This is a genomic window from Mucilaginibacter sp. P19, assembly GCF_050632265.1.
In the GTDB taxonomy this organism is placed as follows: domain Bacteria; phylum Bacteroidota; class Bacteroidia; order Sphingobacteriales; family Sphingobacteriaceae; genus Mucilaginibacter; species Mucilaginibacter gossypii.
In genome coordinates, this window is sequence record NZ_CP192586.1 from 4786474 (window position 1) to 4844144 (window position 57671).

Sequence of the window (57671 nt, forward strand, 5' to 3'; positions counted from 1 at the left end):
TAGAAGGTAAAATACTCACTTTCTACGGAACAGTTCCCCTTGCAGCAGACGGGCCGGAATCTCACTATGAGCGGTTATAATATTATGGTACAGACCAGTGGAAGCACAACTGATATCCATCCGGATCAAGCAGATAAATGGCTTTCCAGCCATAACCTGTAATTTGAGGTTGTTTAAGGTGCATGCCCTTACTTAATAAATAGCTATATAGCATATCAATATCCGGGTGACCGAAATAAAGTGAGGTATCAGTATGCGCTGCTGTGCGTTGCTCATCGGGTTCGGCAGGGCGGTTGGGCTTTTCGTACGCGGTGTTGAGCATTAGTTCTATACCATTAAGTTTCAATAAAACCCAATCAACATCATCTCCTTCGCCAGATGCCTGCACTATTTCAAAACCCAGCACATCGCGGTAAAATCCTAAGGCCACGGGCATATCAAAAACCTGAAGCAAGGGGGCTATGCCCTGTATTTGTTTTGTGGTAGTGCTATCGCTCATAATCTCCTTCTAATAATTCTAATAAAAAAGATTTACAGCTATTACTTTCCGAGTTGAAGCCATATATCATAATAAGATAAATGAATACCAACATACCAAATGGAGTTATTGATAAGGGATCAAACCTATCAGACATTGAAGAATGTATCCAACCGCCAAAACCCGCGACCATTAAAAAAGCAGCCATTCCAATGATAATATATTCTATTTCCTGGTGCATAGCCATGGTTATATAAAGACAACTTCCCGTTTCCGCAAACTCCACGCGCCCCTTTATAAAAGGTATAAACGAATTCCTACCAACAACTACGGGTTCAATTTTAAACTCACTAATATTTACATACCCTTTAAAAGGAGTGGGATACCTGTTGGTTAATTGTTCAAAGAAACTTCCTGTGAAAGCAGGGCTTACTTGTTCTGTCAATCTTAATCTTACCTCTTCGGGGTTGAGCGGACTTATAATGGAAAATTTTTCATATGGCCACCAATTCATAACTAATAGATAGTTACATTAAAAGTACCAATACTGTTCATCAAAACCTATCTAAATAATAGATACCCCTGCGCGAAAACGAACAATAAATGTATTATAACGATGCACATTACTGGATTGAAAACAAATGTAATTAATTGACTAACAATACTATAAATACATGGCACTTAATTTGAGTTCTTAATAAAGATTACTGTATATATCATGAGACACGGCAAGCAACTGGAAAGGCGTACTTTCAACCAGGACCGTTTTGAAATACTTATTAAGCGGCAAAAAAACGGTACAGCCACCTTTAACGAGCTCACCGAATTGGATGAGATCGTAAACCGTGACCCTGAGATCCGTGAAATTGTTTTGGAGGAAATGCAGGACGCCGATACTCCAAAGCTTCCGGACGATAATCAAATTCAAATGGTTGAAAAACCGGTCAGGAAAAGTTTCATCGAAAAGATAAAAGCTTTCATTGATCGCTTGTTCGCAGTTCAAAGCGATGATCTTAATCCGGCCATTGCTGCATAAGTAATGTAAACCTGCAAACAATTTTTAATTGGCACGCCATTCAAAACAAAACGGAACAATCTTTATAGATATGTTTGCAACACTGTTATAAAGCAAACTGTTTATGAAAATATTTCAGCAAATCCTTCAGCTTAGGGAGCGCAAAAGAGGTTTTCATCTCATCACGGCCGAAGTAATTAATGCCCTACCTCAAATACACGAGTTAAAAACCGGTATTTGCCAGGTATTTATCCAACATACTTCGGCATCATTAACCATTAATGAAAATGCCGACCCAACCGTAAGGCAGGATTTTGAAATGTATTTCAGTAAAACCGTACCCGAAAACGACCCGGATTATTTACACGATGATGAAGGTCCTGATGATATGCCTGCCCACCTGAAAGCTGCGATGCTGGGCAGTTCAGTAACTATTCCTATCCGCAATGGAAGACTGGCTTTAGGAATGTGGCAGGGAATTTATTTGTGCGAGCATCGTAACCACGGCGGCAACCGCATGCTGGTAATATCGGCATGGGGCGAATAAATAATGAATAAGTGTTAATTATTATTGTAAAAAGCACAATTAATTTACACATTTGATTAACAATTGTAAATTAATGCTTTTTTAACGGGTGTAACACAGCAAATTTGCAAGCTTATATCGAATGTTATTCTATATTTGTTTTTACCATAAAATTATTACTGTTTATAAATGCTCAAGTACTCCAAGCAAACAAGGTTATTATTAGCTGTTGATTGTATCATTTTTGGCTTTGATGGCGAAGTTTTAAAGATCCTACTGATAAAAAGAGGCTTTCAACCCGAAAAGGGAAACTGGAGCCTGATGGGTGGCTTTGTTCAGCCAGATGAAAGTCTTGATCAAAGTGCCAACCGCATTTTAAAGCAATTAACCGGCTTGGAGGGCGTGTACCTTGAACAATTATATACTTTTGGGCAACCCCAGCGCGACCCTATTGAGCGTACAGTATCTGTAGCATACTTTGCACTGGTTGATATCCATAAATATGAAGCCCAGATCAGTGATGATTACCATGCCGAGTGGTTTCAGCTTAAACGTGCCCCTAAATTGATATTTGACCAACAGGAAATGGTTGAGCAGGCCCGCAAACGCATCCGCTACAAAGCAGCTATGCACCCTATCCTGTTTGAGCTTTTGCCCACTAAGTTTACCATCCCGCAATTGCAAACTCTTTACGAAAGCGTGTTTAATACCACTATTGATAAACGCAATTTCAGTAAAAGGGTGCTGGCAACCGGTTTACTCATTAAACTGGCCGATAAGGATAAAGCAGGCTCAAAACGCGGTGCTTATTATTACCAGTTAAACATGCAAAACTATTATGCCAAGTTTCAGGCATTTATGAACTTTATTCCTAATCCCGATTCGCTATAACAGTTCTTTGAATCATTTTTTATTTGAGCCATTATCCGGTATTACCTGCAGAAGGTTTAATATTTTTGAATAACAGTAAAACTAACTGTACCTGAGCCTTTTTTATTTAACATTCTTCAACCATACAGCTTTTTATCCGTATAATAGCTTTAGGCTATATCATGAACCGTTAGCCCGTTTTGCAAATATTAATTAATGAAAAAAAACGTAAGCCTTTTAGTATTACTGTTGCTTGCTGTATCTGAATGTTTCGGCCAATTCAGGGAGGTTAATAAACTAAAAAAAGACTTGCCCTTAACTCATGATAGCATACAGTATGTAAATACGCTTAACAGGCTGGGGATGCTTATGTATGAGCAAAATATCGACAGTGCTTTCAATTATGCTAAAAAGGCCAGAACTATAGCTGAGCGGCTTGGCTATAAGGCCGGAAAGGCCGATGCACTAAATGTTATAGGCATTGTTTATGATCTTAAAGGAAATCTGCAGCTTTCACTACGCTATTATAACGAGGCTTATAACCTGTACAAAGAATTAAATGATACCTCAAACGTTGTACAGGGGTTAATGAATATTGGCCTTGTGTTTAACGAGAACAAGGAAGATAAAAAAGCGATAAACTTTTTAAGCGGGCATTAAACATTGGTAAAACCCTGCAGCGCGACTCTATCGTGGCGTTGGTGCTGTGCAATTACCTCCTCTTATACCCCGGGCAAATCCCCAAAGATTCGGTTGAAATCTACCTTGATAAAGCACGCGAAATTGGCACAAGGTATAAAGATAAACGTATGCTCGTTGAAGCAGACCAGGTACAGGGATTGCTATACCTTCAAAGCAATAACCGTGAACAAGGTGTGGCGGTTTTACAAAAAGCAGTAGATAATGGTTTAGCCATGGAGCTTTATTACCTGAGCCTTGATATAGTCATGAACCTTGGCGATTTGTACCTCGAAAATAATGTTCCCCAAGCTATTGATTACTACAAACAGGGACTTTCTATTGCCGAAAAAAGCGGCTATCACTATTATGAAAAAATCTTCGGGAAAAAATTATATGATATTTATATTGCTCAAAATAATCTGCCCGAAGTACAGCGCTACAGTTCAAAATTGCTGAAACTATATGACGACGAGGAGAAGTACACTAATACAACAGGCTTTGATTATATTGATTATGCCCTGAAAGACCAGGAACTGGAAGCTATAACCATCCGGAGCCAAAACAGGCAGGTGCTTGCGATTGTACTTGGTGTTTTATTTGTGATAACCGCCATTACCGTAATATTTACTTACCGCCTTTACAACCTGAAGAAAAAGCATGGCCAAACATTGGAAGAGCTTAATCACACCGTACAGCTACGAAACGAAAAACTGCAAATAGATCATGAATTCAACAACCGGCTGGTATCTATTCTTGCGCATGATTTCAGGCAGCCAATAGGCGCACTCAAAACACTGGCAACAGTACTTAAAGACGCCGATACTTTTACACGGGAAGAATTGATGGAATTGGTAGATACCATGGAGCATTCTTCAAATATTTCGCTGGAGATTTTTGAAAACATATTGCAATGGATCAAACAGCAATTGTCGGGCTTTAATTACAAAGCTGTTCCACTGCCTTTAAAGGACCTGATAGATGAGGCAATACAACCATTTTATTTAATGGGTAAAGACCGCGGGCTTAGGTTCGTAATCAAAGTGGATCCGGCCATTGTTATTCACGCCGACAAAGAGTTGGTACAGTTTATCCACCGCAATTTTATACATAACGCCATTAAGTTTTCGCCAGATAATTCAACCATTACTATAGGTGCATCAAGCGATAACAACGATGTAACTGTTTGTGTACAGGACGAGGGAAAAGGTATTTCGCCCGATAAGCTGAAGTTGCTCTTTAATTTTAAAGCCAACATGCAGTACAGTAACGAAAAGGAAAAAGGCGCGGGCGTAGCGCTCATGATCTGTAAAGATTTTACCGAAAAAATGAATGGCCGGATCTGGGTTGAAAACAACAAGGAAAAAGGGGCTATTTTCTGCTACTCATTGCCCAATATCCATTAACCTCTTCATTGTAATTTTTAAATTACCTGTTGAAAAACAATATTTTAAGTTCGTAAATTTCAGTTCAAATACAGTTTGCTATACCCTGTTATTAAACCTATAATTTATGAAAACTTATTTATTACTGTTTGCAGCGCTACTGCTTTCTGCATATTCCTTTGCCCAGCAAATACCTGCCCGCTGGGACGAGCTTGTTGCCTCAGATTTTCCTGCTGCGCTCGCAAAATCGTCGAAAACTTGTATCCTGCCCATTGGGATCCTGGAAAAACACGGCCCCCATTCCCCTTTGGGAACCGACCTGATCCACGTACGTGAGTGGGCTGCCCATGCTGTTAAGTCGGAATATGCTGTTGTATTTCCCGATTATTTTTATGGACAGATCAATGAGGCCCGCCATCAGCCCGGAACATTTGCCCTGCCAAGCAAAGTGATCTGGGATTTACTGGAAGCTACCTGTGATGAAATTGCGCGAAACGGGTTTGATAAAATAGTAATACTGAACGGCCATGGCGGCAATCCCGAGTTTATCCAGTTCTTTATGCAATCTCTGCTCAACAAACGTCACAGCTATGCAGTATATTTTTATAACCCGCATGGTGCAGATAAGGAATACACAGATCAATACCGCAAAATGCATAAATCAGCTATTGAAGGTGATCAGATGCCGGCGAAAGTGAAACCGCGTCGATGCTTTACTATCGCCCAGATCTGATGAAGATGGACAGGGCGGCATCACAATCGGGCGATAATCAGCACCGTTTAAACCTGGCTAATATTTATACACCTATATGGTGGTATGCCGCTTACCCTAACCACTATGCCGGTGAAGGTGCTAAAGCTACACCCGAATTTGGCAAATTTATAGCAGAGCATGAAATAGCCAGCTTTGTACAAGCGCTCAAAGCAATTAAGGCCGATACCAGTACCATCAAATTGCAAAATGAGTTTTTTGATAAGGTAGATGCGTTGAATAAGTGATCTAAATAACCAGACTTACGAAGTTTAATTACTTCGTAAGTCTTCAATATGCTAATCAGTCCTCCTTAGCTCCCAAAACCTCGTCTATCATCCCAAAAGCTTTCGCTTCTTTAGCTATCATCCAGTAATCCCTGTCGGATACTTCATAAACCCTGTCGTAGCTTTGCCCGCTGTGTTTGGCTGTGATCTCGTACAGCTCTCTCTTCATTTTAGAGATCTGTCTGGCAGCAATTTCAATGTCCGATTCCTGCCCCTGCGCTCCACCTGATGGCTGGTGCAGCATAACGCGTGAATGCGGCAACGCAGCCCGTTTGCCGTTGGCACCGGCGCAAAGTAATGTCGAAGCCATTGAGGCAGCCATACCAGTACAGATGGTAGCTACATCAGGCGATATAAACTGCATGGTGTCATAAATTCCCAGTCCGGCATATACTGAACCGCCCGGTGAATTGATATAGATCTGGATATCCTTTTTAGCATCGGCCGATTGCAGGAACAGCAATTGCGCCTGGATGATATTAGCCACCTGCTCATCTATCGCAGTGCCCAGGAAAATAATCCTATCCATCATCAGCCTCGAAAAAACATCCATTTGCGAGATATTGAGCTGTCGTTCTTCCATAATATAGGGCGTCATACCCATCCTTAATTGGCTGTTATTCACCTGCGCAATAAACCTGTCGACATGTAAACTTCGGACACGGCGATGCCCCACCGCATATTTGCGGAACTCGTTTTGATTGATATTCATAAAATTTGATGTTTAGCGTTTACCGAACAAACGCATGACCTTTTGCCTGAAACCCGCATGCTCAGGCAAGCTGAATAGCTTTTGATGTACGGTTTCAATTTCGGCCTTAAGGCTGTTACGGCCATATTGCTGCACCAGGGTCAGAGTTTGTTTATGCCACATCACCTTATACTTAAGGCTTGGATTGATGATCCGTTTGGCCTCGAACAACAGTGCATCATCAGGCGCGGTTTGCCCAAGCACATGATCGTCAATTTCTTTGATCTCATTCAATGAAGTCCTCATAAGCCAGTGATTGTTCTTTAACTGTTTCCCTTACCTTTTCAATGCATTTATACTTCTGCGCAGTAGCAGACCGCTCGCCCGCGTAACCAAACAAATCCGCAAGCTCCTTCATGGGTAGTTTATGATAATAAAAAGCGCTTAGCAACTCCATGCATTTTTTACCGGCCGTTTCCAGGTATCTCATTAGTTTAACTGACGATGGCTGATCTTCAGTTTCATCTGTAACATCAAAATCTTCGGTGCAATTATCGAGCGGCAGGTTATTGCGGTCACCCTTAAACTTTTTGAACCAAAGATGTTTGGCAATACCCAGCAGATAAGCCTTTTCACCGTTATGCAGGGACAGATCACTGTTCACCGCCTTTTCATAATAAATAACAAGGGCATCCTGAAAAATATCTTTTGCGTCGTCAAAGGAACCACCCATCTTGCTTATATATTTAGCCACTGTTGGGAAAGCGCTTTGGTAAAGCTCCGTAATGAGTTGTTCCCTTTGGGCGGCCGGTTTATCAAAAACTATCTCATGTGCCATGATCAATGCGTTTAATAATAAGTGCGCAAAACGAGAGATATATCACCGTGAATTTAAAAAATTATTCCCAGGATAGGATAATAGAATTATTTTCATCCTTATGGAAAAGGATATTGAAGGGACTGCTGCCCTGTCATGAACTGCCTTTTTTCTAAAGGTCAGCCCATCCCGAGTTATTTTCAATACAATTAAAACCACTCGGGGATAGCAAAAAATTATGTTTTCTTCGTAAACTCCTTTTGGTACATGAGTGGGCTTTTACCTGTTACCTGTTTAAAATGCTTGTGAAAAGTGGAGAAATTATTGAACCCACTATCGTAACAAAGCTGTTTAATGTTGAGCTTGTTTTCAATCAGGAGCTTGCAAGCGTAACCTACTTTTATCTCGATTACAAACTGCGAGTAGGTTTTACGGGTTTTTGATTTAAAGTATCGGCAAAAAGAGTTAGCGCTTACGCCAGCTATATCTGCTATTTCTTCCAGGTAGATCTTTTTACGGAAATTACGTACCGAGTACTCATAAATGTTATTGAGCCTATCGCTTTCCGATTCATTATGATCGTACTTAAAACCTATAGAAGTTAAATAATTAAGCGGCGAACTGCCTGCTATCGTATTCAATGCTTTGAGTAGCATAATGATCCTTTCTGCCCCATCTGTGTTGAGCATAGTGGCTAAAGTGTTGGCAACCTGCTTTTTTGTTTCGCCTGTTATCTGCAATCCACGTTTAGAGCGTTCAAGCAATACCTTGATCAGCTTATTTTCCGGGAGCTGAAGAAACTGATCGCCCCAAAAGTTTTCGCAAAAATGTACTACAACGGTATCTACCGGAATATGCTCTGCACCGCTGCCAAAATGTACATCATCAAAGCGCCAGTAATGTGGCAGGTTTGAGCCAACCAGAACCATATCGCCGGCTTCAAACTGTTTAATACTATCGCCTATAAATTGCGTTCCGCCGCCACTTGCGAAATAAATCAGTTCTAGTTCTGGATGGCAATGCCAGCGGTTATTGATATCCGGTGATACATCATGCCTTACGCTAAAGGAATGCGCAGGATCGGCAGAAACTTTAAGTAAAAGCGGCTTCATTCAGTTTTATTTACAAACAACGGGCTAAATGTAGATAAAAACTGTAAAAAAAGCTTATTTTTTATGAGGAGCTAAATTAACAAAATATTCGAGCTGCGAAGCCCCGCAAAAACGGCCCGGGTAAATCAATACATAAAAGTTTAATCTTGGTTTGTGTAGCTTAATTAAATAATAATAAAAACGAGAATAATACCTCACGGTTATTGGATTGATATACAGATTGATTAAATAATAAGTGAGTTTAACGGAAAAATCAAAACCTTAATAAGTTCATTAACGTATAATTAATAAAAAAGGGGCGTCCCGTATCTCACCTCGGAACGCCCTGCAGTTATCTTATGATAACATCAACTAAATCTCAGATCATCATGTTTTGATCTGAACTCTCCATCTTTCTCAGGGATGGGAAGGTTTTTAATATTTTATGAACCTTGCCGTTCATTAAAACGGTGGCGGTCCGCCGGGACCGCCGCCCTGAGGTGGACCACCTGGTCCGCCACGTTCCATAGTTGGCCTTTTGCCGGCAAATTTCTGCAGCTTAAGCGTAAAAGTTAGCAGATAGTAACGCCCCAAACGGTTACTGTTGGTTTGAGTGATATAGCTGCCGTTCTGAGTGGTTGTATAACCGGTGTTTTCGTTAAACACATCCATGACCGAAAAGCGCAGGGTGCCTGCATTGCCCTTCAAAAACCGGCGTTCTACATAGGTATTCAATATATTAGGATTAGTAGCACCGGTATAGCCGTAATAGATCATTTTTGAATAATCATAACTCAATGTCCAGTCTTTAAAATAGCTTTTGCCATTAACGCCCAGGTTAAGGGTTTGGAAATTGCTGTTAACGTTTGCCTGTTTGATGGAGTTGCTTGAGGTATTAACGCTATAAGTAGTACTTGCTTCGGCATCAATAACATCGGTAATGCTTACCCTAAAGCGTGCGCCTTGAGATAACACCAGGTTTTTGGCGATATTTTTCTCGGTTGTCATGTTATAGGTAGCGGAATCCACATTACTTATATATGAGACGTTGTTATTGTATGAAATGTTACCTATCATGAACAGATTATATTTTCTTTTTTGCCATGGCTTAGCAAACACATAAAATCCTTGTGCCGAGTAATAGCCATCGGCATTCAAATACTGGGTTAAAATACTTCCGGCCAGTTTGCTGTTGGGCGTATAGGTTTTAGGATAGGTAATGGTATTGGCTACTATTTTATTATCAGTTTTAATGAACGACAGGTTACTAAAAAATACGTTGCCGCTTTCAAAATTGAACTTATTGTATTTTAACGAAAGTGTATTATTAAACTCCGGTTTCAGATCGGGGTTACCCTGTACCGGGTATGATGCATTGCTGAAATCTGTAACAGGTTGCAATTCTGTATAAGTAGGCTGATTGCTGCTGCCGTTATAATTTAAACTAAGCGATTGGCTACGCGAAAAGTTATAAATGAACCTTGCAGTAGGTGCCCAGTTAAATGTATTGTTATTGGTTGTAAACGGTGTACCATCAACTATCGACGATCCTCTTAACAGCGTTGGCTGGGCCACAATACCTAAAGTGTAATTGTATTTTTTATCGATAAAACGATAGTTAAGCCCGAACCGGTTGGTAACGAAGGTTGAATTATAGTTATTGCTCAACAAATCATACCTGTTTATATTTCCATCACCGGCCAGGGTGTCGGTAGCTTTATCGGCAGTGGTATAGGCGTAGTGGTAGGCATAGTTCAATTCCATGTAGCCCTTTTTACTTATCGGTTCCATGTACGATACGGTAGTCCCAAGGCTATCCGTACGGCTATCGGTATTGATGAACTGGTTAAGAGGGGCATTACGGGCGCCATCAATATAGGTATAAACCGGATTTTGATATTTGTTAATGGTATAACTCCCTGCGCCGACATTTATACTGAAGTTGCGCCCATGACTATTAAGCTTGTGGTTAAACAATACATTAACACCATAATTGGGCTCGGTTGATTTACTAAGGTTGGCGAGGCTGTAGTTTGATACCGTTTCCGAATTCCGGAGCAGCAAGCTGGTTGCATCAGATGTGGTGTTGGTGCTGGCGTAGGCATATGTTGGGGTGATCTTTATATAGTTTACGGTATCGGGTTTATACTCAATGTTGAAGTTAACCCGGTGGTTCAGCTTTTCGTCCTGCTGGTTATTGGTTTGCGTATTGGTGCTCGGGTTGGTTGATGAAAGATTATTTTGAATGGTACTGCTGATGGTGTTCACCGAATTATCGGCAAAGCTGTAACTACCATAAGCGGTAATCTTCTTGCCCCAGCTATCGCGATAATTAAACCCGAATGAACGTGCTGTAGTGATGCCGTTCGATGAGCTGCTATTGCCTCCCGGAGGCCCACCCGGTCCGCCGCCTCTTGGACCACCACCCCCAAAGCTAAACAGATTGGTATTGGTATTGTTAAGGTTACCTAAAAAGGCAAGCTGCCTGTTGCCGTTAAAGCTAAACACATTGGCCGAAGCCACATACCTGTTGCTCTCCTTATCGCTTGAGACACCGGGAATGGCATCACGGCCCCCTCCTAAGCTGGCCTGGCCAAAGTAACCATAGTTTTTATTTTGTTTAATGGTAATGTTCAGTACCTTATCCGGTTCGCCGGTTTTTACACCGGTGAGATTTGCCTGATCGCCATAGTCATCAATGATCTGGATATTTTGTACGATATCGGCAGGTAGGTTTTTAGTGGCGGTTTTAACATCGCCTCCAAAAAATCCTTGCCGTTAACACGCACTTTAGTCACGCTTTTGCCCTGGGCGGTGATGTTTCCATCTTTATCAACATCCATGCCGGGCAGCTTTTTAATCACATCTTCAACAGGGGCATTATCGCGCACCTTATAGGCATCGGCATTAAATTCAATGGTATCTTCCTTAAGCTTTACCGGGTTCACATCCGCGATAATTACGGTTTTTAACATCGTAGTTCCTATTTTCAGGATAACCGGCGGCAAATTAGCCGGCTTGTTATCATTAGCCAACACAAACCTGCGCCTGAGTGGTTCATAACCTATCGAGCTAAAAACTAAACTAAACTGGCTTACTGTCACATTGTTAAATGTAAAGGTACCATCGGCACCCGTAATAACGGTAGTGCTGTCGGTACCGGTAAGCATTTTTACGCTCGTACCCGCAACCAGGTAACCGGTAGAGTCTTTTACGACACCTTTAACCGTACGACCGGTTTCGGCATTTGCGTTAAATGGTAATACAAGCGCTAAGGCAATTATTACCGCAAAGGAGTATAGGATTTTCATTTTGTGCTGTTTAACAGCCACAAAACAATAGCATTGCTTGTAGTGTAAAAAACATAATGGACAGGCACTATTAATGTATAGACAGGGCACCACTTTTCGCCCATGAAAACGGATAATTACTCTGTATAAAGCTTTTAGCAGCCTTTAAAGATCAGATCAAAGCGCTCATCGGTGTTTTTTGCCTCCCGGGCGATTATGATTGTCCTAAAGCTTTATTGATTTGTAATATTGCTGAATTATATATGTAAATTTATTTTTCGTGCACTATAGTAAACTCTTTCAATGAGCCTTAAGTCAAAAAGCAACACCATCACAATACTCATCCATGTTTTAATATGGGTAGTTTTTGGATTGCTGTTGTTCTTCTACCAGCCCCTTAGCTGGAATGTTGAAATACCGTACCAGTTCTGGGTCAAACAGGCGGTTACTCTTTTTATACTTGTTGCTGCTTATTACTTCAACAGCAAATTACTTGTTCCACGGTTTTTATTACATGATCGCATAGGGATGTACTTTATGGCTGTTGTGGGGGTGGTAATTGTTTTTTTAATGCTCAATAGCTGGGCTGATAAGGTGCTGCATATGCATGAGCATATGGAAGCTGTTTTTCACCGGCAGCACCGCCCGCCAAAACCAAGGGACCGCGGAGGATGGGATTTTTTTGGTACCGTTATCGTAGCGTTGGTTTTAGGGATCAGCACCAGCATTACCGCAATCCAAAAATGGCAAATGGATATCCGCCTGCGCCAGGCATTGGAGCAGGATAAGATCAGTTCAGAATTATCATTCCTGAAAGCCCAGATCAACCCTCATTTCTTTTTCAATACGCTTAATAACATTTATGCGCTTACGCATGTTAATGCCGAAACATCGCGCAAGGCATTGCACCAGCTTTCGCGCATGATGCGGTATGTATTATATGATACGCAGCATGGCACCGCATTATTAAGCCAGGAGATAGCTTTCATTAAAGACTATATCAGCCTTATGGAACTGCGCCTTACCCAAAAAGTAACCGTTACATTTACACCGCCTGCACATACTGATGATGTAACCGTGGCCCCAATGATTTTTTTACCTTTTGTAGAAAACGCCTTTAAACACGGCATCAGCGCTACAGAGCCGAGTGCTATCCACATCATTATCGATCAACATGATAACCTGCTGGAGTTAAAGGTAGAAAATGGTATCTATAAAGATCATAACCCAAGCATTGGCGAAAATAAAGGTATCGGTTTAACCAATACCATTCGCCGGCTTGATTTGCTGTATGCAGGAAAATATAAACTGGATATTACTGAAGATGTAACCGCCAATATCTATACTGTTCACTTAACCCTTAACCTGTCATGATAATTAACTGCATAGCGATTGATGATGAGCCGCTTGCGCTGGGCCTGGTTTGTGCTTTTATCGAGCAAACCCCTTCCTGAAACTGATCGGCCGTTATAGCAGTGCCGTAGAGGCGCTTGTCGGCTTGCAGGATCAAAAGGTTGATCTTATTTTTTGGACATCCAAATGCCTAACCTTAATGGCATGGAGCTGGCCCGGGTGCTTGACAGTCGCGGAGCAGCTAAACCCCGCATTATTTTTACCACCGCCTACAACCAGTTTGCTATTGAAGGCTACCGGGTTGATGCTCTCGATTACCTGCTCAAGCCTTTTAACTACGAAGAGTTTCTGCATGCTTCAAATAAAGCCTTAACTTATTTTGAATTGGTGAACCGCTCAAACATCCCTGCAACCGTAGTCGCCGCAAAGCCGGAAGAAGAGGAATACCTGTTTTTAAAGATCGAATACCAACTGGTTCGTATAGCACTTAACGAAATTCTTTATATTGAAGGTTTAAAAGATTATGTGAAAATCTATCTGCAGGATAAAGAAAAGCCGCTGCTGTCCCTCACCAGTTTAAAGGTTTTAGAAGAAAAACTGCCGTCCAAACGGTTTATGCGCGTACATCGCTCATTCATTGTCTCGCTCAATAAAATTAACTCCATTACCCGCAACGCTTTACAGATAGGCAAAGTAAATATCACCGTTGGCGATCAGTACAAAGAAGCTTTCGGGGTGTTTTTGAGTAAGTGGAATTGAACCGGGATTAAGCTGATTTACCGGATTAAAGGATTTTAATGTCATTAAGCTTATGGTGGATGCTATCACCGTACCATTGTTTGATTTTATAGAATTGCTCAACATCAATTAATTCCTTGAATTCTTTAAGTCAATATCATAAATCCTCAAATCCATTTATTCCAAACACAGATAGAATCAACGCAATCAAAGAAACCAGCGGTCAGGTTCACCCTATTGCAATTTTTCACCTCATTTTTACATCATTAAATAATATTCCCTACTTTTAAATTATGCAAAAGGTAAGTGAACTACAGGTAAGCGTATCAGACTTGAAAGCTTTTGAAGCTTTAGCCAATATACCCGACGATCAGCTGCAGTGGCTGATTGATAAAAGCGAGATCTTAACATTTGAAGATGGTGAATACCTGATGGAGCCGGGGCAGGACCTTACTGGCCCGCATTTTATCATCGAAGGCAATATGCGCTTCTTTATGATGCAGCAAGGTTCGCGCCGTGATTACACCCTGGTTGAAAAAGGAAGTATCACCGGCTATATGCCCTATTCGCGCGGCCTTATAGCCAAAGGTTATGCACAGGCCGTTGGCGAATTAACGGTATTAAGCTATCCCACGGGCGAGATCATGGAGATGATTCGGAACCATTTTGAGCTTACCCAGGCGCTGGTTCATATCATGACCACCCGCGTACGAGATTTTACTGCCATGCAGCAGCAAAATGATAAAATGATGGCTTTAGGCAAGTTGTCTGCCGGCTTGGCTCATGAGCTTAATAACCCGGCATCGGCCATAGTGCGCGACTCGTTATCATTAAGAAAACACCTGCGTATGGTGCCCGCCCACCTAAAAAATATGTTTGCCATAAGGGCCAGCGATGAACAGGTTGACGGTCTTACCGACGAGTTGTTCAGGATCCTGAACAAAAAAGAATGCTATACCCGCCTTACACTTAAACAACGCACCCAGCTTGAAGATGAAATATCTGAATGGCTGGAAGATAACGGCGTTGAAGACGCCTATGATATAGCCGAAAGCTTTGTAGACTTTAGTTTTACCACCGAAAACCTGGAGGCCCTGAAAGCGCATATACCCGAACATGCGGTATCCATTATTATGGGTTGGCTTAGCGCCAAGCTAATGGGCGAAAAAATGATCGAGGATATCCAGGAATCGGCACGCCGTATCGCCGAGCTTGTAAGCTCAGTTAAAACGTTTACCCATATGGACCGTGCTCAGGATAAGCAATATGCCGATATTCATGTGGGTATCCGTAATACCATTACCATGCTGGGCTACAAGATCAGGAAGGAGAATATCACGGTGATTGAGGAGTTTGATGATACGCTGCCAGAGGTTAAAGCACTCATTGGCGAACTTAACCAGGTATGGACCAATTTGGTCGATAATGCTCTTGATGCTATGGAAGTGAATGAGAAAGGGACGCTTACCATCCGCACTAAAAAAGATAACGACTTTGTTGAGGTAACCATTATTGATGATGGACCCGGTATACCGGAAGATAATGTTAGCCGTATATACGACCCTTTCTTTACCACTAAAGAAATGGGTAAAGGTACTGGTATGGGCCTTGAAGTGGTGCAGCGTATTGTGAAGCAGCACCGCGGTTCGATAAAGGTAAAATCAAGGCCCGGGCATACCGAGTTTATAGTTTGCTTCCCGATAAATGGTTAGCAAAAAGCTGATTTTACCAAAAATATTAGTTAATTTGCCTGCATATTTACCCTATGAGCCGTCCGATAATATTTTCCATAGATGATGATCCGCAGGTACTGCGATCAATAAGCCGCGATTTAAAGTCGCAGTATGGCAAAGAATATAAAATACTAAGCACAACATCGGCAAATGAAGCATATGAAACCCTTATTGAACTGAAAAACAGTTCGGAAGTGGTTGCCTTGTTTTTGTGCGATCAGCGCATGCCCGAAATGGAAGGTGTTAAATTTCTGGAGAAAGCTAAAAAAGTATTCCCCGAAGCTAAACGTGTACTGCTGACCGCCTACTCCGATACTGATGCCGCCATTAAAGCCATCAACGATGTGCAGCTTGATTATTACCTGATGAAGCCATGGAACCCTCCCGAGGAAAAGCTTTACCCGGTAATTAATGATCTGCTTGGCGACTGGCACAGCCACTACATCCCCGAATTTGTGGGTATGAAGCTGGTAGGTTACCAGTTTTCGCCGCAATCACATGTGATAAAAGATTTTTTAGCCGGTAACCTGATCCCTTATCGCTGGTTTGATATCGAAAAAAATATCGATTCGGCCAGTTTGCTTACCATCAATAATCGCACAACCGATGATTTGCCGATGGTGATATTTGAGGATGGCAGTTGTTTAACAAAACCTACCATAAGGGATATTGCCGATAAAATGGGGAAAAATCCAACCCAGCTCACCGATGTTTACGACGTGGTGATCATTGGTGCAGGTCCGGCAGGATTAGCCGCCGCTGTATACGGTTCATCAGAAGGCTTAAAAACTTTATTGATTGAGCGTAAAGCACCGGGAGGACAGGCCGGTACCAGTTCCCGTATCGAAAATTATCTGGGTTTCCCGGCAGGTTTAAGCGGCGCCGATCTTACCCGTCGCGCCATAAGTCAGGCTATGCGTTTGGGCGCCGAATTTTTATCACCCCAATCTGTTAGCGATATCAAACAAAAAGATGGCTACAAAACCATTATTTTGGATGATGGGCCCGAGATCATCAGCCGTACAGTAGTAATTACCACCGGGGTTGATTACCGCAAGCTGGAAGTTAAAGGCGTTGATAACTTTACCGGGGCAGGTATTTATTATGGCGCGGCTACTACCGAAGCTTCGGCATGTACAGGTAAAGAGGTGTTTGTAATTGGCGGGGGCAACTCGGCCGGACAGGCAGCTATGTACCTTTCCAAATTTGCAAAAAACGTGCATATCATTATCCGCAGGGATGATTTGACGGCAACCATGTCTGCCTACCTGATCAACCAGATTGCCGATACGCCAAATATAAAGGTTATGCCAAATACCGAGGTAATTGAGGCCGAAGGTACCAACTGCCTTGAAAAGCTCACGATACAAAACTGCAAGACCAAAGAATCTGTGGTTAAAACGGCTAACGCATTATATATATTTATTGGTGCTAAACCTTATACCGACTGGATAAAGCTGGATATTATTAAAAACAGTAAAGACTTTATTGAAACCGGCCGCGAGTTGCGCAGCTATGAAAGCTTTGGAAAAGTTTGGAAGCTTAAACGAGATCCATTCCTGTTAGAAACCAGTTGTCCCGGTATTTTTGCCGCGGGCGATGTGCGTGCCGGGGCCATGAACCGTGTGGCATCTGCCGTAGGCGAAGGTTCGATGGCGATAAGTTTTGTACATAAATACCTGGCCGAAGTTTAATCATAAACTACCTATACCTATGGAAGAAACCTGCGCCCATATCGAAGCTATTGAAAGCATAACCCAACCTAAGGATTATGTTTGCGAAGAATGTATAAAGCACCATGGTACATGGCTGCATTTGCGTACCTGTCAAACATGCGGCGTTACGCTTTGCTGCGATAGTTCACCTAATACACATATGACCAAGCATTTCCACGCTACCGGCCATCCGGTAGTTATATCTGCCGAGCCGGGTGAGCGCTGGCTATGGTGTTATGTGGATGAAGCCGTTAAAGGATATTAATTAGAAGTTAGAAGTCTTGATTTCTAAGTTTTAAGCCCTAAGTCGGGAGTTTTAGAGTTTGGCGTTAGTTCAAAGCAATTCCTTTCTTGGTTTCCGGCTCTTGATCTCTTATATCTCTCCACTATCCCTTAAACGACAGTACTTTATCTAACGACCATGGGCCGGAGCCTAAAATGGTAAATAGTATAAGGAGAGCCAGGGCTGTAATTGATGGCCATAACATGGTGTTGATAGGCTCCTGGAAAATACCTGTTAAAAATACCGCGCCAACCAATATAGGGATCTGAATAATGCAGCCCAAACGGGTTAATATACCCATAGCTATGAGTATACCGCCAACCATGTGGGCAAATGATACATAGTATACCAGGATCATCAGCATATCAGGCGATACATCAATAACATCCTGATCGGTAATAATACCGCGCAGGTATGATGTATTTTCCATAAAAGTTATGCCCTTCACCAATAAAAATACACCAAGAACAATACGCACAATATCCAAAACTTTAGGGTGATGAGTATCACCCCAGTGTTCAATTTTATGAACCAGATTCATAAAGGCCTCCTTTTAGTTTAATAATTGGTTATCAGCAACCCGGGGGCGATCAGGGAGATCAAGCGACCGAAATGCTTCTACTAAATTTAGTAACAAGTTTGTTATAAAACAAGTTTTAAGGAGAGGAAAAAATTCGCAGACTCAAGCACGGATACTTAAACCTGCAATCGCGTTGACCGGCACTTACAGATCATACTCTGCCAGCCAACCCCGTAATCTGGTCAAATCTTTTTTTAAAGCGGTCGAAAACTCATCTTTACTAATAGACAGCTCACGTTTACCATCCTCTGCCCCGCCTAAGGGATATTCACAGTGCAGGCTCATGGGGCCATTGATATTGTATTGTTTTAGCAGACTGAAGTATTTTTTATAATCAACCATACCCTCGCCTAATGGTACACTTTTCACCTGCCATTTGTCGCCCTTTTTCTCCCAGTAAAAATCCTTTACATTGATTGTTTTGGAATAAGCCTTCAAAAGATTAAGTGTAACAGGCCATGTGTCAGCACCTTCGGTGGTAGCGTGCCTTACATCGTATTGGCAACCGATGTAATTGGGGTCAAGTCCTTCAAGGCTCAGCCATAAATCCCATTGCGATGCTCCAAACAAGTCGCCGGAGTGGTTTTGATAGCCGCCGTGCATGCCATACCTTTTGTTGAGCCCGGCAAGACCGACCAGTTGTTTATTGATAGCCCTGATATTGGCAGGTACACTGGTAGCCTTATCATAATTAAACCAGGCGGTACGATAATATTTAATGCCCAATGCTGATGCCGTTTTCAGGATCGGCCCGGCGTATTTTTCATCAGCAGTTTTAATATTGGTTACTATGGTATAAACCTTGAGCCCGGCTTTTTCAATAGCTTCAACCGCTTTAGGCAGGTCATCGGCAACACGTTCGGGCAGCACGTGGCCATCGGGCCTTACAGTAAGGTCAATTCCGTCAAAACCAAGCTGTACCGTTAAAGCGGCCATATCGGCATAATTAAGCCAGTGCATATGTTTGGAAAATATACTCACTTTTATTTTTTCACCCGGAGAGGGGTTACCTGTAGCAAGGTTTGTATTTAAGGGTGACTGCTTAGCCAAAGCACTTAAACCAAAAGGTAAGCCGGCAGCAGCTATTGCGGCCGAAGCAATAAATTTTTTGCGGCTGATGTTTTTCATAGGTGTTAAAATTGGTAATGCAATATGCCATTTTTTGTTGTAATTGTTTCCTGATTTTACCCACCTTTATCCAAACCTATTTATCATGATATTATTCTGGTACAGCGTGATACTGTTTGTATCCACCTTAGCGCTTAACTTTTATCTGCTTATCGGCTTTAAACAAATTAAACAGGTAAGCCGACAACCTGTGATGGATAGTCCCCCACCCCTTGCCATCATTATAGCTGTGCGAAACGAGGAGGAAGGCCTTGAAAAAGCCTTGCAAAGCGTTTGCCATATCAATTATCCTAACCATCGCCTTATTGTAGTGAACGACCGCTCAACCGACCGTACCGCCGACATCCTGAAAGATTTTAGCTTACGCTATCCAAAACTTCAGGTGACTACGATAGACACTTTACCCGACGGATGGCTTGGTAAAAACAACGCACTTTACCAGGGATACCTTAGCAGTACTGAAGAATGGATGCTTTTTGCCGATGCCGACATCGTTTTTCATCCTGATGCTATTAACCAGGCTGTCGGTTATGCAGTTAAACACGAGGTTGATCATTTAACCATGTTACCTGAGTTGATCTCCCGGTCGTCAATTTTAAACAGTGTATTTGCCACATTAAGTATTATGCTCATGATTGCCATGAAACCATGGGAGGCCAAAAACCCGAAATCAAAAGCATCGTCGGGCATAGGGGCTTTCAATTTGGTCAGACGTACAGCTTATGAAAAAATTGGCACACATGTACGCATAAAACAGCGCCCGGATGATGATCTTCAACTTGGTCAATTGATAAAAAAGGAAGGTTTACGGCAGGATGTTTTAGCCGGTAAGGGTTACGTTTGCCTGGAATGGTATAGGAATCTTGGTGAGCTTGGGCGCGGCGTGCAGAAAAACTCATTTGCTATGGCTAAGTACAGTATTACGCAAGCCATTGTTAACGTACTGAATATGCTATTAACGGTGGCATTGCCTATGCCATTAATGTTCATTTTCGGCACCCCGGTTATCAGGATCATGGCTTCTGTTATGCTCATAGTGCATATAATTTATATGGAGCTGGTGCCGCCCAATAAATGGTGGTATGCATTCATGATCCCCCTTTCGGGGCTATTCCTGGCCTGGCATTTTTTAAAAGCATCAATAATAACAGTTGTACAGGGAGGCATTTACTGGCGGGACAGTTTTTACTCGCTTGATATGTTAAAAGGTAGGGGATAAAATATTTTGTAGCAGTGGCGACATCTTACCCCGAATAACAACGTGAGGATATCATTTACCAATCAGAGTACCACGGATCTCAAAGCTCAAGGATGATATGGCCCGTCAAATTTAAATTCCAATCACATTACATTAAAGCGTTTTAAAACACTATTTTTAGCGCCTCAAATATTGGTGCTTGAATATCAGCAAGCTGATGTTCAGGAACACCGATCATATACGGTTAACAGCAACATAAAAATGAAAGTTTTAAAATTTGGTGGGACATCAGTAGGTAGCCCCGCCCGGATGAAAGCGCTGCTTGATATCATTAACCCGGCCGAGCGCCAGGTAGTGGTGCTATCGGCAGTGTCAGGCACAACAAACAGCCTCGTAGAAATTGGACAAGCATATCTCGCCGGCGATAAGAAGAAGGCAGTGCAGCTTATTACTATCCTAAAGGATAAGTACGAAATTTTTATTAAGGAATTGTTTGCGAAACCCGAATTTTTAGCCCAGGGCAAAGAGGTTATCGACTACCATTTTTCGTTGCTCAGCAATCTTGCCAATGATCTTTTCACCCATATTGAAGATAAGATCATTGTTGCACAGGGCGAACTGCTTTCAACTACCCTCTATCATGTTTATTTAAAGGAGATAGGTATCCCATCGGTATTGCTGCCTGCCCTGGATTTTATGAAGATAGATGAGGATAATGAGCCAATTGTTGATCATATTACCGAAAACCTGCTCCCGCTGCTTGATAAGCACCCCGAAGTAAACTTGTTTATTACCCAGGGCTACATTTGCCGCAATGCCTACGGCGAAATAGATAACCTGCGCCGCGGCGGCAGCGATTATACCGCTTCATTGATTGGTGCCGGTATCCGCAGCGAAGAGGTACAGATCTGGACAGATATCGACGGCATGCACAATAACGATCCGCGCATTGTAAAAGGCACGCAGCCTATTGCTCAGCTATCTTTTGATGAAGCTGCTGAGCTTGCCTATTTTGGTGCCAAAATTCTGCACCCGCAAAGCGTGTTCCCTGCTCAAAAATATAAGATCCCGGTTCGTTTATTAAACACAATGGATCCTAAAGCGCTGGGTACCCTAATCACCAATACCAGCGAAAAGGACAAGATCAAATCTATAGCTGCTAAGGATGCCATTACGGCTATCAAGATCCAATCGAGCAGGATGCTTTTGGCACATGGCTTTTTACGCAAGGTATTCGAGGTATTTGAACGTTATAAAACATCTATCGATATGATCACCACATCAGAAGTTGGTGTTTCTGTTACCATCGATGATACCACTTACCTGGGCGACATCACCAAAGAATTAAACGCTTACGGTTCGGTAGAAATTGATGTAAACCAAACCATTATTTGTGTGGTAGGTGATTTCGGGGCCGAAAAACATGGGTATGCAGCCCGGGTACTGGAAGCCGTTAAGCATATCCCATTAAGGATGATATCATACGGCGGCAGCGATCACAACCTGTCGTTACTGGTAAAAACAGAGGATAAGGTTGAGGCTTTAAGGAGTTTACATAACAGGTTGTTTTAATTCCGGATGTCGGATTTTCGATTTCGGAATTGCCTTATTTGAAATTTTTAATTTAAAACGTCATCGCGAGGAACGAAGCAATCCCTGATATGCAATAGTTCAGCATGATTTGATGAAATATTACCCATGTTCACAAGTAAAACTATAGATAAATTCAACGGCTTAGAAACTCCGTTTTATTACTACGATCTCGAGGTGCTTAAAAACACCCTGAGTGCCTGCCGCGATGCTTCTGCAAAGCACGGCTTCCATGTGCATTACGCCATGAAGGCCAACTTTAACTCAAAAGTTATTGACACCATACAAACCTATGGCTTTGGCGCCGATTGCGTGAGCGGCAATGAAGTTCAGGCAGCTATTGATCATGGCTTTGATAAAAGCAAAGTGGTATTTGCAGGTGTTGGCAAATCAGACCGTGAAATAAACCTGGCCCTTGATGCGGATATCTTCTGCTTCAATGTCGAATCCATCCAGGAGCTTTTTATTATTGATGGCCTTGCTAAAGCAAAAAACAAAAAAGCTGGTGTGGCTATCCGCATTAACCCGAATGTTGATGCACATACTCACCATTTCATCACCACCGGACTCGATGAAAATAAGTTCGGCATTAATACCTGGCAATTACCTGATGTTGCCGCTGCTTTGCGCAAATGTGATAACCTGCAGTTTTTAGGGATCCATTTCCATATCGGCTCACAAATTACCGACCTTGAAGTTTACAAAAACCTGTGTACCCGCATTAATGAAATGCAGGATTGGTTTGAAGATCGTGGCTTCCCGATAAAAGTGCTTAATACCGGCGGTGGTCTTGGGGTTGATTATTACAGCCCGGATAACAACATAGCCGATTTTGAGGCCTACTTCCAGGTGTTTAAAAACTTTCTGAATGTTAAGCCGGGGCAAGAAGTTCACTTTGAGCTTGGCCGTGCACTCGTAGCCCAAAGTGCTTCGCTTATATCGCGTGTATTGTATGTTAAAAACGGACAGAAAAAGAACTTCCTGATCCTTGATGCCGGCATGACCGAGCTGATTCGCCCGATGCTTTACCAGGCTTATCACCAGATAGAAAATTTAAGCCGGAGGTCAGAAAGTCCGGAAGCAGGAAAGTCCGAAAGTTTAAAGTATGACGTTGTTGGGCCGATATGCGAAAGCACGGATTGCTTTCAGAAGGATGTGAGCCTGCCTGAGTCATTTCGCGGCGACCTGATAGCGGTGCGTACCGCAGGTGCTTATGGCGAGGTGATGGCATCAGGCTATAACCTGCGCGACAGGGTTGGCAGCGTTTATTCTGAATAAGCTATCTGAACCGGTAGCCAAGTCTTAACTGTACATAGGTACCAGCTTCAACAACGGCCATATAGTTTTTAATCTGCATAAAATAAGCAGCGGTTACAAAACCAGGGTTATAAGCCCTGTAAACGTAATCGCTGTTTTTGTTTCGGTATACGTTGTCGTTGCCAAATGTACCGCCCCAAAAAAGCCGGAAACCAAACTGATTGGCAACTTTATTGGTATGAAATATAATTTCAGTTGTGCCACCTAATGTAAACAGACCGGCACGCGGATCAGTGTAAAAGCCCGGTTTATTGGTGACAGCTTTCCTAAAGTTAAGGTAATCGCCAAACTCATGACTATAGGCCGCTTCAAAGCCAATAAAGCGTAAATCGATATGCCCGCTGCTCACAAAAAAGTTTCCCGATAACCTTCCTCCTGCCGCTCCAAAGAACTTATTTTTAAAGTAGTTGGGATCTTGCGGCTCCAATTCGCTGTTATGATAATTACCTAATGTACCAAATGCGCCGTAAGCCAGGTTGAAATGATCAAATACATGTGCGCGGCTAAAATTAAGCTGTGCGCTAACCAACTCGTCTGAGTAATTAGGGCTTTCATCAACTACTAAAGCCCCCGAAATATAATTTGCCGATTTAACAGCATCGGCAGATACCGGTTTAGGCAGATAAGCAATATCGCTATGGTGCATGGCCGGCGCATAAATATGATCACTGCACGAGCTTATGATCATACTGGCCAGGAGCAAAAGCAGGTTGAATTTAAGTTTCATTGTAAAAGGTCCGGATCGGGTTTATAAACTGGATACTGAACAATTATACGCTAAAACAAGTAATAAAATAACACACCCTACTGTTTATTTTGGGCAAACGCATTTAAATGGGGTTAACATGAGTTAACACATTCAAATGTTATACATTTACCCTGGCTATTTATTATACCAGGCTGCCAATAAAGTCATCCGTAAAATCATCGGCAAAATGAATTACGTTTTGCAACGCTTCAAACTCATCCTGTTGGTGCGTTGTAGTAAGTACAACGGCTTTCATACCTGCATTAGCGGCAGCTTCAGCACCTTTAGGTACATCCTCAAACACAACACAATCTGTAGGTAAGGAATTCAGTAATTCGGCAGCTTTTAAAAATGTTTCTGGGTGGGGTTTACTTAGTACCACGTCATCGGCACTTACTATAGCTTTAAAATAATGCCTGATGTTAAGGTTATCCAGTACAAAATCAATGTTAAAAGGAATAGCTGCTGAACCGATAGCCATAGGGATACCGTTTTGATAAGCTTTTTCCAAAAACTCATGCAAACCGGGCAACAGTGCCAGGTGGGGTAAAAACTCATCCTGGTAGCGCTGTTCTTTAAGGTACGAAAGCCTGTTCATTTCCTCGGTAGTAAAGCGGTTAGGGCCAAACATACGTACCAGTACTTCCTGATTTTTGCCGTACATCTGTGGTTTTACTTCATCCCAGGTAAAGCTGCCGCCAAGGTCGGTATTTAAAAGATGTTGCCATGCTCTGGTATGATAAGGCATGTCATTGATCATAGTGCCGTTGAGGTCGAATATAAAGGCCTTCATATATTAATTTTCAATTTAAGAGATAAACCGAGCGCGGTTTTTTGGCAAACTTAAACCTTTAAAAAACTAAAAGTTGAATTATGCCACATATTCTTTAAACACATGAGTGATTTGTTTTTAACAGCTGCACGATGGATGAATAATATTGTTCGATTTTTTTGGCGGGACATTAGTCTTTTCATGTACTCAATCCATCCGATAAAAAAGGTACTTAATCCGAAAGATTTTATCTATAGTGAATTTCCACCTTAAACAATAATTAACCAGTTAAATTGTATTAAAATCATTGCCATTATATCTTTTTATTCTGTAATTTATACAACTATTAGCTAAACTATTGCGTATGTGTTTAATAAGCTCATTATTATTATAGTGTGCGTAAGCTCCGTGTTGGATTTATAAAAAACTACTAATCCTTATACAATATACAATGAATAACGAACCCCTGCGCCTGCGTGCCGTTAAGAGATTTAAGGATCTGGATAATGACATAGCGGTTGATTTAAATGATATAGTAGGATTAGCAGCTCAGATCTGCGGCACTCCCGTCGCCCTGGTTACTTTGCTCGATACCGACATGCAGTGGTTTAAAGCCGCTACCGGCATCAATATCAGCTGTACCCCACGTGATTTATCATTTTGCAATCACACCATTATCCAAAAACAGGTGTTGGTTGTGCCCGACCTGCTTAATGACAAACGCTTTAACACCAACCCTCTTGTTATTGAGGATCCACAGGCAAGGTTTTATGCAGGCGCCCCTTTGATTACTAAAGATGGCCATGCCCTTGGTAGCCTATGTGTTATTGACTTTAAGCCCCATGAACTTAACCAGCAACAGATTAAATCATTAAAAACGCTGGCCAGGCAGGTTGTAAACCTCATGGAACTTAATTCAAGTTTACGTTCGCTTGAGCAGCAGCACCAGCAGTCGCAATCACAAAAAGCGTCTATCAGCGAATCGGAAATGAAGTTGAAAGCAATTTTCGACAGTTCAAAAGATACCCATATCCTGGTTGGCCGTAATCTTGAGGTTATGGCATTCAATAAATCTGCGTCGGTTTTTATCAGAAGCCTATATAATAAAAAACTGGCCAATGGTGATAATATTATCGCTTATACAGAGCCGGCGCTGGTAAATTCATTTTCGAAATACTTTGCGATAGCATTAACCGGCCGTTCCATTAAACGGGAATGGGAACTGCTGTCCGGAACGCCAAATGCCTGCTGGAAAGAAACCTCATTTATCCCTGTAAAAAATAATAGCAGCGAGGTAATCGGGATAGCTATTAACTCAACAGATATTACTACACGCAAAAGACACGAGGAACAAATCAATATTCAAAAAGAGGCGCTTAACCGTATAGCTATCATACAATCGCACGAATTGCGGAGGCCGGTGGCATCCCTGCTTGGTATATTAGACCTCATGCGGATGGAAAATATTGATTTTGGTTACTTTAATATAATAGAACATACCGTTAACGAACTGGATGAAAAGATACGGGGAATAGTAAAAGATTCGGAAGATACCATCCAGGGAGGCCATTTGGCAATAGTAGCCTGACCATCAATTATCTAAAATCCAAATACCATTCCACAGGTTTGGTTTACACCTAAATTACGCTTTGGCTATTGCTGATTACGGTAAATTATAACTACCTTGGCGGCATTAATAAATAAAAGAATGCAAAATCAAGGAACAGTAAAATTTTTTAATGAAACAAAAGGTTTCGGATTTATAGTACCAAGCAATGGTGGTCCGGATATTTTTGTTCATTCAACAGGCCTTATTGACGAAGTTCGTGAAAACGACACCGTTGAATACGAAGTTGAAAACGGCCGTAAAGGTCTTAACGCGGTAAATGTAAAAGTTATATAATTATAATATAATCATTAAGCCTACCAGGCACTCAAAGTTTGAGTGCCTTTTTTTGCTTTATTTTTTTGTTAACCTGCTGCGTACATCAGCTTAATATTTGAATGTTACTTTCAAATAAAAACTGGCATTGTTGTTGTTTATTCCAATAATATCATAAATCGACTACACATAAAACAAAGAAAAGAACATGAAAGATCAAGCAAAAATTATAGCAGCACTATTGGTAGGTGCAGCGGCGGGCGCGGCTTTGGGTTTATTGTTAGCTCCTGAAAAAGGAACAGAATTAAGAGGCGATATAGCAGATTATATAAACGACCTGGTTGATACTGCCAAAACCAAAGCGCAAACAACAGCCGGAGATATTAAAGATTACAGTAATAGTGTGATTGACAAAGCTAAAACCAAGTTTAGCGGAACTGTTAGCGACCTTTGGGACGCTAAAGATAAAGCTGTTGATGCTGCAAAATCAAAAGCCGACGACCTTGCAGGGAAAGCAGGTGACGCCGCGGATGAAGCGAAATCAAAAGTCAAAGCGACTGCCAATGACTGGAACAATTCTGTACAGAACGCATAATATTTAGTACTATTATAAAATAATAAAACCCTGCCAGTTAGCAGGGTTTTATTATTTTATAAGCTTTTCTATTATCTATTCCATGAATTGTTACTTTCATCGGCATCCATAAATATGCCGCCGTCTAAAGTAACTGATTTAATGGTCTTAGTGGTTTTGATATCTATTGCAATTTGCTTTTGATTTTTTTCCCAAACCACGGGGGTTTGATGAATGCTCTCGCCGGAACCATCAGCATAAGTAATTTTTACATCAAACGGAATTACAAAACCGCCCACGTTTTTAATTGCTACTGTATAACCACCGGCTGCTTTGGTTACGCCTTTTACCGACAGATCAATATAGTAATTAGTAAAGAACCAGTTATTGAAAAACCAATCGAGGTTTTTACCTGTAATATTACTCATAGAGTTAAAATAGTCCCATGGTATTGGGTGTTTGCCATGCCAGCGGTCCATATATCCATGCAGGGCTTTTTTGAATAGTTGATCGCCCAGCATGTCTTTCAGCGCTAAATAACTTAATGATGGCTTACCATATGAGTTATTACCGTACCCACCCCGCAATTCGCTCGATGGTGTAATAACCGGCTGATCTTCGGCGGTTGAAGCATCATGGATCCATCTGTCAACACGGAAATTTTTGTACAATGCTTCAGCTTTTTCTTTGCCAACTTCTGATGTTCCTATCAACAGTTCAAAAGTTGTTGCCCAGCCCTCGTCCATAAATGCATAACGGCTTTCATTAATACCCATGTAAAAAGGAAAATAGGTATGCGCTATTTCATGATCCTGCACAAATTGCGAAAAGCGTACATCATTGGTATGGCTATCGTTAACCATCATAGGGTATTCCATATCTGCAAAGCCCTGAAACGATGTCATCTTGGGGAACGGATATGGCACGCCCGGCCAGTTGTGGGACAACCAGCTTAATGAATTACGGCCGTTTTGTACCGCATGGTGAAAATCTTCCGAGCTATCTAAAAAAGCTGCCTGCATACTGGCGCGGCGGTTTGTTGCGTCATCAACCACAACGCTGGCCGCATCCCATACATAATGATCACTGATGCCTACAGCCATATCGCTGATATCGTTAGCGGTCCAGGTCCAGGTATTCATCTCCTTTTGAGCCGTTACTTTATGGGCGGCAAGCTCAGCAGCCGATGCAATATTGATAGTTGAATCACTGGTGAATGAAGCCTTCAATCGTTTTGCATATTCAGGCTGAAGCACCTCTTCAGGGTTTTGCAGGGTACCGGTAGCCCAAACTACGTAGTTTTTAGGCGCGGTAACGTGCAGGGTATAGTCGTTAAAGTCGTTGTAAAATTCCTGAGCATCTAAAAAAGGTAGCCTGTCCCAGCCATTGTAATCGTCATAAACCGACACCCGCGGATAAAAATAAGCCAGGTAGCAGGTAGTCGAATCGATCATTCCTTCGCGGCCGCTTTCTTTCGAAACTTCAAAATGCCAGCCAATATCAAGCTTAACAGAATCATGAGGCATCAACGGCTTACTTAAACCAACCATTTGATTTGTTGAACCTGATGCAACTTTTTTTGCTTCGCCATTAATTGAAAAGCTATCAAACTGAATGCCCGGTGTAAGATAGTCAGCCCCTGCATCGCCAAAACGGGCGGCACCCGGTTTATGAATGTTCAGGATAAGCTTCATGTTAAGCCTTTTTAAAGTATCCGGACTATTATTAACATAAGTGATCTGTTCTGTGCCTTTCACAGTACGATTTTGAGGCACAGCCGTAATACTGATATTATAACGACCATAATTTTGCCAGTACTTTTTGCCGGGGCGGCCATCAGCCGAGCGCGTTTCGTTTTTGAATGCTTTTTGTATATCGCGGGGCATATACAAGGTTTGGGCCTTAACCTGTATAAATGCAATGCAGGTTAATGCAGATAAAATGAAGGGTTTGGTCATATGTCTTAAATTTCTTTGCCAATTTAAATTAATTGGACTAAATAACGATATGCAGGAAACATTAATCGGAAAATTTAAAACAAAAAATCGCTTGATAAATCGCTATATCAGAGCTTATTTTGTAACAAAGCTGTCACAAAGATTATTTACAAATAAATATTTTGCGGTATCGGATATATTTTTTTACTTTGTTATCAGTTATTTTAATAGGGGTATTAAATAACTAACATTTAAGCCATCTGCGCTATGCGGATGGCTTTCTTTTTTATAGATACTTAATCTGCAATTATATATTCTTTGCTAATAAGCGTAAACAGCTCATCGTTGTCAATTGATTCATCTTTACATTCGGTAAGTAATTGTTGAGCTTCAGTATAATTAAGCTGTTGGGCCACCATTATTAACATATGGCACGATGTAATATTAATATGCTCAAGTAACTGCAGATACAACATAATATCCATATCCAGCAATACAGGTATAGTTTGCTCTTCATCCAGGCAAAACTCATCCTTAACAATGGACTTTATAGGGTTGCAGTTCTTGTCTGACGGAATTTCATTAATCAGGGTATACACCTTCTTCATCCGTTCTATCTGCTTTTTAATATCGTCCCAAAACTCCTGTATAGCCTGCTGCAATGCAGTAAACGAAGCGAGACTTTTCAAATGTGCAAGATGTTTATCAAGGTAACATTTACCAAAATAAATACGGTTAAGATTGTGGACAAATACCTGTTTTAACAAATCGTTATCCAGTGTTTTAGGGGTATTGTTGCTCATGGTATGAAGTTAAAAGTATATAGTTAGGGTTTATATATTTCTTAAAAGCTGTTTCACGCAATTGCTTATCAAACTTACCTTAAAAATAACTAAGTTTTATTACCCGGACAGATGTGCCGGGATAAATTAACTTTGCATTACAATAACATAATGCTATGAAATATAAATTAGGCAATTTTGTTCGATTTGTTGATGAAAAAATGGAAGGTTTTGTAACGCGCATCATCGACGAGACAGATGATAGGTGTTACCGGCGATGACGATTTTGAGATTCCGGTACTTGCCAGCAAAGTAACTTACGTTCATGGTTACCAACCTGCAGGGGCGACAAAAAGCAACAATACAACGGATGAAAAGCTCGTAACACCAGGTGAATTTGTTAAAAAAGGCGTTTATATAGGTGTGGTTACTGATACCAGGGCAAGTTCTGTCGTACATTTTCATTTAATCAATGAAACTTCGTTTCAGCTGCTCGCTACTTTAACAACGGATAAGCAACAGGTATTTAAAGGCGAATTTGCAGGGATTATTGCGCCAAAATCAACCGAAAATATCTACTCCGCCCAACTGGCCGATCTGCAGGTTTGGCCAAAATTTATTTTCGGCGTTTTATTCAGCACCAAACAAAATGTTGAACCACCGGCACCGTTGGCTGTACATGAAAAGTTTAAGGCCAAGGATTTCTCAACCACTAAAAAGAACATTCCATTACTTAACCAGGCCGGCTGGCTCATCAGGCTCGACGAGCCTGAACTGGTTATTGATGCTCAAAAACTGAAGGAAAGCTTTTTTGAAAGCCCTACCGAAAAAATAGTGATTGAAAAGCCGGTTAGCGAAGTTGACCTGCATATAGAAAAGCTGCGTGACGATTATCAGTTTTTAAGCAGCGCTGAAATTATGGAGATTCAGCTGGCCCATTTTCACAAAGCGCTGGATGCAGCTATTGTTCATCAACTACCTGATATTACTTTTATACACGGTGCTGGCAATGGCACGCTGCGTAATGAACTGCACAAACAATTGGGCAGGCATAAAAAAGTACAAACCTTTATGGATGCCCGTAAAGAAAAATTTGGTTACGGCGCTACCAAGGTGTTGTTGAAGTAACAATTTACAACAGCATCAGCCACCTTACGAGGTTTGAAACCTTGGCAAGGCGGCTTTTATTTTCTTACTTTTTCGTAAACACAATTTCAAGATTAGGCAACTTTAAAGTTTGATTCGGCGATGCGGGATCATGTAACTTTAAACTCACCGGGTAAAGTTCATTTGCTTCAAGCGTTAAAGGTTCGAGATCTTTAATATAGATATTTTGTGGAATACTATGTGTGAGCGCAAAAGGGATGTTCTTTTTAAAGTTGTTGAACACTTTTATTAGTAACTGGTTATTGCCGGGTATCAAATCCAAACCGATGACATGACTTACAGAGGCAGCCTTACCCGGATTATTATTGATGAGCAGTTGCCTCCCATTAAGCAAAACAATTATGCCATCGCCGCTGGTAATCTTAACCTGCGCGTAAATTAAATCCTTGCCTGCGTTGATGTTTTGCAAAATGTAGTAAGCATTATCCATGCCTGCGGGCAAATCAATCAGCTGCCCGTTTTTATAATCGTCTATAGACCGCCATGGTTTATCGGTGTCTTTGGTAAAAGGTTTTGAGATATCGATTTTATCCGCGCGGCCATTTAAACCTCCTAAGCCTGCGGAGTATGGGCCGGTTATATATAATGGACCCCATTTTATTTTAGCCGTATCAGGTTTATACTTCATCTTCCTATCGCTGTCGAGCTCGAGCGTGGTGGTTACATTGTTTACAGTTAGGTCAACAATACTGCCTTTTTCTTCGTCGGTATATTGTATAGCAGGCTGGTATTTACCTTTGTGTTTAGGCTTAATTGTCCAGCTTTGCTTTACCGTACTTTGATAATTGCTGTTATAATCAATGCCCGATGAACTATAATAATTATAAGCGTTGTGCTCATCCAGTTTCATGTGGTCATAAATGCTGCTCAGGATATGAACAGGTTGCACTTTGTAACCTTCGGCAATGCCAACCGCTATAACTTTTATTTGGTTTTCACTGTCAAAACCTGCGGGTAAGGTTATCACAGCGGCATCAATTGCCTGTTTAAAGCTAAGCGATTGTTGTTCGCCCAAAACAGAAACATTACTGATCCTGCCTTCCAGGCCGGGTAAAGAGATCAGGCCATCAGCGGGTACCGAGGTTACAAAAAGATAAAGCTTATTGGGTTTAGCAGTTATATTACCCCATTTAAAGGGGGTAAAAAATGGATCGGCAGTTGTGCCATAAACAGCTTCGCCATTTTTATAGAGCCAGGTGCCTATCTTCAATAAAACATCCTTTTCAAAACCAACTACTGAGCCATCGCCTTTGGGACCGATATTAAGCAGGTAATTACCTCCCCTGCTAATCACGCGGATCAGGCTTTCCAATTTCTCTTTATACTTTTCATCCTCGCTTCCGCGTTTTTGCCATGATCGGTAGCCCCAGGTTCTCGTCAAAAAATGAAGCAGGCGACTGCCAGGGCACTCCAATGGAATAATCGGGATACTGATTATCACCCATTACGGCAAAATCGCCCTGATCATTACCCAAACGGCTGCTTACCATACAATCAGGCTGCAAGCGGTGCACCAATTGATAAAGTTCTTTACTTTGTTCAGGGCTTTGCGACCCCATATCAAACCAAAGTTCGGATATAGTGCCATAGTTTGATAGTAACTCGGTTACCTGCTTCTTGTTATATTCATGATGCTCGGGTGTTATATAATCAGAATTATGACTTGATATGGGTGACGCCTGCGGATAATGCCAGTCTATCAGCGAAAAATACAAACCGAACCTTAAACCCTGCCTTTTACAGGCTTCGGCCATTTCCTTTACCACATCACGGTTAAATGGAGTAGCATCAACCACATTAAAATCGGTAGTTGCAGTTTTAAACATGCAAAACCCATCGTGATGTTTTGAAGTTAGTACAACAGAGCGCATTCCAGCCGCTTTAGCCAGCAGGGCAATACTATCAGCATTCCAATTTACCGGGTTAAAGTTTTTGGCCAGGTTGGCGTAAGTATCACTGTAAATACCAGCATGGGCCTGAATTTGCTCACTTAAGCCGCGGGTAACCGGCTTCCCATCCCAAACACCACCCCAAACTGAATAAATGCCACCGAAATGGATAAACATGGAAAACTTTTGATCTTGCCATTGCTTTATCGAAGAAGATGACGGTTGTGCAGATACAAAATGAATACAAAATAATAACGACAACAGTGGGCTTATGATTTTTTTCATGAGGAGGAATTCAATATCTCAAAGTGTAAAAAAGTTGTTAATAAACAAAAACCTCACAACTTGAAATTGCGTGTTGTAAACTAACGATTGCACAATTATGCACACAAAACAACTCAACTTACACTTTTGCTAATAAACATGTTACATAATTGTAAAATCTGCTTCACAAATTGCATTTTTTTAATAAAAATATTATTTGCATCTTTGTAGCAACACAGCCCAACCCTAATTCATAATGAAAAAAATTCTCTTGCTCAGCAGCAAGGGTTCATTTAACCTTTAAAAAAACGTAATGTCCGAATCTATTCAAATTCAACCCAATATCCATTGTGAGCCTTGCAAAGAATGTGGTGCACGTCCCGTAATTGATCAAACCCGTAAAGGTTTTATAGTTACCTGCCCAACAAATAAAAAACATTATGCAACTGCTCCCGGTATGGTAAATATTGACGAATGGAACAGGTTTAACCAAAAATCGCCTGTGCTTACAGGCACACAATATAAAAGCAAAGCCTCATAAAAACTATTCCATAAAGTAATAGTTTCAGTTTTGGGTATTTAACCAATAAAAGCCTGCTTATGAGGATACAATGGGTTTAATTGTATTCATGTTATGCATATTGTAGATACTGAAAATGAACCTTCAAAAAAAGGCACAGCTATACATTTTGTCCACAGTGCCAAACTAATACCGGCCAAAGGATTCACAGGCCGGCATTGTTAAAGCTATTGACATTTTGGCTGCCGGTTAAAAGGTATTTTTGCTATAGCTGCAACAAAAAATACCTGGTAATTGAAAGGTAACGAAACCGGTCAGTAACAATACACGTTCTATTGTTCAAAACACAGTATCGCTTAATAATACAAGACCATTTCACTTTGCAAAAAGCAGGGCCGTTTGCCTGCTACCCGATTTGAGATACTCAGCGTAGCTTTTTTTAATATAACTGATCATATCATAATCGTTCATCTTTTTCACTTTTTTAATTTCGGGGTGATATTGGTTCATAAAATTTTGCAGCGAATCGCCTTTAAGATTAGTTATTGAACTCACCTTTTCCGGCGAAAAAACCGGTCCACATATTCATCTTCTTCATCCTTCAGCAAAATCTTTTGCAACTTTGATTGCGGAGCTTTGTTCTTATTCAACATATCGATCACCGACAGCAAGTTGATGCTCAAGATAGTTGCTGTACTTTTATCCGCATTTATGTGATTGCTGGGCTTACCAAAATCAAGATCAGCCGGACGTGCTATAAACGCATCTTTTATGGTTGAGCCACGATAGGCAAAAACAGAGGCAAACTCCCTCCTGTTACGTAATGAATCGGCCCTGGCATTACGCCTGGCCCTGATTTTTACCTCACTTAAAACAGTTGCCGCGGGCTCAATGTAACATCTTAAGGTATCAAATTTTAAAAAACTGACTATAAGCTTAAAAGGCTTGTAACCTATGCTGGTGATCCTTAAAGTGTCACCGGGCTTTACGTTGGCTAACAAAAATTTCCCTTCGACATTACTTATGCTTTTTGATGCCGGTGTATTGATAAAAGCATTTGCCACCGGCAAATAGGTAGTTTTATCAATAACGATACCTTTAACACGCTGGGCAAACAGATTTATTGACAAGAGCATCAATATTACTGTTGAGGTAAGTTTCAATGTTTTCATGACGGGTTCAGTTAACAGGTGAGCAGGTTAACTAAATATACGCATAAATTATTAACCTTTACGCTTTTAACAAATATTAACACTTGCCGCATTACGGTCACAAAACTTTTCTTTCCGTTAAAAAAGCCAATAAACTACTTTATCATAGCTTCAAAAATTTCATCAAAACTTTTGCTTTTAAATTTTTGGAAGGTTCCGTCAAACTTTTCGCTAACGGGGTTAAGCAGTTGAAAACAAAGCTGTTTATCTTCCTCGCTCAATGCGCTGGTCATCATTCGCGCAACTTCAACTACACGTACTTTGGCTTTTCCAAGAGTTTCCTCTCCAAGGGCTGTTAATTTTAAACGCTTAATACGTTTATCATCAATATCTTCATACTCGGTTATCAGTTCGCGTTTTTTTAGCCTGTTAAGCATATTGGTACCACTTGATAGTTCGATTATATTATTATAAATAGCCTCAGATTTTATTGGGTTAACCTGGTTAAAAATAGTAGCCAATATACCGAACTCCTCTATCTGATCAAGCCCTGTACCTTCAAGCGCTTTGTTTGAATATACCATATGGTACTTCCCTATCCGTCTTATCAAAATCATGAGCTTGCCGTTAATTCCCGGCCTTAACTGCCAGTCGGGCGTTGCTTTCTTCTCATCTGCTGCCTTGGCCATTAGCTGATGCCGGAAGAAATCATCCAAATTACAACCGGGATTTTTCTCCTCATAATCGCCCCAAAGCTTAACCAATTCAACTGTTTTATTCACGTGTTATTTCCTTTTGGTATCAAATCTAAAAAAAACGTCTCCAATATTTGCTATTTACTTTCTTTTGGTATAATATTGTATTATTTTACTACCATATGGTATATTTTATAAATTTAATCAATCATAACAAATGAATACCTCACTCTTTTTACCAGCACTATTAATACTACACTTAACAGGGCTAACGATAATGGCGGGCACCACCATTGTTGATTTTACAGTATTTAAAACCTTTTGGAAGCATTTTGATGATAATACAGAAAAATCAAAAGGTATACTGGCAGGTACATCTAAGTCATCAACACTGATTGGAATAGGTGCCGCCCTGCTGGTTATAACAGGCATTGGCATGATGGCCTTAACCCATGGCGTATTTGGCGAACAGCTATGGTTTAGAATAAAAATAGGAATTGTTTTGGTTCTAATGCTAAACGGGATATTTTTGGAAGGAAGCAAGGCGAAGAGTTACGAATGATTATGAATAACGACAAAGCTTACTTAGCAGAACGGGTTGACCAAATTAAGGTGAACCTTAATATCTTTTTTACAGTACAGCTGATATTGTTTTTCAGCATAGTTTTTTTAAGCATTTTCAAATTTAGTTAATCGCAAAAAATGGAAATGCAACAAAACATCCCTATTTATAAGTTAGTAATTGTAGGCGCAAACGGCGGCATTGGCAGGCAGTGCGTTGAACAGGCCCTTCAGGCCGGGCACCTGGTTACCGCAATATTACGAAACCCGGCCAAATTAGCAATCGAGCACCCCAATCTAAAAAAGTAAGCGGTGATGTTATGCAACCCGGCGCATTTGAAAATAATTTTGAAAACCAGGATGCTGTAATTTCGGCAATAGGCGTAGCCGGTGGCGTCGGATCAGATAAACCCACGGCTTTGTATTCGCAAGGCAATGCCAATATTTTAAAAGCGATGGAACAAAAAGGCATAAAACGCATGTTCCTGATCTCGGCCAGTGCAATTGAAATAAGCCCCGTACTCCCATTTTATATCAGGCTTGTTGAAAAATATGTAGTTCAAAAACTGCTGAAACATATGTATACCGATTTGCTCAAAATGGAGGTGGTGATAAAAAGCAGTAACATTAGCTGGACTATCATTAGACCACCGCAGCTTACAAATCAGGCTGTTACCGGCACATATCGCATAGCTATTAATGCATTTCTTAAAAACTGCCTGAAAATATCAAGGGCTGATGTTGCGCACTTTATCATCAATAACATTGCTAACCGGGATATTTACCAGGCAACAGTTGAAATTGGATATTAACACTAAAATTCCGCCAATGAAGCGGGACATTTTTAACTACTGTTAACTTAGCGATCCAATCAAAGCTGACTATCTCATATAATAAAAAAAGACCTTTCCATTACTGAAAAGGTCTTTTTTGTTAGTACGCTGCGGATTATTTTCCGTAAACTATCCAGGAAGCTTTTGACCAGTCATTAGCTGGATCGATCGCACCTATATAGTTGGTTTTATCAAAGAACGAATCGGATAAGGAGCCATCAAACTTGCCCGCAACAATTGCCGGTGAACCTGCTTTAGGCAATAAGTTTGGAGCAGCGTTGTTAAACGGATCGGTCAACATAATATCTGCTGCAGCAGTGAATGATTTTGTGCCATCACGGCCTTCAACTAATGTTTTTAAACCTGCTGCGTCCAGTAAACCAGCTGTAGCCAATTTGTCAACTTTATAAGGTGATGTTACCGCCTGCAGCAAGCTGTTTTTTAAACCGCTTGTTCCGGCGATATAATACTGAGCGGTTGGGTCATTATCCAGGTCTAAGCCCGCTTTTTGACCTCCCATTACGATGGCATTAGCCAAAATAAATTTTGCACCTCTTCTCCAGCGCATACCATAGCCGTAATCCGCAGATACTCCTGTGGCGTTATTAGGCCCTATAGCCGTAAAGTTTGACAACAAAGGGAATGTGTTAGGAGTTAATAAATAACCTTTAGCATCTGTTGTGTTATCCACTTCAAAATTGTTGGAGATATCACCGCTGGTACCTTTATTATCAGTAAATGCCGGATCTTTAACAGAGATCGCGTATTGGATCTTACCATGGTATCCATCATCAAAATCAAAGTCATCATCGGCATTGTTATAGGCAACCAGGTATTTAGCATTAAATGAACCGCCGAAAAACTCGTAAGCATCGTCAAGGCCGCGAAGCACTTCAATGTGATCTACTTTGGTACCGCTGCCAACAGTGTACATACTTAAGCCGTTTACTTCATCACCTGGATTAACCGCTTTACCGGCATATTCAATACGTACATATTGTAAAACACCTGAATTATCAGCGTCGTTTGTGCCGCCGAATGGCTGGTGCTCGGTATCTACGCCACCTTCAAGTACTGCGTGGTTGCCATTACCGGTAGCCGACCCAACGATCACAAGGCCACCGAGATTACCTGGTTTCGGATCAGCCTCCGCCGAGGTGAAAACAATTGGCTTATCAGCAGTTCCGGCGGCATTGATCTTACTTCCTTTATAAATAATGAGCACACCTGCTGAGTCTTTATTGCTCACAATTTTGGTTCCCGGATCGATGGTTAAAGTTGCATTATTATCCACATAAACGTAACCGCGAAGCCTGTAAGTAATATCGGCGGTCCAGTGCGTGTCTTTAGTAATCTTTCCCCTAACATCCATTTTGGTAACAGCAGGAGGATTAACCGGCGGATTTGTACCCGGGTCATTGTTTTTTGAGCAGGAAGCTAATCCTATCATGGCTAATGAGCCAAGTAAATACAACGTTTTTTTCATAATAATTGTTAATAATAATTGATAATAAATTGCAATGCCTTTTACTGTATAGCGTGATTATTTTTTGAAACTGAAATTATATTTGAACGAAAGGGTTGTTCCAAAACCCGAATAACGGCTTTGGATTATTTTATCCTCTTTAGCATTATATGCGGTACTCCCCGAGCTTCCGTAATTATTATACAATGCAAAAGGCTGCGCAAGCAGGTCGGATACGGTCAGTTTAAGCTCGGCACGCTTTTTAAATAAAGCCTTACTTAGCTGCATATCGATCACATTCCGCGGCTTCTCATAGATATCCACACCACCGGTAACGGCCCTGAAACGTAAACGCTCCCCTATCCTGTTATAAAGCACGTTGAAAGAAAAATCACTACCTTCTGGCGTATAATACAGGCCCGAGTTAATCAGGTAGGGTGACTGTCCCTGAAGGGGGTAGACGCGTTACGGCCATCAGCCAGCTTTACCTTGGCATTGATATAGGAAGCATTCACATAAAATGTTACATCATTCAAGAAACTTCCTTCAGCAATAAAATTCAGTTTCTTCCTCATCTCGGCTTCAAAACCGAAATCCTTGGCATTGAGCGCATTCTGATAAGTCAAAATATCGTTACCCTGATTAATCTGCTCGATCGGATTCTTAAATTTCTTGTAAAAAGCCGAAACCGAGATGATCTCCCCTCCTGACGGATAATATTCAAAGCGAAGGTCTGCGTTATCAATTATACTTCGCTGCAGGTCCGGGTTACCGCTGACGATAAAGTTAGTCTGGTAGTCAAAATAGCGAAAACTGGCAAGCTCTCTGAACTCCGGGCGGTTTACCGACCTGAAGTATGCCGCACGTAAATTCACCTTCTCCGATAAACTATAGGTCAGGTTACCCGAAGGCAGAACATCGGTATTATTATATTTCTGTTCGGTCTGGCCCAGCGGTTTAAGCGACTGCGCATACCGTTCAACACGTGCCCCCCAAACCAAACGGATTTTTTTGTTCAGCTTATTGTCCAGCATCACATAACCCGCGTCCTGATCGGCTTTTCCTTTGTAATCGGTGGAGCTAAGGTCCAGGCGCGACAGATCGATCCCGTTTTGAGCAATACTTTGAGGACTGAACACATTAAAGATCGTATAACCGCCGGTGAGCGGGATTGCTTTGTTTCCGAAGCCTATGGCGTCAGTGTATCCCAGCGCGTCAATGCTGAAATCACGGTCACGATGAGAAATAAGCCCACCAAATTTCAATTTCTGCGACTCATCAAGCCACTTGAACGGAACTGCCAGGTTTGCTTTCGCGCCGTAAATATTTTCATTTAATTTTGAATACACACGGCCAAGGTCATTAGGTTTGGGGCTGTTTTCGCTGGATAATGAGATATATTCGGGCTGGTTCAAAGGTGTATAGATGGTTACGATCCTTTGGTCGGGCTGGTTCCGGTATGATAAACCGTAGGAAGCATTCCAGTCAAAAATAATATTCTTTTTCCCAGCGTGTGCTGCCCTTCCAATGCGGAAGTATAAATGCCGTTTTGAGTTGTCTCCACAGAGTAGCCTTTGTAGCGCAGCGGGTCTGTTTGACCGGCCTCAAAATTCAGGGCATTGTTGGTTTGCTCGAAGTCAACAGAAAAGTCGTTATTGTAAAGGTTTCTCCAGGCAATTTTGTTTTTTCCGAATGTATAAGCGAAATTCAGCAAACCGCCAAGGCTTTTATAGTTGGTATAAGTATTACGGTCAAAGCTGTACAGGGAAGCTCTTTCGATGCGTCATTGAACCCGGTATAACCAATTCTGTCACCAAATGATGCACGGTGCCCATTGCTGTAGTTCAGACTGAAGTTATAACCCAGGCGATTGCCATTTGTATTGATTTTGGAATTGCCCGTGGAAAATTGAAAACCAATATTGGGAAGGCTCATTTGCCCTTCTTTGTAATAAAAAGTATTGGGAAATTGCTGCGCTATAGCGGTTTTTTCGGCACTTGTTGTCCCGGATGTATAGTCTTTTTTCACATTAGAATAAGCCGCAGGCAGCTTTCTTGAACCGTCATCGAATCCAAGAAAATCATATTTCCCGTTAGGCCTCGCATCAATAAAATTATTCTTAAGGGTAGTTTTGGAATTATAGCCAACGCTTATCGCCACTTCCAGGAACCTGCTGTCGGGAATATCTTTGGTAATAGTATTGATTGTACCACCCGCAAAATCACCGGGCAGATCTGGCGTCGCCGTTTTGTACACGATAATATTATCGACAAGACTTGAAGGAATGATGTCAAAAGCAAAAGCTTTTTTATCCGGTTCGGAACTTGGCAGCGTTGTCCCGTTCATCATATTGTTATTATACCTTTCGGATAAACCACGGATAACAACGAATTTACCCTCCTGCACGCTTGTTCCGCTGACGCGTTTCAAAACGTCACCAGTATTCCGGTCAGGGGATTTACGGATCATATCGGCAGATATACCATCACTTAATTGTATACTATTCTTCTGCCTTGCGTAAAGGGCGTTTACTGAAGCCTGGCGGTAAGTAGCTTTCACAACAACTTCATTAAGAGCTTGCGTTGAAGATTGGGTCAAAGCGACATCCAGCGAGGTTACTGCACCTGCCTGAACTTCCACATCAGAAACCGATTTGCTCTGGTAACCGATGTATTTAACAACGATACTGTATTTGCCCGGCTGAAGTCCACTCAATATATACCGGCCTTCCACATTGGTGGCAGCGCCCTTGCTGCCGCCCTGTAAGCCAACTGTCGCGCCTATGAGTGTTTCACCAGTCTTTTGGTCGATTACCCTACCGGCAATTTTACCCACTGACTGTGCAAATGAATTGGAGCTTATTAAAAAACTTAAAAGAATGAAAGAAAAGAGCCGAGTAAACTTTTGCATAATCTTAAATGACGCTCAAAATTATCGGCGATAAATTAAGCCAATGTTAACTTCATATTATCAAAAAGAATATATTGAATAATCGATATTATAGACAATCTTAAATAGATCAAGAAGCTTCCAACATTCAAAAAACAAACTCTATTTTAGCACGATCAAATAATTGTAAACAGCGATGGCACAAAAGAAAACAGAAGAGTTCAGTTATCCCGACCAGTTCATCTCAGATGTATCCATAGCACTGTCGCACCCCGGTAGGATCTCTATTATCCGTATCATTGCAAGGAAACCTGGGATTACCACAGGCGAGCTCGTTGAATTTCTACCGTTCGCACAATCTACAGTATCCCACCATTTGAAGGAGTTGATCAAAACCGAATTGATCTCGGTTAGCATCGATGGAAAAAGATCTTTGTATACATTAAATGAAAATATGTGGAGCAGATTCGCCAGACATTATGGTCGCCTCGTAGAAGAACTGGGCATACCGGATTCCCACGAAGCTGAACCGGAACAACATTAATTTATATTCTATAATATCGTATCTATGCCCGGTTCAAATATGGATATCAATAAAGCAGATCTGGAACTTTGCAACTTTGCCAGGTTGCTGGCGCTCCCAATCAGGGTATGTATCTTCAAAACGCTTATCGCTAATAACAACATACTGTCTCACGAGGCATTACTTTCTCTTCCTTTTAACCCAGGCCAATTAACGAAGCATATCACTGATCTTAAAAAAGCAGGCTTTGTAACCATCAGACGCGAGAATAGAAAGATCAGATATGAGCTTAAAACATCCGATATAAACCGCCCTGCCAGGCAGTTGGCGGATCTTTTCAAAATCATCGGCAGCTACGCACCTATTGAGCCACTAAACCCTAACACCGTCGCTTCCGGGAAAGAGAGCCTCCCACCTGCCGCTTTGAGTTTTGGTGGATTGATCAAAAAGTACAGGACAACATTAAAGTTTTCACAAGAATATTTATCCGCAGAACTTGGAATGAACCGGAGCGACTTAAGCAGAATAGAATCAGATAAAAAGGACTTTCCTCCGGGGAAGCTACAACTGCTGGCGCTGGCACTATCTGTTGAATGTGATGTATTAAAAAAGCAATTCTATAGTTTCAAAATTGTGGAAATGGTTGACAAAAGTGGGTTTGACGAGGCCGTATTAAAAAATGTCAGTAACGTGCTGCAGGCCGGTATTCCCGTCTCCGAACATTTCCCAACCAGGCGGGCTACCCGATAAATGCTGTTTATATTACATTCATATGTTATGTAGGAGATTTTCACGCCACTCTTGGTGATTATCCTTTTTAATGCAATGGCTGAGCATAATTCAGTATAACATTAATGTATATTAAAGGCAACAAGCGAAGATTGAATCGATCTTAAGATATAAACTCATTTCTCATGCAATTTAATCTTCATAAGTAACCTGTTTAATACCAGTTGCCCAACTTGCTTACCCTCTTCTGTTCCAACTATGCAGGAATTTTTAAAATGTATACCGCCATAAACGCGCGATATGCCCGCTTCCATTGCTGCTTCCCTAAAAGATCTAAAGCTACGGGGTGCTATTCCAAACTCAGTCTCTGATGTATCCCGATATGCAAAATTATCTCCGAATTGGTTGGTCAAAATCTCGGCTGCGGCGGCCGAGATTACAGCATGGCCGCTTACATATTCGGGGAATGAGGGCGTTTGAATATATGTTTTCCAGTCAGGGTCCAAATATTTGGTTATTACAGTCTCGGGGCGAACTAAATTATATTTATACTTAAAATACCAGCAGTTGATAAATGCATCGAATAAAGCAATCGATGTTTCAGCATATGCACAAACTGTGCTGCTAAAATCTGCCTTGCACGTTTCTGAGGCTATCCCCGCGATATTCATCCAATGCCCGCCTGGTGAGAACTTCTTAGTTCCGAAGGTGGCATGTCCCACAACGTTTAACTTAAAGGCATTATCATCCCAAAAATCAGCGATGTGTTTTTGCTCTTTGGTAAGATTTGTACCAACAGACTTTACATCTAATACGTCCTTATAAAACTGGCTATTTATGTCCTTCATATCAAATAAAGGAGGTGGTGGTGGCGCCACCTGCGAAGCTGAATCGAGTATTAAAGGCCTAATCTCTCCCCAATGCGGTTCCAATGCTTGTGAATACATAGGTGGTGTAGGTACCCAACGCCCTTCTTTTTTGTAACCGTGTATTTGTTAGCGGATCGAGTTTGTGCATAATGATCCGTTTTGCTCCATTTCATAATGTGCTTTGCAACTACATCTGAATAGTTCACCGAATGCTCAAATACATCAGACGGCATTCCGCCATCTTTTGCTTCCTTTTTTAATGCATCGACATATTCGTCCATACTCCCCTCAGGAAATGTAACCGCATTCCCTACATAGCAAAAGGCAAGCAAGGATGCAAACGGGTAATCAATTTCAACACCCGGAGCAGGTTTTGGTGTAGCGGTTAAATGCCTGATTTGACCTGCCAACGACCGGAATTTTTTAGGGTCTTGGGCGGATATTACCTCGTATGCGGCAATGTTAGCATACGCATAGTTACGGGAAGCAATGACCGGCGGAAAATTATTTTCAAGTATAATGTCATTTAACTTTTTTTCCGTAATACGGTACAATTCCGGATTATCAGTTATCCTTTGATAATCAGCTTTTTGGCAGGAACTAAGCAAAATGATAATCCCTGAAAGCCAAAGTAAAAAACGATTCATAAAAATTTATTAATTGTGACGCAGCATAGCTACTATATGAAAAGGTGCTTTTTATTTGATAATATCTAAAAATGATAGCGACATTTAAATCTACTGCCCATGATAATGAGTCGGAACTATTATCCCGGTATCTTCGGGCTTTGAAATTTGCTGCGTTTTGCGATAAAACAGATGCTTACCAATATTGCTGTATTGTATTAATTATATTCTCGTCTGATTAATTATTAAAATTAAAGCTTAAATATATCGCTTATAAATTGCCTTTTTTTAACTCATCCACAGCATAGTGAGCCGCGCGTGCGGTCAGCGCCATATAAGTGAGCGATGGGTTTTGACACGCGCTTGAAGTCATGCAGGCCCCATCAGTTACAAACACATTTTGCGCGTCCCAAACCTGGTTGTGCGCGTTGAGTACCGATGTTTTTGGATCTTTACCCATACGTGCACTCCCCATCTCGTGAATGCCCTGACCAATTGCATAATTTTTATCCCAGGTTGTGATATTCTTTACCCCGGCCGCTTCATACATGGCCACCAATTCTTTAATAATATCCTTACGCATACTTAGCTCATTCTCTTTCAAACCCGCATCCATTGAAAGTACAGGCAACCCCCACTTATCTTTCACATCTTTATTAAGCGTTATTTTATTATCGTGATAGGGCAAAATTTCACCAAAACCGGTTGCTCCGATATGCCATGCACCAGGTTCTGTAAGCGCATCTTTAAAATCAGCACCTATATTCATTTCCGCAACATCCCGGCTCCAGCCGTCCCTGCTGGCGCTTCCCTGGTAACCATAGCCGCGCAGAAAGTCCCTTTTATCACCAAACAAGTTAACAAAACGGGGAATATAAAAACCATTCGCTCTGCGGCCAAAATAGTATTTGTCTTCGAAGCCTTCTATTGTTCCTTGTGCACCGAGCATATAATGATGATCCATAATATTATGTCCTAATTCGCCGCTGCTACTGCCCAATCCGCCTTGCCATACATCTGTTGCGGTATTCATCAAAACCCATGCACTGTTCAGTGCAGAAGCATTCAGGAATACAATTTTTGAATAAAATTCATAGGTTTTATTCGTTTCGCCATCCAGCACCTCAACACCCGTCGCTTTGCTGGTGTCTTTATCGTACAAAATTTTGGTTACGATTGACCATGGCCTGACGGTAAGGTTACCCGTTGCCATTGCTGCGGGCAGCGTTGAAGATTGTGTACTGAAATAACCGCCAAATGGGCAGCCCTCCCAGCACCGGTTTCTAAACTGACACTGCGTCCTTGCCTGGATAGGCGCGGTAAGATTGGCCACGCGGCCTATAAACATGTGGCGCTGCCCCTTGTAAAAAGCTTTTATTCTTGATGCCACATCTTTTTCCACACAATTTAGTTGCATAGGCGGCAAGTAGTGCCCATCGGGTAAATGGGGCAAGCCCTCCGTCGATCCACTTATTCCGGCAAATTTTTCTACATAGTCATACCATGGCGCCAGTTCTTTATAACGAATAGGCCAATCAACAGCAATACCATCTTTTGCATTGGCTTCAAAATCAAAATCGCTCCACCGGTAGCTTTGCCGCCCCCATAAAGTAGACCTTCCGCCTAACTGATACGAACGCCACCACGTAAACGGTTTAACTTCTACATAAGGACAATCCTTTTCATTTACCCATGATTTCATCAGGGGTTCCTGGGCCGCGGTCCCATACATGGCCCAATCCCGGGATATAACAGGGTTATCTGTTTTCTGCTGTAAGGTAGCATTGCCCCGGTGTTCAAATTCCCATGGATCTTTTGTAGCGGTAACATAATCCTTTATATGCTCATAATTACGACCGCGTTCAAGCATTAATACTTTCAGACCTTTTTCGGTTAATTCCTTTGCAGCCCATCCACCGCTAATCCCCGAGCCTATTACAATAGCATCGTAGGTGTTTTGAATTTTAGCTTTGGTATTTACGTTCAATGAATCTATTGGCATGTGACTATATTTAGATTTTTGGTATTCGGTTAAATTATAGTTCGGCAATTTCTATTTTTCAGTAATAAATTTCTGCTCCTTCGGATTGTATAATTATCCGCCCATCATTCAACGATGGTGATTCAGTTGTATTTTACTACCACCCTATTTACAATGCAGGTAATTTTATTTTATCACTATTCCCTATACTGTATTCCATTTACTCCTTTTTATCCGGAGCATTTACCAGTACCTCTGTTTTATCATTATTTTTAGCTACGATCAGCAGCTTGTTGTTTCCGGCTTTAATCTCTTTCATATCACGTACCGCCCCTTTTATTACGATGCCGCTTACCTGCGGTTTAACTGCCGTAAAGCTACCTTTCCCATCTCCTTTAAGCAGCAACCCATAGCTGGCATCGTAGATCCCTGCTTCCGGTTTTGACTGGTAAAAGTTGCCTCCCAGCACAATGTCCTTTTTTCCATCCCCGTCATAGTCTTTCACCACCAGCCCAAAAACCGTCGAAAACTGCGCCTCCACCGGCAATGGCTTCATCAGGAACTTACCGTTCCGCTTATTCAGCAGCACACTGCTCCGCATTTCGCAGGCATCCAGCTTAACCATCTTTTGTAACAGCTCCCTGCCAAATATATCTTCCATCCTTTGTTCCTTGTACTGGGCGTACCGCAGGTATTTCTTCTTCAGGTAGGGAAGTTCGCCTACCAGGTCATGCCTCAATGCCATCGGGTATTGTTTGTCGCCGTTATAGGTGCATACTATATCTTCTATGCTGCCCGTGCCGCTAAAGTCCCCTACATACATACTTACAGGCTTCGCTCGGGTTGCCTTAAACCTGGAGTTTAGCCCATGATTGCCGGCTACTATATCCGGGTAACCATCGCCGTCTATGTCCGCAATCTCCAGGCGGTTCCACCACCCATTACTCCACTCCAGGCCCGCTTCGCGCGTTACTTCCTTTAAACGCCCACCTTCATTATGGAATATCCGGATCGGCATATACTCCCCGCAGGCCACCAGGTCTGGTTTTCCGTCACGGTCATAATCAAACCATTTGGCATCGGTAACCATACCCAATTCCGTTAAGCCCGGGGCCCTCTCGTCGGTTACATCTGTAAAATAGCCTTTGCCATTGTTCTGCAGGAGATAACCCTTACACGGGTAGCCATATTCACCCGGCTTTAAACGCACTCCAACAAACAGGTCCTGGTCCCAGTCCCCGTCAACATCTGCGGCCGTTACGCAGGAGCTGCTCTCAAACTGAAATGACGGCAGCACCTGTTGCGATTTGCTGAAATTACCCTTCCCATTATTGATATATAGCCGGTCGATCAGATCCGTCGAGTTAGCCGAGAACTCGTTGCCTCCGCTGCATACATACAGGTCCTGGTCCCCGTCGCCATCCACGTCGAAAAACAAACAGTCTGTATCTTCACTGGCCTTATCCTGCTCAAACAGCTTTTCGTTGCTCCGTTTAAAACGCCCCCCGGCGTTTGGATATATAATGCGCCTGGCTGGTCCTTGGCCCCGCAGATATAGAAGTCTTCCAAACCATCGCCGTTGACATCGCCTTTACCTATCCGCGGGCCATCCGCCGAGTGCATCTGGAAGATCAGCTTTTCCCTGTCAAAATCTATAAAGTCATTTTCCTTGTGCACAAAGTCTATCCCATGGTTATCTGTACTCTGCTCAAACACCGGCTTTGAACCGGCTACCCCCCGCACTGCTTTCCCGGGCAATCCCGATTCAGCCTCTTTTACCGTGATTGTCTGGTTCGGTTTTATTCCTTTTAATACTTTCTGCTTACCGCAAGGCCATTTTACCACTATCGAATCGATCTCCTTTATTTTACCTAACCCGAAATTCAACCGGGTGTCTACGCTCGATTCAAATCCCCGCGACGGAACCTGCTCCTGGTAGTTTAAGGTATGATTATAGTATAACGTTACCTGTGCCCCTACGCCAAAGCGGTTCTTCCCCTCGCCCTGCAATACCACTTTCAAATATTTATTCGCCGGCTCCAGCTTCCTGCTGTTGTTTCGGTAGATAAAGGCCGGCATATTTACATTGTTCACCACCAGGTCCAGCGCCCCATCGTTATTTAAATCACCATATGCCGAACCATTCGAAAAACCCGGGTCACCAAGACCCCATTCGGTTGCCTTATTGGTAAATGTCAGGTCCCCATTGTTTCGGTAGGCATAGTTAGGCACAGCCTCCGAGGGCATGCTATCTATCAGCTTCTTGTAATTTATGCCTTTATTTGTCCAAACACTCCCCATCACGTTCCGATCGGATAAACGTTGAATATAGTCCTGGTTTGTTAAGTCCTTATAAATACCGTTAGCGATAAAAACATCTTTGAATCCATCATTGTCAAGGTCAGTGATCAACGCTCCCCAGCTCCAATCGGTTGCATGAACACCTGCAAGCCGGCCTATCTCGCTAAAGGTTCCGTTGCCATTGTTCAACTGGAGCGTGTTCCTGGTAAACTGGTGATAATAATCATATCTTAAATCAAGCTGGTATTTATCCCAGTTTTCAAAAGTGGTATTTGTTTTAAGCCTTGATTCTGATGCCGGAAGCATATCCGTCACAAAAATATCAGGATGTGCATCGTTGTTGATATCGGCCAGGTCGGCACCCATTGATGCATTACTAATGCTTTTCATCTGATCCTCAAGCGATTCTTTAAACGTACCGTTGTGATTATTAATATATAGGTAATCACGTTCAAAAAAATCGTTGGAAACATAGATGTCGTCCCAGCCATCCCCATTTACATCTCCCACACTTACCCCCAAACCAAAACCAATTACACTACCATAAATACCGGCCTGTTCACTCACATCGGTAAAATGGCCACCATCATTCCTGAATAATTTTTGCCCTCCCAATAAATCTCTTTTATTCCGTTCATTATTCTGAATATTAAAGCTGCCGATTGCCTTAAAAGAATTGCTTAACATAAAGAGGTCCAGGTCTCCGTCATGATCATAATCAAAGAAAACAGCATGGGTTGAGTATCCATTTACACCAATTCCATATTCCTTTGCCCGTTCGGTAAAAGTGAGATTACCGTTGTTAATGTATAGTTCATTCTGTTTATGATCGCCTTTAACATCGCCACTATTGCAAACATAAATATCCAACAGTCCATCACCGTTAACATCTGCCATAGTAACACCGGTAGACCATCTGCCGAGCTTGGCAATTCCGGCTTTTCCGGTTATGTCTTCAAACTGAAAATTGCCTTTGTTTAAATATAGATGACTGGGCACCATGTTGCCCACCAAAAAAAGATCCGGCAATCCGTCATTATTGATATCCCCTATTGCTACACCGCCACCGTTATAAAAATTACGATAAGTAAAAATATTGAAATTAGCATCATACGATAATTGGTTAACAAAATCGATATGCGTTTCATTGGAATTTAAAAGTTCAAAAAGCTTATTGCCACCCCCGCTTTGCTTTTTTTGGCAACTGGTTAAAGCCAATAAAAAGAACACAAAACAGTACCTGATGCTAAAAACATCATGAATAGTTTTTTCTGTCAAAAAAGTAAAATTCACCTTATTTTTTTCATCTGTCAATAAATCAGTGTAATCTACTTTTACGTGGGCGTCATCATATTTCCCGATGATAATTCGCCGGTTACCATCTACCTGCACAAAAATCGTCCCTTTAGCCGGGTCCGTTATAAGGATAAAGTCCTTTTCCTTATACCATTTTTTCAGCATATTTAATACATCCAACTGCAGGCTATCAGCAAACATTTGTTTATTCCAAGGGGCGAAAGCATCGTAACTAAAACTCACTCTCATTTTGCTAATCTTACCTTGCCGAAAATCAGGGTAGAAATTCATGGAAGCCGGATATTTCAATTCCTTATTTAGTTTATATAAAACTGTTGTATTACCGGGGCCTGCAAAAAAGATCCCTTTTTTATTCATTTCCCAACAGTGGGTGTAAAACTCTTTTGAGGTCATCCCTAATTTTATTCCCTGAAACAGGCTATCTCTTCTCACTCCCCGCGAAAGTTCACTCGCTACTGCGTTTTCATACTTTCTGTCGTCTGAATTACAAGAAAATACAGAAATGAGACATACAACAACCAGGATCCCTTTAAAATATCTCATAGTTAACCACCATCTTATTTAAAACTTAACACCTCTGTTTTATCATTATTTTTAGCTACAATCAGCAGCTTGTTGTTTCCAGCTTTAATCTCTTTCATATCTCGTACCGCCCCTTTTATTACGATGCCGCTTACCTGCGGTTTAACTGCCGTAAAGCTACCTTTCCCATCTCCTTTAAGCAGCAATCCATAGCTGGCATCGTAGATCCCTGCTTCCGGCTTTGACTGGTAAAAGTTGCCTCCCAGCACAATGTCCTTTTTTCCATCCCCGTCATAGTCTTTCACCACCAGCCCAAAAACTGTCGAAAACTGCGCCTCCACCGGCAATGGCTTCATCAGGAACTTGCCATTCCGCTTATTCAGCAGCACACTGCTCCGCATTTCGCAGGCATCCAGCTTAACCATCTTTTGTAACAGCTCCCTGCCAAATATACCTTCCATCGTTTGTTCCTTGTACTGGGCGTACCGCAGGTATTTCTTCTTCAGGTAGGGAAGTTCGCCTACCAGGTCATGCCTCAATGCCATCGGGTATTGTTTGTCGCCGTTATAGGTGCATACTATATCTTCTATGCTGCCCGTGCCGCTAAAGTCCCCTACATACATACTTACAGGCTTCGCTCGGGTTGCCTTAAACCTGGAGTTTAGCCCATGATTGCCGGCTACTATATCCGGGTAACCATCGCCGTCTATGTCCGCAATCTCCAGGCGGTTCCACCACCCATTACTCCACTCCAGGCCCGCTTCGCGCGTTACTTCCTTTAAACGCCCACCTTCATTATGGAATATCCGGATCGGCATATACTCCCCGCAGGCCACCAGGTCTGGTTTTCCGTCACGGTCATAATCAAACCATTTGGCATCGGTAACCATACCCAATTCCGTTAAGCCCGGGGCCCTCTCGTCGGTTACATCTGTAAAATAGCCTTTGCCATTGTTCTGCAGGAGATAACCCTTACACGGGTAGCCATATTCACCCGGCTTTAAACGCACTCCAACAAACAGGTCCTGGTCCCAGTCCCCGTCAACATCTGCTGCCGTTACGCAGGAGCTGCTCTCAAACTGAAATGACGGCAGCACCTGTTGCGATTTGCTGAAATTACCCTTCCCATTATTGATATATAGCCGGTCGATCAGATCCGTCGAGTTAGCCGAGAACTCGTTGCCCCCGCTACATACATACAGGTCCTGGTCCCCGTCGCCATCCGCGTCGAAAAACAAACAGTCTGTATCTTCACTGGCCTTATCCTGCTCAAACAGCTTTTCGTTGCTCCGTTTAAAACGACCCGCCCGGGTTTGGATATATAATGCGCCTGGCTGGTCTTTGGCCCCGCAGATATAGAAGTCTTCCAAACCGTCGCCGTTGACATCGCCTTTACCTATCCGCGGGCCATCGGCCGAGTGCATCTGGAAGATCAGCTTTTCCCTGTCAAAATCTATAAAGTCATTTTCCTTGTGCACAAAGTCTATCCCATGGTTATCTGTACTCTGTTCAAACACCGGCTTTGAACCGGCTGCCCCCTCACTGCTTTCCCGGGCAGTCCCGATTCAGCCTCTTTTACCGTGATTGTCTGGTTGGGTTTTACTCCTTTTAATACTTTCTGCTTACCGCAAGGCCATTTTACCACTATCGAATCGATCTCCTTTATTTTACCTAAACCGAAATTCAACCGGGTGTCTACACTCGATTCAAATCCCCGCGACGGAACCTGCTCCTGGTAGTTTAAGATATGATTATAGTATAACGTTACCTGCGCCCCTACGCCAAAGCGGTTCTTCCCCTCGCCCTGCAATACCACTTTCAAATATTTATTCGCCGGCTCCAGCTTCCTGCTGTTGTTTCGGTAGATAAAGGCCGGCATATTTACATTGTTAACCACCAGGTCAAGCGCCCCATCATTATTTAAATCACCATACGCCGAACCATTCGAAAAACCCGGATCTCCAAGTCCCCATTCGGCTGCCTTATTGGTAAATGTCAGGTCCCCATTGTTTCGGTAGGCATAGTTAGGCACAGCCTCCGAGGGCATGCTATCTATCAGCTTCTTAATTACCTCCTTCTCACTACCCATCATCTTTCTTACTTGTATCGGATTAGCCATAAATTGGATATAATCCTGATCGGTTAGGTCTTTATAAATACCGTTGCTAACGAAAATGTCTTTAAACCCATCATTATCCATATCCGAGATCAGTGCGCCCCAACTCCAGTCGGTTGCATGAACTCCCGAAAGCCGGCCTATCTCGCTGAAGTTTATCTTATTTGTGACTAAGTTTTTATTCATAACCGGCCCCTGGTTCAGCTGCAAAACATTGCGAAGGAATTGCTGATAATATCCATTTTGGAGGTCGGACTGATACTTATCCCAGTTTTCAAAAGCTGTTTTTGTTTTTAACCTTGATTCCGGTTCAGGAAGCATATCAGTCACATAAATATCAGGATAGCCGTCATTATTGATGTCGGCTATGTCAGCTCCCATTGAGTTTTGGCTTAGTTCCCTAATTGCGTCGGTAAGGCACTCTTTAAAGGTACCGTCGCGATTATTAATGTAGAGGTAATCACGTTCAAAAAAATCGTTGGAAACATAGATATCGTCCCAGCCATCCCCGTTTACATCAGAAATGGTTACACCTAATCCAAAACCAATTTTGCTGCTGTATATTCCTGCTTGTTGGGTCACGTCTGTAAAATGACTACCGTCGTTACGATACAGTTTATTCCCACCCAGGGGATCAGGAATATTGCGCTGATCTTTGATCAAATCATAGTTCCCTACCGAACGAAACGAATTATTAAGAAGGTAGCAATCCAAGTCTCCGTCGTGATCGTAATCAAAGAAAACAGCATGAGTACACAAGCCTTTATTATTTAACCCGTATTCGGCCGCTTTTTCGGTAAACGTGAGGTTACCATTATTAATGAATAACTGATTACTTCTGTTTTTTCCGGAAAAATCGCCCGACTTACATATATAAATATCCAACAGCCCATCGCCGTTAATATCCGCAAAGGTAACGCCAGTTGACCAGACACCTGCCGAAGAGAGTCCGGCCTTATCGGTTATGTCTTCAAACTGAAAGTTGCCTTTGTTTAAATAGAGTCTGTTTGATTTTTGATTTCCGCAAAGGAAAACATCCGGCAAGCCGTCATTATTAATATCTCCAATACCAACACCCCCACCGTTATAAAAATTACGGTAGGTATAAACATTCAATTGTTCGGTATATTTAACATCATTGGCAAAAGTTATTCCTGTAGATGATGAAGGAAGCAGTGAAAAAAGTTTGTTGCCTTCGTCTTTTTTAGGCTCACTGGTATTGCAGCCAATCAAAAATAAAAATGCAAAAAACAACACCTGCCGAATATAGCTGGCCCCGGTGCATGAAGCATATATCTTTGCCGCCATAACGGAACGCCAAAAGGCTGTGAAAAATAAAATGACCTTTGGGGAGCTACGTTTTATTGGAGAATAAACCAATAATACAATTAGCTCATGAATAATATTAAGTACCCGTTTAATCATTCACTTTATATAAAATAAGTTCCTTTTCACCTTGTTCAAATATTGTAGTCGTCGCAATTTCTAAACCTGATGAGCTGACAACAACTCAATCAAAACAGCAAAACACAACCAACTAATAATCAAACAATTAAACCAACATCCAGGTCAATTAGGTAAATCCGTGGTATTTAATGAGGAAAGCAAGTGATTTATTACTTGCTTTCCTTAAAAGAGCACCTTTACTAACTCAGGTATTTTATCAATACCCGGGGTTTTGTTTCAGGTTTGGATTTGCATTAATTTGAGGTTCGGGTACCGGGAAAATATTAACGTGAGCATCCGGATCGGCCGGGTGGAAACGGTACGCATCATTATAAACACCAAAACGGATCATGTCCTGCCTTCTGTAGCTTTCTGCGAACATTTCCCGGCCGCGCTCTGCTAAAAATATTAAAGGAGTTAAACTGGTAAATGGTGCAACCCCTCCATGTACTGTTCGGATTTGATTAACCAGTGCAAGCGTAACCGGATCGTTCCAATTGCCACTTTTTCTGGCTAATAATTCGGCCTTCATCAGCAAAATATCAGCGTATCTATAAATTGCCAAATCATTATCCAAACTTGTCTGCATACCTTTATAAAATTGCCATTTACCAATACGTGCACCTGCCTGTCTCCAGGCATTGGGCTGCAGTTCGTTAATGTAAGGGGTAAAGGTAATAGGCGGACCATTAGGATCCGTCACATCTGCACCGCCGTCTGTTAAGGGGGTTACCCCATCAGCCTGGTATTGAGGTCCAACAAGGAAATTATTCAGCATCCTCTTATCGAGGGTACCGGTAGTAGGTGTACCTTTGGGGTCAAGACCTACAACTGTTCCCTGCGGGCCCGGATTTTGCGCCGGGTCAATATAGGATTGGTAAAATTCCTGTACCGAAGCAAATCCATTCCATGGCTGGTTATTCATTTGATAAGTATTCTGGCTTTGCAAGTGCAAAGTCTCCATATTCATATTAAAGCCGCCCGCTTTAACCCCATCAAACGGTATCGCCCAAATAGACTCGGTTGAACTGGTATTATTCCTTGAAAAGTTATCAGCGTAATTATTCATCAGGGTATACTTCCCGGAATTAATGATTACATCACATGCAGCTAATGCTTTATCATATTGTGGGGTCCCGGTATAAGTTTGGGCATTTAAATATAACTTGGCCAAAGTTGCTTCAGCAACATAATAAGTAACACGGCCATAGTATGGGCCATCTCCTGTGCCTATTTTGGGTAGTTTTTCAATATTTGCCAGTAATTCTGATTCAATAAAAGCATAAACCTCGGCCCGACTTTTAGTTGCAGGGGGTTTGGTATCCGAAAAATCAGTAGTGATAGGCACGTTGCCAAACAAATCAAGCAGCCAGTAGTAGTAAATGGCCCTTAAACATTTTAATTCTGCTACATAAGTAGCAGCAGTTGGTGATTTACTTACAGCCAGGGCAGCTAAAATTTTGTTACAAGTAGTAACCCCGCCGAAACCAAGGCTCCAGCCATTAGCTGGTTGTGAATCGGTGCTGTTGGTTTTATGTGTTTTTAAACGTACCCAGTGCCCACCGTCACCCCAGTCCGCGCCCCGTGTTGGTACAACAACCTCGTCGGTAGTAACCTCATTTAAGTTAAAGAAAGCACCGTTATAACCATAAATAGAAGAATATGCAGCGCCCACAGCGGCCGCCAGTTGCTTATCTGTTTTATAAAAACTATCCTCAGTTACCTGATCGTAGAGCAATGCTTTTTCATCCAGCTTTGTACATGAAGCCGCAGCAAGAAACACCAGCAACGAATATCTTGTTAATGATTTATGTTTCATAATTTGTATATATTAAACTTTGAAATACCTTAATTAAAATCCCAAATTAACGCCGAGGGTAAATGACCTTGTATAAACCCATGTCTCCCTGCGGTCGATACCCGGAGCTAACACATTTCCAGAGTCAGCGTACCTAACCTCCGGGTCGACACCTGTATAACCGGTAATAGTGAAAAGGTTCTGGCCCGAAATATAGGCTCTCAAACTGCTAATCATCCCCGGTTTACTACTCTTGGCAATCTTGAAAGTATAGCCAAACGTTGCGTTATCCAATTTCAGGAAAGATGCTTTTTCAACGTCATAACTGCTGTATGCGGCACCATCGGTAACTTTGGGATTGAAATATTTGGTATTTACTATATTGTAGCTGGTTGCAACATTTGGATTTTCGTAAAACGCGCGGTAAGTATTGATTAACTGATGACCGATAGATGAGCGAAGAAAAAAGTTAAAATCGAACTGTTTGTATCTAAAGGCGTTGGTAATCCCAAATTCAAATTTAGGTAAGCCATTACCAATAACCTGGCGTGGCGCATTTGCTAATCCAACAGTGCCGCCTTTGCCGTCAGAGTACTGGTATACACCATTTGCGTCAACACCTACATATTTGGGCCCGTAAAGTATACCGATCGGCTGACCTTCTACCGCCCTCGTTAACTGCGTGGCTTCCTGGCCAGGAGTGCCAAGGTTGGTAGCCCCTACGTACGAACCTTTTAAAGCGTCAATCAGCTTTGTTAAAACTACGTGGTAACTTGAAATATTACCACCAGTCGTCCAACTGAAGTCAGGTGTTTTAATAGCTTCATAGCTTAAAGCTAATTCCACACCCGAGTTACTCAATTCACCAATATTTTCCCATGTGTTGTTGAATAACGCCGGTGGCGAAGGCACCGTAACGTCAAAAATCAAGTCGGTAGTTTTCCGGTTAAAATAGTCAAATGTGCCGGTTAACCTTCCGTTTAACAGTGAAAAGTCTAAACCGATATCTGTTTCAGCTTTTTTCTCCCATTTCAGACCGGGGTTAGGGTTCCTGGTGCCACTGTAGGTACTGAGGTATACACCATTGCCCGCATAGTAGGTACCGCCGCTATTTGATAAAGTAGACAATGAAAGATACGGAAACGGTGGTAATGCACCGGTAACACCGTAGCTGCCGCGCAATTTAAGGTTGCTTATACTTTGAATCTTTAATATTCTGCTCAAATCAAAACCTGCACTAACAGCAGGAAAAAAGCCCCATTTGTTATTTACACCAAACTCTGTTGAACCGTCTCTTCTTAAACTGGCCGAAAGGAAAGCGATATTATCATAGTTTAAGTTTACCCGCCCGAAAAACGAGATCAGCTTATTCTCATTTTTATAACTTTCAACTACACCTATACCATTTTTAAAATCAAGAGCGGCTGCAAAATTCTGACCCGAAGCATCAGTTACAAAATTACCGCCCTGGGCATCAAATCCCTGGTAGAAGAAATCCTGATACGAATATCCGGCGACAGCAGCAATCTCCAGTTTATGTATTGTTTTGTCGTAAGACAAGGTGCTTTCAAGCAGGCTATTTTCAGATTCATCATCAAATTTTGCAGAAATACCCGAACGGCCAAAACCACTGCCCAACGGAAAGCCCCTGGAAATAAAGGCTGTAGTTGGGGAGTACTCTGAATGATAGATGCTTGTTGTTTGTTTAAAATATTTAGTAGCAAACTTCAATCCTTTAGTTAGCTCATACGTCGCGGTTCCGCCAATGTTAAATTTCTTATTCCGTGCTTCGTTTGTATT

The 57671-nt window shown here is 41.9% G+C and carries 61 protein-coding genes (3 of these 61 cut by a window edge); 26 read left to right on the top strand and 35 right to left on the bottom strand.

The features are described 5' to 3' along the window. A protein-coding gene (locus ACQ86K_RS23155; RefSeq protein ID WP_143020800.1) for a hypothetical protein crosses the window boundary here: on the top strand, positions 1–80 show its end. It extends 316 nt beyond the left edge of the window; the window shows 80 of its 396 coding nt (coding positions 317–396); its start codon lies beyond the left edge, outside the window; its stop codon occupies positions 78–80. A 2-nt stretch (positions 81–82) separates the two neighbouring features. On the opposite strand, the gene ACQ86K_RS23160 is transcribed toward ACQ86K_RS23155, so the two are convergent. Continuing rightward, positions 83–499 (bottom strand): VOC family protein, encoded by a 417-nt coding sequence (locus tag ACQ86K_RS23160; protein ID WP_091170176.1) that lies wholly within the window; start codon positions 497–499, stop codon positions 83–85. Further along, positions 489–992 carry a hypothetical protein gene (locus tag ACQ86K_RS23165; RefSeq protein WP_091170180.1) on the bottom strand — a complete coding sequence of 168 codons (504 nt, stop codon included), beginning with the start codon at positions 990–992 and terminating at the stop codon, positions 489–491. Before ACQ86K_RS23165 ends, ACQ86K_RS23160 begins: the two co-directional genes overlap by 11 nt. A gap of 204 nt (positions 993–1196) precedes the next feature. On the opposite strand from ACQ86K_RS23165, the gene ACQ86K_RS23170 reads away from it, so the two are divergent. The 7 genes from ACQ86K_RS23170 to ACQ86K_RS23200 all read left to right on the top strand — a co-directional run bounded on the left by ACQ86K_RS23170 (position 1197) and on the right by ACQ86K_RS23200 (position 5951). Continuing rightward, positions 1197–1514 carry a hypothetical protein gene (locus ACQ86K_RS23170; protein WP_091170184.1) on the top strand — a complete coding sequence of 106 codons (318 nt, stop codon included), beginning with the start codon at positions 1197–1199 and terminating at the stop codon, positions 1512–1514. A 103-nt stretch (positions 1515–1617) separates the two neighbouring features. Continuing rightward, on the top strand, positions 1618–2040 hold the full coding sequence (locus ACQ86K_RS23175; RefSeq protein WP_091170188.1) for a secondary thiamine-phosphate synthase enzyme YjbQ: 423 nt from the start codon (positions 1618–1620) through the stop codon (positions 2038–2040). 168 nt (positions 2041–2208) lie between these two features. After that, positions 2209–2910: an NUDIX hydrolase gene (locus ACQ86K_RS23180; protein ID WP_090533328.1), complete on the top strand. Its 702-nt coding sequence runs from the start codon at positions 2209–2211 to the stop codon at positions 2908–2910. Between the two features lie 195 nt (positions 2911–3105). Beyond that, the gene (locus tag ACQ86K_RS23185; protein ID WP_431198885.1) at positions 3106–3549 is read left to right on the top strand and encodes a tetratricopeptide repeat protein; all 444 of its coding nucleotides are present in this window, start codon (positions 3106–3108) and stop codon (positions 3547–3549) included. A 32-nt stretch (positions 3550–3581) separates the two neighbouring features. Then, a complete protein-coding gene (locus tag ACQ86K_RS23190) occupies positions 3582–4973 on the top strand; it encodes a tetratricopeptide repeat-containing sensor histidine kinase (protein ID WP_431198886.1) in 1392 nt (463 codons plus the stop codon). Positions 4974–5079: 106 nt separating this feature from the next. Beyond that, positions 5080–5685: a creatininase family protein gene (locus ACQ86K_RS23195; RefSeq protein ID WP_091170195.1), complete on the top strand. Its 606-nt coding sequence runs from the start codon at positions 5080–5082 to the stop codon at positions 5683–5685. After that, on the top strand, positions 5661–5951 hold the full coding sequence (locus ACQ86K_RS23200) for a creatininase family protein (RefSeq protein WP_143020802.1): 291 nt from the start codon (positions 5661–5663) through the stop codon (positions 5949–5951). The genes ACQ86K_RS23195 and ACQ86K_RS23200 overlap by 25 nt, the downstream gene beginning before the upstream one ends. Before the next feature lie 55 nt (positions 5952–6006). On the opposite strand, the gene ACQ86K_RS23205 is transcribed toward ACQ86K_RS23200, so the two are convergent. The 6 genes from ACQ86K_RS23205 to ACQ86K_RS23230 all read right to left on the bottom strand — a co-directional run bounded on the left by ACQ86K_RS23205 (position 6007) and on the right by ACQ86K_RS23230 (position 11900). Then, on the bottom strand, positions 6007–6702 hold the full coding sequence (locus tag ACQ86K_RS23205; protein ID WP_091170202.1) for an ATP-dependent Clp protease proteolytic subunit: 696 nt from the start codon (positions 6700–6702) through the stop codon (positions 6007–6009). A gap of 12 nt (positions 6703–6714) precedes the next feature. Beyond that, positions 6715–6987, bottom strand: coding sequence for a hypothetical protein (locus tag ACQ86K_RS23210; protein ID WP_143020803.1), 273 nt, complete (start codon positions 6985–6987; stop codon positions 6715–6717). Then, a complete protein-coding gene (locus tag ACQ86K_RS23215) occupies positions 6968–7519 on the bottom strand; it encodes an RNA polymerase sigma factor (protein WP_091170209.1) in 552 nt (183 codons plus the stop codon). The genes ACQ86K_RS23210 and ACQ86K_RS23215 overlap by 20 nt, the downstream gene beginning before the upstream one ends. Positions 7520–7734: 215 nt before the next feature. Continuing rightward, positions 7735–8610 (bottom strand): AraC family transcriptional regulator, encoded by an 876-nt coding sequence (locus tag ACQ86K_RS23220; protein WP_091170212.1) that lies wholly within the window; start codon positions 8608–8610, stop codon positions 7735–7737. A 441-nt stretch (positions 8611–9051) separates the two neighbouring features. Beyond that, complete coding sequence (locus tag ACQ86K_RS23225; RefSeq protein WP_431198887.1) at positions 9052–11112, bottom strand: outer membrane beta-barrel protein; 2061 nt, start codon at positions 11110–11112, stop codon at positions 9052–9054. A gap of 137 nt (positions 11113–11249) precedes the next feature. Further along, entirely contained in the window at positions 11250–11900 is a 651-nt protein-coding gene (locus ACQ86K_RS23230) for a carboxypeptidase-like regulatory domain-containing protein (protein WP_431198888.1), read from the bottom strand. A gap of 282 nt (positions 11901–12182) precedes the next feature. Between ACQ86K_RS23230 and ACQ86K_RS23235 the strand changes: the two genes are divergently transcribed. Beyond that, positions 12183–13253 (top strand): sensor histidine kinase, encoded by a 1071-nt coding sequence (locus ACQ86K_RS23235; protein ID WP_091170217.1) that lies wholly within the window; start codon positions 12183–12185, stop codon positions 13251–13253. Here ACQ86K_RS23235 and ACQ86K_RS23240 read toward each other — a convergent pair. Beyond that, positions 13240–13389 (bottom strand): hypothetical protein, encoded by a 150-nt coding sequence (locus ACQ86K_RS23240; protein ID WP_431198889.1) that lies wholly within the window; start codon positions 13387–13389, stop codon positions 13240–13242. The genes ACQ86K_RS23235 and ACQ86K_RS23240 overlap by 14 nt on opposite strands. Before the next feature lie 29 nt (positions 13390–13418). On the opposite strand from ACQ86K_RS23240, the gene ACQ86K_RS23245 reads away from it, so the two are divergent. The 4 genes from ACQ86K_RS23245 (at position 13419) to ACQ86K_RS23260 (ending at position 17683) form a co-directional block, all read left to right on the top strand. Continuing rightward, complete coding sequence (locus ACQ86K_RS23245; RefSeq protein WP_431198890.1) at positions 13419–13991, top strand: LytR/AlgR family response regulator transcription factor; 573 nt, start codon at positions 13419–13421, stop codon at positions 13989–13991. 272 nt (positions 13992–14263) lie between these two features. Continuing rightward, positions 14264–15682: an ATP-binding protein gene (locus tag ACQ86K_RS23250; protein WP_091170222.1), complete on the top strand. Its 1419-nt coding sequence runs from the start codon at positions 14264–14266 to the stop codon at positions 15680–15682. Between the two features lie 53 nt (positions 15683–15735). Further along, the gene (locus ACQ86K_RS23255; protein WP_091170224.1) at positions 15736–17397 is read left to right on the top strand and encodes an FAD-dependent oxidoreductase; all 1662 of its coding nucleotides are present in this window, start codon (positions 15736–15738) and stop codon (positions 17395–17397) included. A gap of 19 nt (positions 17398–17416) precedes the next feature. After that, the gene (locus ACQ86K_RS23260; protein WP_091170227.1) at positions 17417–17683 is read left to right on the top strand and encodes a UBP-type zinc finger domain-containing protein; all 267 of its coding nucleotides are present in this window, start codon (positions 17417–17419) and stop codon (positions 17681–17683) included. Between the two features lie 121 nt (positions 17684–17804). On the opposite strand, the gene ACQ86K_RS23265 is transcribed toward ACQ86K_RS23260, so the two are convergent. Beyond that, positions 17805–18242: a DoxX family protein gene (locus ACQ86K_RS23265; RefSeq protein ID WP_091170230.1), complete on the bottom strand. Its 438-nt coding sequence runs from the start codon at positions 18240–18242 to the stop codon at positions 17805–17807. 183 nt (positions 18243–18425) lie between these two features. Then, a complete protein-coding gene (locus tag ACQ86K_RS23270; RefSeq protein WP_091170234.1) occupies positions 18426–19409 on the bottom strand; it encodes a sugar phosphate isomerase/epimerase family protein in 984 nt (327 codons plus the stop codon). An 85-nt stretch (positions 19410–19494) separates the two neighbouring features. Between ACQ86K_RS23270 and ACQ86K_RS23275 the strand changes: the two genes are divergently transcribed. The 3 genes from ACQ86K_RS23275 to lysA all read left to right on the top strand — a co-directional run bounded on the left by ACQ86K_RS23275 (position 19495) and on the right by lysA (position 23475). Next, the gene (locus tag ACQ86K_RS23275; protein WP_091170237.1) at positions 19495–20628 is read left to right on the top strand and encodes a glycosyltransferase; all 1134 of its coding nucleotides are present in this window, start codon (positions 19495–19497) and stop codon (positions 20626–20628) included. A gap of 240 nt (positions 20629–20868) precedes the next feature. Beyond that, positions 20869–22179: an aspartate kinase gene (locus ACQ86K_RS23280; RefSeq protein WP_091170343.1), complete on the top strand. Its 1311-nt coding sequence runs from the start codon at positions 20869–20871 to the stop codon at positions 22177–22179. A 126-nt stretch (positions 22180–22305) separates the two neighbouring features. After that, the gene (gene lysA / locus ACQ86K_RS23285) at positions 22306–23475 is read left to right on the top strand and encodes a diaminopimelate decarboxylase (protein WP_091170239.1); all 1170 of its coding nucleotides are present in this window, start codon (positions 22306–22308) and stop codon (positions 23473–23475) included. Between the two features lies 1 nt (position 23476). Here lysA and ACQ86K_RS23290 read toward each other — a convergent pair whose 3' ends face one another. Together ACQ86K_RS23290 and ACQ86K_RS23295 are read right to left on the bottom strand one after the other, a co-directional pair. Beyond that, a complete protein-coding gene (locus ACQ86K_RS23290) occupies positions 23477–24241 on the bottom strand; it encodes a hypothetical protein (protein WP_091170242.1) in 765 nt (254 codons plus the stop codon). A 163-nt stretch (positions 24242–24404) separates the two neighbouring features. Beyond that, positions 24405–25055, bottom strand: coding sequence for an HAD family hydrolase (locus ACQ86K_RS23295; RefSeq protein WP_091170245.1), 651 nt, complete (start codon positions 25053–25055; stop codon positions 24405–24407). 430 nt (positions 25056–25485) lie between these two features. Between ACQ86K_RS23295 and ACQ86K_RS23300 the strand changes: the two genes are divergently transcribed. From ACQ86K_RS23300 to ACQ86K_RS23310, 3 genes are all read left to right on the top strand, one after another. Further along, a complete protein-coding gene (locus ACQ86K_RS23300) occupies positions 25486–26622 on the top strand; it encodes a GAF domain-containing protein (protein ID WP_091170248.1) in 1137 nt (378 codons plus the stop codon). Positions 26623–26742: 120 nt separating this feature from the next. Then, positions 26743–26937, top strand: a complete 195-nt coding sequence (locus ACQ86K_RS23305; protein WP_090533335.1) for a cold-shock protein — start codon at positions 26743–26745, stop codon at positions 26935–26937. A 187-nt stretch (positions 26938–27124) separates the two neighbouring features. Then, the gene (locus ACQ86K_RS23310) at positions 27125–27511 is read left to right on the top strand and encodes a YtxH domain-containing protein (RefSeq protein WP_091170250.1); all 387 of its coding nucleotides are present in this window, start codon (positions 27125–27127) and stop codon (positions 27509–27511) included. Between the two features lie 71 nt (positions 27512–27582). Here the strand turns inward: ACQ86K_RS23310 and ACQ86K_RS23315 are convergent, their stop codons facing one another. Beyond that, on the bottom strand, positions 27583–29448 hold the full coding sequence (locus ACQ86K_RS23315; protein ID WP_091170252.1) for a M1 family metallopeptidase: 1866 nt from the start codon (positions 29446–29448) through the stop codon (positions 27583–27585). 275 nt (positions 29449–29723) lie between these two features. Next, complete coding sequence (locus ACQ86K_RS23320) at positions 29724–30230, bottom strand: DUF892 family protein (RefSeq protein WP_091170257.1); 507 nt, start codon at positions 30228–30230, stop codon at positions 29724–29726. A 237-nt stretch (positions 30231–30467) separates the two neighbouring features. On the opposite strand from ACQ86K_RS23320, the gene ACQ86K_RS23325 reads away from it, so the two are divergent. Next, on the top strand, positions 30468–31337 hold the full coding sequence (locus ACQ86K_RS23325; RefSeq protein ID WP_431198891.1) for a Smr/MutS family protein: 870 nt from the start codon (positions 30468–30470) through the stop codon (positions 31335–31337). 64 nt (positions 31338–31401) lie between these two features. Here the strand turns inward: ACQ86K_RS23325 and ACQ86K_RS23330 are convergent, their stop codons facing one another. Both ACQ86K_RS23330 and ACQ86K_RS23335 read right to left on the bottom strand, forming a co-directional pair. After that, positions 31402–32757 (bottom strand): alpha-L-fucosidase, encoded by a 1356-nt coding sequence (locus ACQ86K_RS23330; protein WP_431198892.1) that lies wholly within the window; start codon positions 32755–32757, stop codon positions 31402–31404. After that, positions 32705–33550 carry an alpha-L-fucosidase gene (locus tag ACQ86K_RS23335; protein ID WP_431198893.1) on the bottom strand — a complete coding sequence of 282 codons (846 nt, stop codon included), beginning with the start codon at positions 33548–33550 and terminating at the stop codon, positions 32705–32707. Before ACQ86K_RS23335 ends, ACQ86K_RS23330 begins: the two co-directional genes overlap by 53 nt. Positions 33551–33842: 292 nt before the next feature. On the opposite strand from ACQ86K_RS23335, the gene ACQ86K_RS23340 reads away from it, so the two are divergent. Then, a complete protein-coding gene (locus ACQ86K_RS23340) occupies positions 33843–34070 on the top strand; it encodes a hypothetical protein (RefSeq protein ID WP_091170268.1) in 228 nt (75 codons plus the stop codon). A 354-nt stretch (positions 34071–34424) separates the two neighbouring features. On the opposite strand, the gene ACQ86K_RS23345 is transcribed toward ACQ86K_RS23340, so the two are convergent. The 3 genes from ACQ86K_RS23345 to ACQ86K_RS23355 all read right to left on the bottom strand — a co-directional run bounded on the left by ACQ86K_RS23345 (position 34425) and on the right by ACQ86K_RS23355 (position 35982). Continuing rightward, positions 34425–34604, bottom strand: coding sequence for a hypothetical protein (locus tag ACQ86K_RS23345; protein WP_431198894.1), 180 nt, complete (start codon positions 34602–34604; stop codon positions 34425–34427). Further along, the gene (locus ACQ86K_RS23350; protein ID WP_431198895.1) at positions 34601–35221 is read right to left on the bottom strand and encodes a hypothetical protein; all 621 of its coding nucleotides are present in this window, start codon (positions 35219–35221) and stop codon (positions 34601–34603) included. The genes ACQ86K_RS23345 and ACQ86K_RS23350 overlap by 4 nt, the downstream gene beginning before the upstream one ends. A 134-nt stretch (positions 35222–35355) precedes the next feature. Next, complete coding sequence (locus ACQ86K_RS23355) at positions 35356–35982, bottom strand: MarR family winged helix-turn-helix transcriptional regulator (protein ID WP_091170277.1); 627 nt, start codon at positions 35980–35982, stop codon at positions 35356–35358. A 130-nt stretch (positions 35983–36112) separates the two neighbouring features. Here ACQ86K_RS23355 and ACQ86K_RS23360 point away from each other — a divergent pair, with 130 nt between their 5' ends. The 3 genes from ACQ86K_RS23360 to ACQ86K_RS23370 all read left to right on the top strand — a co-directional run bounded on the left by ACQ86K_RS23360 (position 36113) and on the right by ACQ86K_RS23370 (position 37268). Then, a complete protein-coding gene (locus tag ACQ86K_RS23360) occupies positions 36113–36457 on the top strand; it encodes a hypothetical protein (protein WP_431198896.1) in 345 nt (114 codons plus the stop codon). A gap of 140 nt (positions 36458–36597) precedes the next feature. Further along, positions 36598–36765: an NAD(P)H-binding protein gene (locus ACQ86K_RS23365; RefSeq protein ID WP_431198897.1), complete on the top strand. Its 168-nt coding sequence runs from the start codon at positions 36598–36600 to the stop codon at positions 36763–36765. Between the two features lie 11 nt (positions 36766–36776). Beyond that, the gene (locus ACQ86K_RS23370; RefSeq protein WP_431198898.1) at positions 36777–37268 is read left to right on the top strand and encodes an NAD(P)-dependent oxidoreductase; all 492 of its coding nucleotides are present in this window, start codon (positions 36777–36779) and stop codon (positions 37266–37268) included. A 136-nt stretch (positions 37269–37404) separates the two neighbouring features. On the opposite strand, the gene ACQ86K_RS23375 is transcribed toward ACQ86K_RS23370, so the two are convergent. Genes ACQ86K_RS23375 through ACQ86K_RS23395 form a run of 5 tightly spaced genes read right to left on the bottom strand, consistent with a single transcriptional unit; the run spans position 37405 to position 41589 of the window. Continuing rightward, positions 37405–38775, bottom strand: coding sequence for a hypothetical protein (locus ACQ86K_RS23375; RefSeq protein ID WP_091170289.1), 1371 nt, complete (start codon positions 38773–38775; stop codon positions 37405–37407). A 57-nt stretch (positions 38776–38832) separates the two neighbouring features. Next, on the bottom strand, positions 38833–39132 hold the full coding sequence (locus ACQ86K_RS23380) for a hypothetical protein (protein ID WP_431198899.1): 300 nt from the start codon (positions 39130–39132) through the stop codon (positions 38833–38835). A gap of 50 nt (positions 39133–39182) precedes the next feature. Further along, complete coding sequence (locus ACQ86K_RS23385; RefSeq protein WP_431200918.1) at positions 39183–40283, bottom strand: TonB-dependent receptor plug domain-containing protein; 1101 nt, start codon at positions 40281–40283, stop codon at positions 39183–39185. Further along, positions 40184–40468, bottom strand: coding sequence for a hypothetical protein (locus tag ACQ86K_RS23390; RefSeq protein WP_431198900.1), 285 nt, complete (start codon positions 40466–40468; stop codon positions 40184–40186). The genes ACQ86K_RS23385 and ACQ86K_RS23390 overlap by 100 nt, the downstream gene beginning before the upstream one ends. Next, positions 40462–41589 carry a carboxypeptidase-like regulatory domain-containing protein gene (locus ACQ86K_RS23395; protein ID WP_431198901.1) on the bottom strand — a complete coding sequence of 376 codons (1128 nt, stop codon included), beginning with the start codon at positions 41587–41589 and terminating at the stop codon, positions 40462–40464. The genes ACQ86K_RS23390 and ACQ86K_RS23395 overlap by 7 nt, the downstream gene beginning before the upstream one ends. Positions 41590–41839: 250 nt before the next feature. Here ACQ86K_RS23395 and ACQ86K_RS23400 point away from each other — a divergent pair, with 250 nt between their 5' ends. Beyond that, positions 41840–42187, top strand: coding sequence for an ArsR/SmtB family transcription factor (locus tag ACQ86K_RS23400; RefSeq protein ID WP_090533366.1), 348 nt, complete (start codon positions 41840–41842; stop codon positions 42185–42187). A 24-nt stretch (positions 42188–42211) separates the two neighbouring features. After that, positions 42212–42916, top strand: coding sequence for a helix-turn-helix domain-containing protein (locus tag ACQ86K_RS23405; RefSeq protein WP_091170298.1), 705 nt, complete (start codon positions 42212–42214; stop codon positions 42914–42916). A 155-nt stretch (positions 42917–43071) separates the two neighbouring features. Here ACQ86K_RS23405 and ACQ86K_RS23410 read toward each other — a convergent pair whose 3' ends face one another. Beyond that, positions 43072–43842 (bottom strand): vanadium-dependent haloperoxidase, encoded by a 771-nt coding sequence (locus tag ACQ86K_RS23410; RefSeq protein ID WP_431198902.1) that lies wholly within the window; start codon positions 43840–43842, stop codon positions 43072–43074. Beyond that, positions 43794–44411: a hypothetical protein gene (locus ACQ86K_RS23415; protein WP_431198903.1), complete on the bottom strand. Its 618-nt coding sequence runs from the start codon at positions 44409–44411 to the stop codon at positions 43794–43796. Before ACQ86K_RS23415 ends, ACQ86K_RS23410 begins: the two co-directional genes overlap by 49 nt. 250 nt (positions 44412–44661) lie before the next feature. Next, entirely contained in the window at positions 44662–46392 is a 1731-nt protein-coding gene (locus ACQ86K_RS23420) for a GMC oxidoreductase (protein ID WP_091170306.1), read from the bottom strand. A 199-nt stretch (positions 46393–46591) separates the two neighbouring features. After that, the gene (locus ACQ86K_RS23425; protein WP_431198904.1) at positions 46592–47809 is read right to left on the bottom strand and encodes an FG-GAP repeat domain-containing protein; all 1218 of its coding nucleotides are present in this window, start codon (positions 47807–47809) and stop codon (positions 46592–46594) included. Further along, complete coding sequence (locus ACQ86K_RS23430) at positions 47722–50532, bottom strand: CRTAC1 family protein (protein WP_431198905.1); 2811 nt, start codon at positions 50530–50532, stop codon at positions 47722–47724. The genes ACQ86K_RS23425 and ACQ86K_RS23430 overlap by 88 nt, the downstream gene beginning before the upstream one ends. 14 nt (positions 50533–50546) lie before the next feature. Further along, complete coding sequence (locus tag ACQ86K_RS23435) at positions 50547–52028, bottom strand: FG-GAP repeat domain-containing protein (protein ID WP_431198906.1); 1482 nt, start codon at positions 52026–52028, stop codon at positions 50547–50549. Next, positions 51995–53935 carry a CRTAC1 family protein gene (locus tag ACQ86K_RS23440; protein WP_431198907.1) on the bottom strand — a complete coding sequence of 647 codons (1941 nt, stop codon included), beginning with the start codon at positions 53933–53935 and terminating at the stop codon, positions 51995–51997. The genes ACQ86K_RS23435 and ACQ86K_RS23440 overlap by 34 nt, the downstream gene beginning before the upstream one ends. 355 nt (positions 53936–54290) lie before the next feature. After that, complete coding sequence (locus ACQ86K_RS23445) at positions 54291–55892, bottom strand: RagB/SusD family nutrient uptake outer membrane protein (RefSeq protein ID WP_091175172.1); 1602 nt, start codon at positions 55890–55892, stop codon at positions 54291–54293. Between the two features lie 33 nt (positions 55893–55925). Beyond that, on the bottom strand, positions 55926–57671 hold the 3' portion of the coding sequence (locus ACQ86K_RS23450; RefSeq protein WP_431198908.1) for a TonB-dependent receptor domain-containing protein. 12 nt of this gene lie beyond the right edge of the window; 1746 of the gene's 1758 nt are visible here — the last part of the coding sequence; the start codon falls outside the window, past its right edge; its stop codon occupies positions 55926–55928. Beyond that, positions 57611–57671, bottom strand: the end of a protein-coding gene (locus tag ACQ86K_RS23455; protein WP_431198909.1) for a carboxypeptidase-like regulatory domain-containing protein. It continues 1529 nt past the right edge of the window; only the last 61 of its 1590 coding nucleotides appear in the window; its start codon lies off the right edge, out of view; its stop codon occupies positions 57611–57613. Before ACQ86K_RS23455 ends, ACQ86K_RS23450 begins: the two co-directional genes overlap by 73 nt.

What these genes read in the sequence shown, in the direction of transcription:
- ACQ86K_RS23350 (WP_431198895.1), bottom strand. Translation starts at nt 35,221, where the DNA reads ATGAAAACATTGAAACTTACCTCAACAGTAATATTGATGCTCTTGTCA.
- ACQ86K_RS23220 (WP_091170212.1), bottom strand. Translation starts at nt 8,610, where the DNA reads ATGAAGCCGCTTTTACTTAAAGTTTCTGCCGATCCTGCGCATTCCTTT.
- ACQ86K_RS23185 (WP_431198885.1), top strand. Translation starts at nt 3,106, where the DNA reads ATGAAAAAAAACGTAAGCCTTTTAGTATTACTGTTGCTTGCTGTATCT.
- ACQ86K_RS23255 (WP_091170224.1), top strand. Translation starts at nt 15,736, where the DNA reads ATGAGCCGTCCGATAATATTTTCCATAGATGATGATCCGCAGGTACTG.
- ACQ86K_RS23315 (WP_091170252.1), bottom strand. Translation starts at nt 29,448, where the DNA reads ATGACCAAACCCTTCATTTTATCTGCATTAACCTGCATTGCATTTATA.
- ACQ86K_RS23325 (WP_431198891.1), top strand. Translation starts at nt 30,468, where the DNA reads ATGATAGGTGTTACCGGCGATGACGATTTTGAGATTCCGGTACTTGCC.
- ACQ86K_RS23445 (WP_091175172.1), bottom strand. Translation starts at nt 55,892, where the DNA reads ATGAAACATAAATCATTAACAAGATATTCGTTGCTGGTGTTTCTTGCT.
- ACQ86K_RS23265 (WP_091170230.1), bottom strand. Translation starts at nt 18,242, where the DNA reads ATGAATCTGGTTCATAAAATTGAACACTGGGGTGATACTCATCACCCT.
- ACQ86K_RS23335 (WP_431198893.1), bottom strand. Translation starts at nt 33,550, where the DNA reads ATGAAAAAAATCATAAGCCCACTGTTGTCGTTATTATTTTGTATTCAT.
- ACQ86K_RS23410 (WP_431198902.1), bottom strand. Translation starts at nt 43,842, where the DNA reads ATGTATTCACAAGCATTGGAACCGCATTGGGGAGAGATTAGGCCTTTA.
- ACQ86K_RS23210 (WP_143020803.1), bottom strand. Translation starts at nt 6,987, where the DNA reads ATGAGGACTTCATTGAATGAGATCAAAGAAATTGACGATCATGTGCTT.
- ACQ86K_RS23290 (WP_091170242.1), bottom strand. Translation starts at nt 24,241, where the DNA reads ATGAAACTTAAATTCAACCTGCTTTTGCTCCTGGCCAGTATGATCATA.
- ACQ86K_RS23235 (WP_091170217.1), top strand. Translation starts at nt 12,183, where the DNA reads ATGAGCCTTAAGTCAAAAAGCAACACCATCACAATACTCATCCATGTT.
- ACQ86K_RS23360 (WP_431198896.1), top strand. Translation starts at nt 36,113, where the DNA reads ATGAATACCTCACTCTTTTTACCAGCACTATTAATACTACACTTAACA.
- ACQ86K_RS23415 (WP_431198903.1), bottom strand. Translation starts at nt 44,411, where the DNA reads ATGAATCGTTTTTTACTTTGGCTTTCAGGGATTATCATTTTGCTTAGT.
- ACQ86K_RS23165 (WP_091170180.1), bottom strand. Translation starts at nt 992, where the DNA reads ATGAATTGGTGGCCATATGAAAAATTTTCCATTATAAGTCCGCTCAAC.
- ACQ86K_RS23270 (WP_091170234.1), bottom strand. Translation starts at nt 19,409, where the DNA reads ATGAAAAACATCAGCCGCAAAAAATTTATTGCTTCGGCCGCAATAGCT.
- ACQ86K_RS23300 (WP_091170248.1), top strand. Translation starts at nt 25,486, where the DNA reads ATGAATAACGAACCCCTGCGCCTGCGTGCCGTTAAGAGATTTAAGGAT.
- ACQ86K_RS23440 (WP_431198907.1), bottom strand. Translation starts at nt 53,935, where the DNA reads ATGGCGGCAAAGATATATGCTTCATGCACCGGGGCCAGCTATATTCGG.
- ACQ86K_RS23310 (WP_091170250.1), top strand. Translation starts at nt 27,125, where the DNA reads ATGAAAGATCAAGCAAAAATTATAGCAGCACTATTGGTAGGTGCAGCG.
- ACQ86K_RS23195 (WP_091170195.1), top strand. Translation starts at nt 5,080, where the DNA reads ATGAAAACTTATTTATTACTGTTTGCAGCGCTACTGCTTTCTGCATAT.
- ACQ86K_RS23275 (WP_091170237.1), top strand. Translation starts at nt 19,495, where the DNA reads ATGATATTATTCTGGTACAGCGTGATACTGTTTGTATCCACCTTAGCG.
- ACQ86K_RS23365 (WP_431198897.1), top strand. Translation starts at nt 36,598, where the DNA reads ATGGAAATGCAACAAAACATCCCTATTTATAAGTTAGTAATTGTAGGC.
- ACQ86K_RS23205 (WP_091170202.1), bottom strand. Translation starts at nt 6,702, where the DNA reads ATGAATATCAATCAAAACGAGTTCCGCAAATATGCGGTGGGGCATCGC.
- ACQ86K_RS23175 (WP_091170188.1), top strand. Translation starts at nt 1,618, where the DNA reads ATGAAAATATTTCAGCAAATCCTTCAGCTTAGGGAGCGCAAAAGAGGT.
- ACQ86K_RS23340 (WP_091170268.1), top strand. Translation starts at nt 33,843, where the DNA reads ATGTCCGAATCTATTCAAATTCAACCCAATATCCATTGTGAGCCTTGC.
- ACQ86K_RS23280 (WP_091170343.1), top strand. Translation starts at nt 20,869, where the DNA reads ATGAAAGTTTTAAAATTTGGTGGGACATCAGTAGGTAGCCCCGCCCGG.
- ACQ86K_RS23245 (WP_431198890.1), top strand. Translation starts at nt 13,419, where the DNA reads ATGCCTAACCTTAATGGCATGGAGCTGGCCCGGGTGCTTGACAGTCGC.
- ACQ86K_RS23170 (WP_091170184.1), top strand. Translation starts at nt 1,197, where the DNA reads ATGAGACACGGCAAGCAACTGGAAAGGCGTACTTTCAACCAGGACCGT.
- ACQ86K_RS23160 (WP_091170176.1), bottom strand. Translation starts at nt 499, where the DNA reads ATGAGCGATAGCACTACCACAAAACAAATACAGGGCATAGCCCCCTTG.
- lysA (WP_091170239.1), top strand. Translation starts at nt 22,306, where the DNA reads ATGTTCACAAGTAAAACTATAGATAAATTCAACGGCTTAGAAACTCCG.
- ACQ86K_RS23295 (WP_091170245.1), bottom strand. Translation starts at nt 25,055, where the DNA reads ATGAAGGCCTTTATATTCGACCTCAACGGCACTATGATCAATGACATG.
- ACQ86K_RS23420 (WP_091170306.1), bottom strand. Translation starts at nt 46,392, where the DNA reads ATGCCAATAGATTCATTGAACGTAAATACCAAAGCTAAAATTCAAAAC.
- ACQ86K_RS23305 (WP_090533335.1), top strand. Translation starts at nt 26,743, where the DNA reads ATGCAAAATCAAGGAACAGTAAAATTTTTTAATGAAACAAAAGGTTTC.
- ACQ86K_RS23250 (WP_091170222.1), top strand. Translation starts at nt 14,264, where the DNA reads ATGCAAAAGGTAAGTGAACTACAGGTAAGCGTATCAGACTTGAAAGCT.
- ACQ86K_RS23180 (WP_090533328.1), top strand. Translation starts at nt 2,209, where the DNA reads ATGCTCAAGTACTCCAAGCAAACAAGGTTATTATTAGCTGTTGATTGT.
- ACQ86K_RS23320 (WP_091170257.1), bottom strand. Translation starts at nt 30,230, where the DNA reads ATGAGCAACAATACCCCTAAAACACTGGATAACGATTTGTTAAAACAG.
- ACQ86K_RS23260 (WP_091170227.1), top strand. Translation starts at nt 17,417, where the DNA reads ATGGAAGAAACCTGCGCCCATATCGAAGCTATTGAAAGCATAACCCAA.
- ACQ86K_RS23200 (WP_143020802.1), top strand. Translation starts at nt 5,661, where the DNA reads ATGCTTTACTATCGCCCAGATCTGATGAAGATGGACAGGGCGGCATCA.
- ACQ86K_RS23370 (WP_431198898.1), top strand. Translation starts at nt 36,777, where the DNA reads ATGCAACCCGGCGCATTTGAAAATAATTTTGAAAACCAGGATGCTGTA.
- ACQ86K_RS23215 (WP_091170209.1), bottom strand. Translation starts at nt 7,519, where the DNA reads ATGGCACATGAGATAGTTTTTGATAAACCGGCCGCCCAAAGGGAACAA.
- ACQ86K_RS23230 (WP_431198888.1), bottom strand. Translation starts at nt 11,900, where the DNA reads ATGAAAATCCTATACTCCTTTGCGGTAATAATTGCCTTAGCGCTTGTA.
- ACQ86K_RS23400 (WP_090533366.1), top strand. Translation starts at nt 41,840, where the DNA reads ATGGCACAAAAGAAAACAGAAGAGTTCAGTTATCCCGACCAGTTCATC.
- ACQ86K_RS23375 (WP_091170289.1), bottom strand. Translation starts at nt 38,775, where the DNA reads ATGAAAAAAACGTTGTATTTACTTGGCTCATTAGCCATGATAGGATTA.
- ACQ86K_RS23430 (WP_431198905.1), bottom strand. Translation starts at nt 50,532, where the DNA reads ATGAGATATTTTAAAGGGATCCTGGTTGTTGTATGTCTCATTTCTGTA.
- ACQ86K_RS23405 (WP_091170298.1), top strand. Translation starts at nt 42,212, where the DNA reads ATGCCCGGTTCAAATATGGATATCAATAAAGCAGATCTGGAACTTTGC.